A 56,755-nucleotide genomic window follows, 5' to 3' on the forward strand; every position below is an offset into this window, starting at 1 on the left:
GCGAACCCGTCGTCGTCCACGGGCACGTCCTCTGCCGTGCCTTCCGTGAGCGGTCTGTCGGCCGCGAACCCGTCGTCGTCCACGGGCACGTCCTCCGCCGTGCCTTCCGTGAGCGGTCTGTCGGCCGCGAACCCGTCGTCGTCCACGGGCACGTCCTCCGCCGTGCCCTCCGCGAGCGGCCTGTCGGCCGCCGCCCCGGCCGCCGGTGCCGATCCCCGGGCCGCGCGCGCCGCCCTCGACCATGCGGTCACCGAGCTGCGCGCGGCCGAGCGCCGCCGCGCCGACATCCGCAGGAAGCTGTGGCGGGCGCTGGAGGCGGCCCAGCCCGGTATGGCCGGGCCCACGGCCGACTGCGCGCTGGGCCGGCGCAGCAAGAAGCCGCGCTCCACGCCGTCCGGCTGGCGGACACCGACCAGCGGCTACTGGCTGTCCGCCGGGTACGCCGCCGAGGGCGGGCACTGGCGGCACCGCCACACCGGCCAGGACTTCGCCGTCCCCACCGGCACCGAGGTGGACGCCGTCGGTCCCGGCACGGTCGCTTTCGCCACCTGCGGGGACGGGTTCGGCAACCAGGTCGTGATCCGGCACCGCGACGGCTACTTCAGCCAGTACGCGCACCTGTCCCGCATCAACGTACGGCCCGGTCAGAAGGTCGTCGCGGGCCAGCGCATCGGCGCCTCCGGCGCCACCGGCAACGTCACCGGCCCGCATCTGCACTTCGAGGTGCGGGTCACCCCGTACCTGGGCTCCGCGGTGCCCCCGCTGGCCTGGCTGCGACGGCACGGCGTGCGGATGTGACGCCACGTCGCGTCAGCGCGGGCCGTCCGGCGCCCCCAGCCGCGCGCGGTAGACGGCGGTCGCCCCGGGATTGCCGGGGCACCGCCACACCCCGTGCGGGCAGTAGTCGCTGATGGTCTGGTAGAGCGGCCGCTGCCGGGCGAACCAGTCGAGCATGCCGCGCATGTACGCGGGGTTGTCGCCGTTGCGGTACAGCCCCCACTCGGGATACGAGACGGGCTTGCCGTGCGCCCGCGCGAACCGCACCTGCTCGCGCAGGCCGTACGGCTCCGTCACCTGCTCCGAGAAGGACATTCCGCGAGGCTGGTCGTAGGCGTCCATGCCGATGATGTCGACGACGTCGTCACCCGGGTAGCAGCGGGTCCAGGGGACGGCGTCGCGGCCCCGGCTGGGCGTGAAGTCGAAACGGAAGCGCCCTCCGGGCACGGACCGCATCGCGGTGACGACGCTCCTCCAGTACCGCCGCCACGCGCCCGGGTCGGGCCCGCAGCGGTGGGTGTAGGTGACGCCGTTCATCTCCCAGCCGAGCACGACGACCGTGTCCGGCACGCCGAGCCGGACCAGCCGCTCGGCCAGGGCGCGGAAGTGTCCGTCGTAGCGGCCCGCCGCGCCGCGCCGCAGCTCGGCACGGACCGTGGCGTCGGGCAGGTGCGCCTCGGTCCGCTCCAGCATCGGCACGTTGAGCACGAACAGGCGGTCCGGGCGGGCCCTGCGCCAGTCCGCCCACAGCTCCAGGTAGCCGGGGGCGCCCTCGATGTTGCTCCAGCGGTCCCCCGGCAGGTACACGTGCCCGACCCGCGGCGCCGACGTCCGCCCGAGCCAGGTTCCGAGCTGCGCGACCCGGCGCACGCCGTCGGAGCCGTAGCCGACGTACGCGCCGAAGGCGGGCGGCGGTCCGGCCGGGGCCGCCGTGGCCGGGGCGGAGGACGGTGCCCGGCCGGGGACGCCGGCGGTCCGGGCCAGCACGCTCAGCGTGGCCAGGACCGCGACGACGACCAGACCGAGCAGCGGCCTGCGGTACATGCCGCCCAAGGCCACGAGGGCGCCTTCCTGCCGACGGATTCCTGAGGAACGGGGTCACGATGAACGGGGTCATGATGGCCCATGCCCGCGCGTCGTCGGGCCGCTCCGGGCCACCGACACCCGAAACGGTGAAGAACGGGCCCGGCCGCCGTGGTCCGGACGTGGTCAGTGGCTCGGTACGGCCTGGGCCGAGACCGGCAGGGCGAAGCTCTCCGGGGTGATCCGGCCCGGCAGGCCGACCGCCGGGGCGGGCCGGGCCGTGGGGGCACGGGGCAGGTCGGGCTGGGGCGGCGGGTACGGGACGTCCTGGAAGGAGACGCCCGGCGGCGCCTGCACGGCCCGTACGCGCCCGAGCGGTTCGCGCAGGAGCCCGGTGTCGGCCTGCTCCTGCGGGGGTTCACCGCAGCGGGTCCCGCGGGGCAGCTGCTCCGGGCTGGTCGTGGACTCCCCGTTGCCGCTGAAGCAGTTTCCCGCCGGGGCGCCGGTGCCGAGCACCAGATCGGTCCCGTTGCCGGCGACGCGGTTGTCGCGCACGGTGTTGTCGCGGGCCGGGTAGCCCTGGACGTCGCTCAGCAGCACCCCGGCCGCCAGGTTGCCGGTGACGAGGTTGCGCTCGAGGACGTCACCGCGCCCGCCGCCCGCGCCGACGCCGATGCCGAAGCCGCCGTCGGCCTGTTCGGGACTCGCGGCGTCGTTGTTGTCGGTCAGGGCGTTGCCCGCGACGACCGCCCCGTGCTGCGGGCCGAGCGCCTCGGTGTCGTCGGAGTCGAGGGTGAGCCCGACGCGGTTGCGGGAGGCGCGGTTGCCCAGCAGGTACAGCCGCTCGGAGGCGTTGGTGACCGCCATGCCGACCGCGTTGTGCTCGACGTTGTTGTGCCGTACCACCGTGTCGCAGGGGCGGCACCGGCCGACGTGGATGCCGGCGGCGGTCTGCCCGGAGGCGTAGGAGTGCTCGATGACCCCGGCGCGGGCGTCGAAGGCGTGGATGCCGTACAGGGCGTTGTTGTACGCGGTGACGTACGAGGCCCGGAAGCCGTCCAGCGGGGGGAACTTGACGGTGTCGAGCGGTTCGTAGGCGGCGGCGCCCTCGCGGCCGGTCCGGAGCTCTTCGTCGGTGACCCCGGTGAACAGCACACCGCTGGCGAGGTGGTTGCGCACGGTGAGGTTCTCGACGACCGAGCCGGCACCGGTGACGGTGATGCCGTTGGAGCGCCGGAACTCCCCGTCCACGACCACCGTCGAGCGCCGGGTTCCGCGCAGCACCACGCGCGGCTTGGCCACGGTGACGCTCTCCTGGTAGACGCCGGGGGAGACCAGCACCAGGCCGCCCGCCCGGACCTGGTCGACGGCGCTCTGGAGGGTGGGGGCGTCCTGCGGTACCCGCACGACGGCGGAGCTGCCCTGCGGTCCGCCGGAGCCCCACACGCCGACCCCGCCGCACCCCGAGGCGCCGACGATCAGCAGCGCGGCGGGCACGGTGCGCGAGAGCGCCGTGCGAAGACGTGGGAAGAGATGTTTTCGCGTGATGTCGAATGTCACGCTTGCAGATGTATCGTCCCTTTCGTCCCGACGGCCGCATCTGCCTCCCGCGACACACCGCCGCGACGACGGCGAAGGGGGTCAGTTCCGCGAACCTCGGGGCGGCTCGTCGGTGTGCGCGCGCCGGGCCTGGGAACGGCTGGTGACCAGCCAGGGCGACTCGACGGGCGGTTCCCCGGGGACGTGCCCGGTGTCCACCGTCAGATGGAGCAGGGTGCCTCGCCCGTCCACCCCCGTGGGGTAGCTGCGGGGCTCGTCGCAGCGGAAGTTCTGACGCAGGAGCCAGGCGACCCGCTGCGCGACGTCGGGATGCGCGGCGATGATCCGGACCTCGGCGAGTCCGCTCATCGGATCTTCGGGTACGTCCGGGACGCTGTCGGCGCCACGGATACGTACCGGCCACCAGCGCATGGCTTCACCTCTCCTCCACCGTACTCCGGCGCGGTCCGGCACGGTCCTGTGTGGTTCCGGCGCGGTCCCGCCTGGTCCCGCACCGTCCCGCCTGGTCCCGCACCGTCCCGCGTGGATCTGCGCCGACGGCGCCGGAGTACCGTGAAGACACCGAGGGTTACCCGAGCACCGGCCACGAAGCAGGTGCCGTTCTCGGCGATCGACGATGCCGGGGCGGGACGTCCGCACCCGGGGCAGGGATCGCCTCCATGACCGTCCACCCGACCGAACCCCGGGTCCGCGCCCATCCGTCGTGGCGGGAGCGGGGCGAGTCGCCCCGGGAGGGGGAGCGCGTCCGACCACTGAGCCGGCTCCAGGTCGAGGACCGACTGGAGGAACTGGGCGACCTGTACGCGCGGACCTCGGGCGGTGACCCCCGGGAGTGGGACCGGGCCCGCGCCCTCTTCCTGCGCCGGCTGGCGGCCGACCTGCGACGACCGGGGTTCGCCCTGCTGATCGCCGAGAACCCCGCCCTCATGGCCTGCGCCTACGGATTCTCCGTGTGCGGCGACGGCCTCCGGCGGGAGAGCTTCGGCGGAGGTCTCCCGGAGGGACTTCTCCGGCTCGCCGCGGCCGGTCGGCTGTTCACCGTCTCCGAGATCCTCGTCCCGCCCCGGGTGCGCACGCGGTACCAGAACCGGGACTGGAACCTCGCCCGACGGCTTCAGAGACGGCTGCTCACCGACCACGCCGCCACGCTCGGCATCACCCTGGTCCGCCGCTCGGACGCGGTCACCCTCGACGCGCTGCGGTCCTGGGGCTGGCGCTGCCTGGAGGCGGACGGGCGCGGGATCCTCCCGGCCGCCCCGTGCCGGGTACTGCTGCTGCGCCCCTGACCGACACCGGCGACCTGGCCTGCGGGGGCTGCGGGGAGCGGCGTCTGCGTGGGGGACCGCGCGGAGACCGCGTCCGCGTGAGGGCTGCGGGGAACGGCTACTGGTCCGAGTAGCCCATGTCCCCGATGGTCCAGGCGCTCACGTCGGCCAGCGCCACGCGGTACATACCGCCCGAGTCGGGGATGCCGAAGCTGCCCTGGAGGATGCGCGCGACATGGAAGTGCAGGTGTGTGGGCCGTCCGGTGCGTGGCGGCCGCTCGCCGCTCTCGCCGTCGGACGGAGTGAAGGCCGAAGAGAAGTGCGCGAGGTGTTCGGAGTCCCGCAGGACCTCCGCGACGCGCTCGTTCCACAGGGATTCCGGGGCCAGCCGGCCCGTGATGACGGCGCCCGGGACCACCACCGTGAGCGACATACGACTGTTGTGTTCCGACTCCACCATCGCGGCAATGCCGACAAGCAGATCATCAGGGTGTGACATGGGTGAGGAGCCTAGTCCAACGCGCCGAGATCGACAGGGACAAAACGATGCGTAAGCAGCGACGGGCCGGCCGTCCGGGAGTACCGGAGCGGCCGGCCCGAGGCGGCCGGAGCGTGGCTCAGCCCAGCTGTACGGTCGCCGAGTGGCAGGTGAAGCCGAGCCGGACCAGCGCCCGCTGCACCTCGGCCGCGGTGAAGTCCCGGCGGTCCTGCTTCGTGATCACTTCGCCGACCTGCTTGACGGGGTACACGCGGTCGCCGATGGTCACGGACACCACCCCCGCGACGGGTTCGGGCTGGATGCCCTGCATCGACTGTTCCACTTCGCTCTTGACCAGGTCGAACGGGAATCGGGCGATGACGCAGCGCATGATGCCTCCGCTGGATTGAAGGGGGAACGTCGAAACGGACTGATCTACGAGGTCGTACCCAGGTCGGTTCGGCCGGATCAGCGACCGGTGCCCTGGGTGGAGGAGCGGCCGCCGCCCTGAGCCGAGGGGCGACCGCTGCCCTGGGCGGCGGCGGAGGAGGAGCGGCGGCGGGCCTGGCCCGGCCGGCCGCGTCCGCGGCTGCTCCGGCTGCCGTTCCCGCTTCCGTTGCCGTTCCCGCCTCCGGAACCGTTCCGGCGCGCGGAGGATCCCCCGCCCTGGGGGCGTTCGACGACCGGGGGCGCGAGCGTGACGGGCACGCCCGAGGGGGCCTGCGCGCCGGTGATGCGGCTCAGTTCGGCCTCGCCCGAGCGGACCTTGGTGGTCTGCGGGGTGATCCCGGCGTCCACCATCAGGCGCGTCATGGCGCGGCGCTGGCTGGGCAGGACCAGCGTGACGACGGTGCCGGACTCGCCCGCGCGGGCCGTACGGCCGCCGCGGTGCAGGTAGTCCTTGTGGTCGCTGGGCGGGTCGACGTTGACGACGAGGTCGAGGTTGTCGACGTGGATGCCGCGGGCCGCGACGTTGGTGGCCACCAGCACCGTCACATGGCCGTCCTTGAACTGGGCCAGGGTGCGGGTGCGCTGGGGCTGCGACTTGCCGCCGTGCAGGGCCGCCGCGCGGACGCCGACGGCCAGCAGCTTCTTGGCCAGCCGGTCCGCCGCGTGCTTGGTGTCCAGGAACATGATCACTCGTCCGTCGCGGGCGGCGATCTCCGTGGTCGTGGCGTGCTTGTCGGCCTCGTCCACGTGCAGCACGTGGTGCTCCATCGTGGTGACGGCGCCCGCGGACGGGTCGACCGAGTGGACCACCGGGTCGTCGAGGTAGCGGCGCACCAGAAGGTCGACGTTACGGTCCAGGGTGGCCGAGAACAGCATCCGCTGGCCCCCGGGACGAACCTGGTCGAGCAGGGCGGTGACCTGGGGCATGAAGCCCATGTCGGCCATCTGGTCGGCCTCGTCGAGGACCGTGATGGCGACCTGGTCCAGGGTGCAGTCCCCCCGGTCGATGAGGTCCTTGAGACGGCCCGGCGTCGCGACGACGACCTCGGCTCCGCCGCGCAGGGCGCTCGCCTGCCGGCCGATCGACATGCCGCCGACCACCGTGGCGAGCCGCAGCCGCAGCGCGCGGGCGTACGGGGTGAGCGCGTCGGTGACCTGCTGGGCCAGTTCCCGCGTGGGGACCAGGATCAGGGCGAGCGGCTGCCGGGATTCGGCCCGCTGCCCGTTGATGCGGGCCAGCAGGGCGAGACCGAAGGCGAGCGTCTTGCCCGAGCCGGTGCGGCCGCGTCCCAGGACGTCCCGGCCGGCCAGCGAGTTCGGCAGCGTCGCCGCCTGGATCGGGAACGGCACGGTGACGCCTTCGGCGCCGAGCGCGCTCAGCAGGCGTTCGGGCATGTCGAGCTCGGCGAACGCCTCGACCGCGGGCAGTGCCTCGGTGCGGGTGACCGGGAGCGCGAACTCCGCGGGACGTGCGGGGGAAGCGGCGCCGCGGCCCTTGTGGCCGTTTCGCTGCCCATTTCGGGCGGCGGGGCCGGCCGAACGGGAAGAAGCGCCGCGGGAGCGGGTGGAGCTGTATTTCTTGCGAGCTGTGCGGTCCATTCAGAACCCTCCTCGATGCGGCACGTATCGAGGAATTCCAGTCGTCGGCGTCGAGCCGTACGAGGATTCGCAAGAATGAGCCGTAGAAAATGCAATGAGCTGGGGCCCGCACCCAAAAGTGCGGGCCCCAGCCACGTAGTACGCGTCAGCGTCAGGCGGGAGTGATGTTCTCGGCCTGCGGGCCCTTCTGGCCCTGCGTGACGTCGAAGTTCACCTTCTGGCCCTCCTGAAGCTCACGGAAGCCGGAGGTGGCGATGTTCGAGTAGTGGGCGAACACGTCAGCGCCGCCACCGTCCTGCTCGATGAAGCCAAAACCCTTTTCCGCGTTGAACCACTTCACGGTGCCAGATGCCATATTGAATCTCCCTTGGGGCAGTGCCCGGAATCCGCACCTTGCAGATCCGGAGTCGCAACGATGGCAAACAAAAAGAGTGCTCGTCGACAAAAGGTCGGGAGAGCACTCGAAGTCTCTGGTAACCAAAACTGCAACTGCTATCACGTTAGCACAGGTCGGGGCACACTGCCCATGGCCATTCCCGCGCAGCGCGCGAGGGTATATCTGCAGTCGCCGGGATAGATATCTGATCGCGTCAGGGGGCTTCCTCGGCGGCTGCGGTGTCGCCGGCCCGTCGGCGCATCGCCTCGTTCAGGCGCAGGGCCTCGTCGAGCTGGTCCTCGAGGATGATGATCCGGCAGGCCGCCTCGATGGGGGTGCCCTGGTCGACGAGCTCACGGGCGCGGGCGGCGATGCGCAGCTGGTAGCGGGAGTAGCGGCGGTGACCCCCGTCCGAACGGAGCGGAGTGATCAGCCTGGCCTCGCCGAGGGCCCGCAGGAAGGCCGGGGTGGTACCGAGCGCCGCGGCGGCCCGCCCCATGGTGTAGGCGGGGTAGCCGTCGTCGTCGAGGTTGTCGATGCCGGGGGAGTTCTCGGCGGGCATGGCACCTTCGTCGCTAGAAACCTACCGCCACTGAAATTCAAACCTTACTGCCGCCACAACAGAGTATCCACCCGCCCCCGCGGCCCGTTCTCCGTTGATCGGCTGTGGCGGGTGGGATACGAATGGTCCGTGATACGTGGTGAGAAGGTCGGGTTGCGGACCCGGCAGGACAGTGATGTCCAGGTGTTCCAGGCGGAGTTGTACCAGGACGTGGCGACGCGGTCCCGCGTCGACTCGTGCCCCTGGCGTCCCCTCCCGCCGGAGGCGGCGGAGTCGCCCGCCGCGGCGGCCGCTCCGGCGGACACGAAGGCGTACTTCTCGGTGGTGGAGCTGTCGTCACGGGAGCTGGCGGGCGAGGCGATGCTGTGGGGTGTCGACCCGCACAACAGGACGGCCCATCTGGGCATCTCGCTGCTGCCCGGGTTCCGGGGGCGCGGGCTGGCGGCTGATGTGGTGCGGGTGCTGTGCGAGTACGGGTTCGCCGTACGGGGCCTGCACCGGCTTCAGGTCGAGACCCTCGCCGACAACGCCCCGATGATCGCCGCCGCCACCGGGGCCGGTTTCACCGTCGAGGGCACCCTGCGCCGCTCCGCCTGGGTGTACGGCGCCTTCGTCGACGTGGTCGTGCTCGGTCTGCTCGTGGAGGAATGGGCCCGGTGAGGGGCCCCGGGCGTCCTCAGGAGGAGTTGGCGCTCGACGGGCCGAAGAACTCGATCTCGGCGATGGAGATCTGCTTGCTCGCGGAGACCGCGTAGGCCGACTCGACGGTGAAGCGGACCTTGGTCACCTCGCCGGCCCGGAAGGCGCGGCGCTGGCCGCCGGCGGCCTGGTCCAGGGTGAGTTCCCGGGTCGTGGTCCTCCCGTCCTTCGTGGTGATCGTCGCCTTGAGGCGGTGCGGCAGCGCCGACTGGGTGAGCTGGTCGGGGCGGATGGAGACGCCCGGCGTGATGATCAGGTCGAGGAGCCGGGTCGGCTCGTCGAAGGTGGCCTCGATCCACTGGCCCTCGCCGGACTGCGAGACCCCCGGACCCCACCAGGTGTTGTTGATCTTGTCGAAGGCGAGCTGCGGCTGGTGCCCCTGGTAGGAGCGCGAGGCCTGGATCCGGTCCGGGGCGACGGGGGCGCGCTTGGCGAAGTGGTCGCGGGTGGTCTGCACGGCGGCCGGGGTGTGGACACCGGCGAGAACCAGCAGGGTGAGGACGACCGCGGCCACCACCCAGGTCAGGACGCGGTCGAAGGTGCGGCGCAGCCGTGGGCGGTCGCCGGCCCACGGGGTGTCCCGGTTGCCGGGGTTCAGCAGGCGGCGCCACCAGGGGCGGTGGAGTGCCGGCGCCCGGTCGTCCCTGGCCATGGGCATCGCACAGCGGGCGCAGAAGTGCCGGTCGGGCCGGTTGGGGGTGGCGCACCAGGGGCAGGGCGTGCCGTTCTCGTCGCCACGAAGGGGCTCCGGGGCGCGTACCTGCGGCCGGTCCGCGTCCGGCCGGCCCGGCAGCACCGGGGCGACCGACGGGCCGGCGGCGGGCCGGTCCTCCGGGTCGGCGACGGGGACCAGCAGGGAACGGGCCCGGGCGGCCATCGTGTCCCCCAGGGCGGCGGCCGAGGGCACGGGCTCGGTGGGTGCGGTCTCGTCGGGTGCGGGTGCGGGTGCGGGTGCGGGTGCGGGGGTGGCGGCAGGGGTGGGCCGTACGTCTGTGTCGCCCGGGCTCGATGCGTCGCCGGTGCCTGCTGCGTCGTCCGCGCCCGATGTGGTGCTCGCGCCCGACGCTGCGGGAGTGTCCCCATGGGCCGGAGCCGGAGCCGGAGCCGGAGCCGGAGCCGGAGCCGAAGCCGGGGCCGTCGCCGTTCCGGCGGTGGGGTACGGACGCGGGACGCCGTGGGGCCGTGCCTCGGCGGACGGGAGGGCGGAGCCGTGACCGCCCGCGGTTCCGACGCGTCCCGCCGCCCCCTCGAAGCCGGTCGGTGACGCCCCGCCGTCGTCCGTCGCGGCGGACGTCCCCGAGTGCGGGGCCGACCCGCTCGGCGCGGTGGTGCCGGAGCCCGCCGCGGTGCGGGCCGGTGTCCGGTCCGTCCAGCTCAGTACGGCACCGCAGGCGTCGCAGAACGACTGGCCCGGTTCCGCCCGGGTGCCGCACTCGGCGCAGTTCTGGGTGGTCATCTCTCCGGGGTCCTTTCGGCGACGGTCACCTTGACCGTGTAGGGCATGTGGGCGGGGCGGGCGGCCGCCACGAGGGCGTCCAGACGGTGTTCGTCCGCGGGGCCCGGGTCGGGCAGCCGGACCGTGACGTGCAGGCGGGGCCGGGGGTCACCGGGGACCGGGCCGAGCGGACCGGCGCTCCAGGCGGCCGCGCCGCTCTCGGAGATCTCCGGCTCGACGCCGAAGGCCAGCCGCACCGCCTCGGCCAGCCCGCGCCGGGTGCCCCGCACCCGGTGCAGATACGCGGCGGCGGCCACGGCGGCCCGCAGCCGGTCCTCCGGTTCGGTGCCGTCGGTCTCGGCGCCGACCCAGCCGGCCAGCCAGCGGGTGAAGTCGACCGGGGCCAGGGCCGGGTCGAAGTACGCGGGCAGACAGTCGAGGACGTTGAGGACGGGGGCGATCACCTCGTCGAGCCCGGCCACGAAGCGCTGCGCGAGGTCGTCGTCGGCGAAGACCGCGGGCAGCATCATCCCGATCGGGGCGGACGAGCCGAGCCCGTCGACGGAGCCCCTCACGCGCCGTCCCCGATCACCCGGACGCGGTGGTCGAAGGAGAAGACGAGGGACGGGGCGCCGAGGTCGATGCGGTCCGTCGCGTCGCCCCGCTTGCCCGTCAGGGGGTCGGCGGGATGCAGGGTGACCTGGTCGACCAGCTCCACGCCGGGCACCCGCTGCAGCACCGCGAAGACCTCGCCCGACTGCACGGGCCTGCCGAACGGCCAGCCGCGCCCGTCCGCGCCGCCGGTCAGCGGGTCGAGGTGACGGTAGAGGGCGTCATGGGCCTGCCGGCGCACCCGGTCGGCGTCCACGCCCCGGAAGGCGTGCACGGTGGCCACCACGGTGACGCCCTGGTAGTACGGCGGTCCGACCGCCAACCGGGTGCCGATCAGGCGGCGTTCGTCCAGGTGTCGGGTGATGCGGTCCAACAGGGCGTCACCCGGCACCAGTTGCTCGAAGCGGAGGCGGCCGCCCGGGTCGGGGACCGCCTGCGGGACGACCAGGACCCGGACCGCGTAGGCACCGTGCTCGCTCTCGTCGCCCTCCAGGCAGGTGATGCGCGCCGTCTCCGGGGCGGCCCGGCGGGCCAGCTCCTCGTAGTCGCGCAGGGTCACCGCACGCTCCTGGGCGCGCAGCGTGATCGGCGCGCGGGCCTTCGCCTCCTCCACCGTCTCGCCCTCGACCCCGCCGCGCGCGGCCTCGCGGTTGACGACCTCGGAGACGTACGGGACGGAGGTGCGCAGCACCCGGACGGCGCCGCGGGCCACGTTGCCCGCGCGGCCGCCGCCGGTGCGGTAGCGGCGGGCGCGCAGCACGGCGCCCTTGGGGGCGACTGCGCCGTACTGGCGCAGGGTGCCGTCGGGTTCCCGTACGGACGGGCCGAAGGCGATCTCGCCGGTGGTGGCGTCGAGGGTGAGGTGCCGGTCGTCCGGGCCGGAGGCGGCGAAGTGCGGGACGACCTGCCAGTCCTCCCAGCCCTCGCGCTCCGCGCTCTGCAGCAGGAGCGGCGGGGTGTCGCCGACGACCGGCGCGTGCGCGAGCCGCAGCCGCTGGCCGGGCAGGCCGGTGGACTCGCCGAGCGCCTCGTCGTACACCGTCTCGGCGTGCAGGGCCGGGGCGGTGCCGCCCACCGTGAACGCCTCGGCCGAGCGCACGGTCGGCGAGGTGGTGTAGAAGGGCTGGCCGGGCAGCGGCTCGGTGACCCGGCAGCGCAGCCAGCCCGCCTCCTGGCCGCCGGAGCGTGACAGGACGTGACCGCCGGGCACGTGCAGCACGACCTCGCCGGGCCGGTTGAGGCCGCCCGTGCCGTCCCGGTCGACCTCGCAGCCGCGCCAGCCGTCCTCCGTCCACGCCTCCCACACCAGCGGCGGCTGGCGCGGGTCGACGCCGACACCGTCCACCCGGCTGTCCAGCTCCAGCGCCACCGCGCAGTGCGGTACGGCCGCGGTCAGCCCGAACAGCACGCAGTCACCGTGCCGCGGTGCCTCCGCGAAGCACAGCAGGTCCTTGCCCTCGGCGAGGTCGGTGGTCCGGTCGGTGACCGCCTCACCGTCGTGCTGCACCACCAGGTGGCGCAACGAGCAGGGCACGACGGAGAGCCGCCGTTCGGTGGCGAAGACCACCGCCTCCTCGCTCTCGGTGCGCACGGTGGCGATCTCGGTGCCCACCGGCAGCAGCACGGGCTCCTCCTGCGGCGCCGACAGCCAGAACGTGACGTCCGTACGGGCCGCCGAGGGCGGGAACAGCGTGATGCCGACCAGGTCCAGGAACGCCAGATGGTTCTTGTCCGGCACCCGGTTGAGCCGGTAGACGATCTGGTCGGCCATGTGCGCGACCGTCTCGACGAGGGTGACGCCCGGGTCGGACACGTTGTGGTCGGTCCACTCGGGCGCGCGCTGCTGGATGTAGCGCTTGGCGTCGTCGACGAACTGCTGGAAGCGGCGGTCGTCGAGGTTGGGGGAGGGCAGGGCCATCAGCGGTCGCTTTCGGGGGAGGTGCCGGGGACGCCGTCGGAGGCGGAACTGCCCGGCTCCTCGTGGGACGGGATGACGTAGAACGGGAAGACGAGGCTGCGCGGGTTGTTGGTGCCGCGGATCGAGTAGCGGACGTCGATGTACAGCACGCCCTGCTCGGCGCCCGCGGTGACCTCCACGTCGTCGACCTCGATACGGGGCTCCCAGCGGTCGAGGCTGGTGTACACCTCGTGCTGGATGCGGCCCGCGGTGGCCTCGTTGACCGGGGCGAACACCAGGTCGTGGATGGCGCACCCGAACTCCGGGCGCATCGGCCGCTCGCCCGGCGCGGTCGCCAGCACCAGCCGGACGGCCTCCTCGACCTCGCGTTCGCCGCTGACCAGCGCGATGCCTCCGGTGGGCCCGATGCGCAGCGGGAACGCCCACCCGGACCCCACGAACTGTTCGGCCATCAGACGCCCACCGGCCCTTCCGTACGCTGCGCGGCGGTCACATCGGCACCGGCTTCCCGTTGATGGTGACCACGCCCATGAGCGGGACGGTGACGGCGCGGATGCCCACGTCGGCGATGGAGTTGACCTGGACGCTGCCGCCCGCGCTCAGGCTCGCGGCGCCGACCGCCTTGAGGCTGAGCGCGCCCATCGCGTCCACGCTGACCGCGCCGGCCAGCGACTTGACGTTGACGACGCCGCGGCCCTCGATGCTGAGCGGTCCGCCGCTCTTGATGGTGAGCCGCCGGCCCGCGCTGAGCGTGAGGTCCGTCCCCGCCTCCACGGACACCGACCTGGTGCCCGTGATGCTGACCGCGCCCTTGCTGTCGACGGTGATCTCGGTCTTCGTCCGGTCGAGGTTGATGACGAGCCGGTCGTCGCCGGAGGCCACCCGCACGCCCTGCTTGCGGCCGCCGGTCGTCTGGCTGAGCAGGTCCACGCGGTTGCCGTCCCGGTCGGACAGCGTGTGCCGGACCGCCCGGCGGCGGGCCCCGTCGTGCAGCGGCACGTCCTTCACCGGCGTCGGCCGGTCCTTGCCGTTGTAGAGACCGCCGATGACGTACGGGTGGTCGAGGGCGCCCCGGTCGAAGGCGACGAGGACCTCGTCGCCGACGTCCAGCGGGAAGATCGAGCCGCCGCCCTTGCCGCCCCACTGCACCACCCGCGTCCAGTCGCTGACGTAGGCGTCGTCCAGCCACGGGAACCGGAGCTTGACCCGGCCCTGCCTGAGCGGGTCCAGGATGTCGGTGACCAGGGCGTTGGCCGTGCCGGGCAGCCGCAGTCCGCCGTCGGCGCCGCCGCCGGAGGCCAGCCCGTACAGCGAGCGCCACTGCCGTCCGCTGACGGTGACCCACGCCTCGTAGTGCTTGCCGTCGCCGAAGACGTGCCGCACGGAGGTGGCGGTGTACTTGCCCTCGAAGGGCGCGCCGACGTCGGCGAGGGTGACGGGCAGGCCCGGCCGCAGTTTCGGCGTGCCGCGCGCGACGACCTCCAGCTCGGCGAACGACGAGGTGACGTCGTCGGCGAGGGCCTCGGCGGCGAACTTCACCTCCGACTGCCGGTCGTACGGCGTCTGCGCGTCGACCAGTTTGGCGGGCTTGAACTTGCGGGCCGCCGCGCCGGGCGTGGTCCCGATGCTGATGCCGGGGTTGTCGAGGGCGGGCGCGGTCGCGGTGAGCTGCTTCTTCGTGGTGACGTCCCAGCCGCGTGCCTCGACCGAGCCGACCTGCTCGGCGGCGGTGACCGCGGCCCGCAGCCGCAGGATGTCGGTGCCGGCCTCCAGCACGAACGGGCTCTTCTCGCCGGGCGTGCTGACCGGCGGCGCGCCGGACGCGGGGTCCGGCCGGACGAACTGGAACTTCCCCTTCGAGTCGATGGACATCACCATCTCGTTCTCGTCGGCGAGCCGCGCGAGGAAGTCCCAGTCGGTGACGTTGGCCTGGCTGATGAACTCGTACACCGTCTTCGTCGACTGGACCCGCCCGACCGGGACGCCGTCCTGGGCGGCGAGCCTGCGGGCGATGTCCGAGGCGCTCTGGTTGCGGTACGCCGCCACCCGGCGCCGCCGCATCAGGCGGTGCCCGTGGTCGTAGCCGCGGATGACGGTGAACGTGCCGGTGCCGTCGTAGTCGGCCTCCAGGCCGCACACCTCCCCGGTCAGCAGCGGGTCCGCGGCGCCCTTGCCGTCGGCGACCGGGGCGAGCACCACCGGGGTCCCGAACGTCACGCCGAGCTTGCCGAGGAGCTGTCGGTAGGGGTCGCGGAAGGTCAGCCGGAACGCGGCCGGCACCCCGAGGCCCTGGTCGACCCAGCCGTCCACCAGCAGCGGGGCGAAGTCCGGCGGCAGCGGGCTGCCGCCCAGGGTGACCTGGATGACGCTGGAGTAGGCGGACTGCACCATCAGAAACGCACCTCCTCGGCGGCGGGCAGCACCAGTTCGACACCGGTGGGCAGGCGGGTGGGGTCGTCGATGCCGTTGGCCTCGGCGATCGCCCGCCACGCGGACGCCTCGCCGTACTCCCGCCAGGCCAGCGACTGGAGCGAGTCGCCCGCCACCACCCGGTGCACGCGCTGCGCGGTCAGCGCGCCCGAGGTCGGGTTCTGTCCCTTGGTCCGGCTGGGGATCTCGTGCAGCCGGACCTGGCAGGTGGCGCGGATCGGGACACCGGTCGTGCCGAACAGCGAGTAGTTCACCTCGACGCTGCTGACGTAGGAGGTGAAGCGGGCCGTGGAGAACGACCCCCACTGGAAGACCACCCAGGGCGGCGACGGCTGCTTCGCCGCGATGCTCTTCGTGGTGACCTCGCAGCACTCCAGCAGCGACTCCACCTTCTTCAACACGGTGTTGCTGCCCGGCGCGGCGGAGGAGTCGAGGAAGATCTCCACGGTCAGCTCGCGCGGCTCGGGGCCCATGAACTCCGGTACGGAGCCGTCCCGTACGGCCGCCGTCGGTGTCACCTTCCACTGGGCGCGACGTCCCAGCGACAGCTGCGCCGGGTTGAAGTCGAACCCGAACGACCTGATCAGGCCGCCCGGCGTGGTGCTCGAACCGACCGGCGGCTCGTGGATCGCGAGCGTGGCGCGGACCAGGCTCTTGCCCGCCCCGCCCTTGCTGCCCTTGGCCATGTTCCCTGCCCTCCGCCCTTTCGCCTCGCTCAGTCCGTGAAGCCGTGGTGGGTGATCTCCAGGACCTCGTTGGCGACGCCCGGACTGGCCGGATCGAGGGAGGGCCCCTGCCAGCTGACCGGCAGTACGTCGATCAGCCCCCACCGGGCGACCTCCGAACCGTCCGCGCGCAGCGCCGCGATCTGCGCGGTCGGCCGGGTCACGCCGGTGGTGACGGACGAGATCCACTTGGCGACCTTCGTGGTGTCCGGGGTGAGTGGGCGGGTCAGCCGGATCGTGGAGAACGTCACCCGGGAGGGCAGCTGCCACACGAACCCGTTGTTCCCGCCCTCCTGACGGCGCTCGATCTCCACGGTGGACGACAGCCCCTCGCACCCGTTGAAGTAACCGAGGCTCTCCCCGTCGATGGTCAGGGTGAAGAAGATGGTGGAGCCCGGGTCGAGATCGCGGGACATCGAGTCGGCCTGGCCTTTCTGGAGGCGGGGTGGCGGGGGCGGTGCGTCTGGCGGGGTGTGTCTCGTGCGGTGTGGTCCGGGCGGTGCGTCCGCGGGGGTCAGCGGCGGGGGTCGCGGAGTCTGCCGACCCGTTCCCGGTCGAGGCGTAGCTCGGTGCGCAGCAGCCGGGTGATCCGGCCGGTCAGCCGGTGCGTCAGCTCGTCGAGCTGGAAGTCGGTCAGCGCCCGGGGGTCGAATCCGCCCCGGGGGACTTCCTCGTAGGCGGGCGGGGGAGCGCTCTCGGAGTACGGCGGGGGCGCGTCGCCCGAACCGGACCGCGTACGGCTGTCGGAGCCATGGTGCGTGGGCGGGGTGCGCTGAACGGGGGCGGGCAGGGCTGGGGGTGTCGCGGGGACCGGGGTCGAGGTCGGGAGCGGGCGCGGTGGTGCGGGGATGGGCGGCAGGGGGCTGCGCTGGATGAGGGGCGTGGGGGTGAGCGGGGGGCCGGGGGCTTGGACCGGCGGGGTGTTCGGGGCCGATGAGGCGAGTGGGGTGGATGGGGCGATGGGGAGGGGGCTGCGCTGGACGAAGGGGGTGAGGGGGGCGGGGCGGCTGGTGGATGCCTGTGCCTGTGCGGGTGTGGCCGGGTGGCGTGGGGGGTGCCGCTGCGCGGTGGGGGCGGCGTCGACGGCGGGCTCGGTGCGGCGCAGTGGTACGGCTGCCGGTGCGCTCCGGCGGCGCTGGACGGCACGCGGTTCGGCCCGTGGCACGGGCGGGGTCAGCGCCCTGGCGGGGGTCAGCGGGAGTCCGGGCGCGGGCGTCCGATGAGAAGTCTCCCCGGCCGGCGGCGCGACGAGTCGCCGTTCCGGGCCGGGCGTGGCCGGGGCGAGGGCGGTGGTCGGCACGGGCGAGGTGGGTGCGGTGCCGGCGCCGGTGCGCGATCCGGGGTGGGGACCTGGCACGGTGACGCGCTGGACAAGGGGAGGACCGGCCGGGCGCGGGTGGACAGAGGGGGGTGAGGGGGCTGTGGGGGTCGCCGGGGGCACGAAGGTCGCGCCGGGCGTGGCGGTGACGGGGTGGTGGGTGCCGGACGGCCTGCCTGGACCGGGAAGGACGGAATTCGCGGACCGGGCGGCCGGGTCGGTCGCGGGCGGCGTGACCCGCGGCGGGCCGGAGACAGTGCCGCGTTGTACGGGGGGCAGAGCGATCGAGGGCGTGGCTGGGGTGGGGCGAGTGAGGCGGGGGGTGGTGGGTCCGGGGACCGTGGCGCGTCGTTCGGGGAGCGGGTGCGCCGGGAGCGGAGCCGGGGTGGTGTGCGGTGCCGCGGTGTGCGGTACGGGCGGCGGGGCGGCGTCGGGGGTGGTGGCGCCCTCGGCGCGGGGTCGGCCGACCTGGAGCGCGGCCGGGACGGCGGTGGTGGGGCCGGCCGGGACGGCGCCGGGGGGCGCAGAGCGCCGCGCGAGGGGTAGGGCGAGCGAGGACGTGGCGCCGGTGGAGGCGCTGGTGGCCGAGGGCGTGGCGCGTCGCACGGGAGGCCGGCCGATCGGGGGTGTGGTCGAGGCGCCGGTGGTGGGACCGGGCAGGACGGCGCCGGGAGTTGCAGGGCGCTGAGCGGCGCTCGGAGGTGTCGCGGTGGCGGGCGTGCCGGTGCCCAGGGGCATGGCGCGTCGCACGGAGGGCTGGGCGGCCCGGGGCGTGGTGGTGGTCGGGCCCGAGGGTGTCGCGTGTTGCACGGGGGGCGTCTGCGGGGTGGCCGGTGTGGGGACGGCCGCGCGAGGCGTGGTGGTCGGCGGCCGGGTGGTGGCAGGGCTTTGACCGGCGGGGCTTTGACCCGCAGGGCCGGAGGCCGTGGCGTGCCGGCCGGTGGGGCCGGATGCCGGGGCCGGTCCGGAAGCGGGGGACGTCGGGTGGGCCGTGCTCGGCCGGTCGAGCAGCGGAGTCGCGTCCACGGGGCGCGCGGGGAGCGGTGCTCCGAGCAGCGGGCGGCGCGACGACCGCTCGGCGGACGGGGACGGGGACTGCGAGGGCGCGCCGGGGACCGGGGTGGTGCCGCGCTGTACCGGCGCGGGCGTCTGTCGCCGAGGTGCGCCGAGCGTGGGGCGCTGCGGGCTCGGCCCGGAAGTCGGCGGGTGTGCCGGGGAGTCGGCGATGCGCTGGACGCCGGTCGGAGGTGTCCCGACGGTCGTGTGCCGGTCCGCGTCGGAGGCGGGCCCGCGGGGTGCGCCGAGTGCGGGCTGCTTCCCGCTGGGCTCGGAAGTTGGCTGGTAGGAGGGGGAGTTGGCGGGTCGGTCGGCGGGTGCGGGCGTGTGGGACGGCGTCGCACCGCCCATTTCCCGGGCGGGGTGGGCGATGCGCTGGACGCCGGTCGGAGGTGTCCCGACGGTCGTGTGCCGGTCCGCGTCGGAGGCGGGCCCGCGGGGTGCGCCGAGTGTGGGCTGCTTCCCGCTCGGCTCGGAACCCGACCCGCGTGAGGGGGAGTTGGCGGGTGCGGGCGTGTGGGACGGCGTCGTACCGCTCATCTCCCGGGCGGGGTGGGCGGCAATGCGCTGGACGCCGGTCGGAGGTGTCCCGGCCGTCGTGTGCCGGTCCGCGCTGGAGCCGGGTCCGAGCGGTGCCCCGAGCGCGGGCCGCTTCGTGCTCGGCTCGTAAGTCGGCTGAGGCGAAGCGGAGTTGGAGACGTGGTCGGCGGCCGCGGGCGTGCCGGACGGCGCCGCACCGCCCGTCTCCCCCGCGGAGTACCCGGCCCGCTGGACGGTGACCGGACGCGTCCGGGCCGTCCCGCCCGGCGCGGACCGGCCCGCGACGGAGGCGCGCCCGGGCGGAGCACCGACGGGAGAACCGAGCGGTGCACCAAGGGGTGCGCCGAGCCCCGGCCGGGGCGGGGCGACCCGCTGGACCTGGGGTGTCTGGGGTGCCCGAGGCGCCTGGGGTGCGGCCGGCGCGTTCGACACCCGTGTCAGGGGAGCGGACGGGCCGGGCACGACCGTACGCCGTACGCTCTCCGGCCCGGCGGTACCGGCAGGTGGTTCGGACCCGCCGGAGCGGCCCGGTGCGCTTTCCCGGCCGGTCACCGCCGCCGTCCGCCGCACGGCAGGCGCTTCCGGCACGTCGGGGGCCGCGGCAGGCTCCGCGGTGCCGGAGGCGCCGCCGTCGGTGTCCTGGCCCCCGCCGGGAGCCGGGTCCGCCGTACCGCCGCCGACCCGGGCGCTCGGAGCCCGCGCGGGCAGGACACGGCGCTGCACGGGGGCCCCGGCCGACCGCGTCAGCGGGGCCGGAGCGGCCGGGCGGGGCTGGACCGGGGAGACGCGCATGCCTCGCGCGGCCGGGACGGGGGCCGTGGGCGGCATCGCCGGGGCGGGCTCCGGCGTGGCCGACGGCAGGGTGCGGGAGGGCTGTTGGGGGGAGGCCGCAGACCCGGGAGAGGACAGCACGGTACCCACCAGTCCGCCCGGGGCGCCGTTGAGCACGGCGTGCGACAGGGTGCCGGTGAAGGTGGGGTTCTGCCAGGTGGCCAGCCGGCCCCCGAACCCCGGGTCCGCGACGCCCGCCGACGAGGAGGAGGCGGACGCCCGCTGGATGGGCGGCAACCCGGGCCAGCCCACTCCACGCGGCACCGCCCCGGCCACGGACGCCTGACCGGCACCGGACGCCCCGCCGACCGTCGACGCGTCAGCACCGGACGCCTCGTCGACGCGCCCCGCCCCGCCCGGCGTGGTCCTCGGCCGTGCGCCCCGCAGTCGTTCCAGGAACCCCATGTCTCAGCCCTCCGCCCCGCTCCGCGTCACCAGGGACGCGATCCCGTCCGCGAAACGGCGCCGGTCGTGGTGTTCCAGGTCCAGGATCTCCGCCAGGCTCCAGTGGAAGTGGAAGGCGACGTACGCGATCTCCTCGTGCAGCCGGTCGGTCGCGTACGTCACGATTCCCCCAGGCGGCTCCCGCCGAGTTCCACCTCGAAGGGCTCCGAGCAGTGGGGGCACTGCACCGAGGCGCGGGTGTGGCCCTCGGCGTTGACCTGGCGGTAGAAGTCCTGGAGGAACGCCAGGTCGGAGGCGAACATGTTCTCCACGATCCCGTCGTGCACCAGCGCCAGCGTGCCCAGCCGGGTGATGACCCGGCCCAGCAGCACCACCGACAGGTAGGCGGGGTTCTCCTGGACCCGGATGTCCCGCAGCGGCACCAGTTCGTCGCGGGCCGTCGCCAACCGCATCACGCCGTGGCGGTGGACCGTGCCCGACTCGTCGACGTAGCCGCGCGGCAGTTCGAAGGGGAACTCCGTCTGAAGACGCTGCGCGAGCGGCGCGGGCTCGGGCGCGGGCGTCGGCGCCGCGGCCGGGACCTGAGTGGTCTCCCGCTCCTCGCCCGCCGGCGCCGTCGCCCGTACAGCCGAACGCCGCATTACTCGATGACCAGTTCTTCGAACGTGATCGTCACGGTCTCGGTCAGCGCCGCGGCCTCGCCGGCCTTCACCGTGCTGGTGTCGATCTTGCTGCACCAGGCGTTGCGCATGTTGTACCGCTTGACCGGGTTGTTCTGGTAGTCCATCACCATGATCGTGGCGTTCTTGCGGGCGGTGCCCATCACGCCGTTGATCGACTCGGTGATCCACTGGTTGAACGCCGCGGACTGCGTCATACCGCGGACGACCGTGCAGGTGCCCGCCTTCTTCACGCCCGGCAGCTTCTTGGTGACCGGCTTGCCCTGCGCGGAGACCTGCTGGTACTCGATGACGTCCTGTTCCAGGCTGAGGCCGCTGACCTCGGCGAGGTACTCGACCATCACGCCGTCGATCTGGAGGCCGAAATTATGTGAGGTGAGGGCGTCACCCGGCTGGAGACTCATGTGTTCGCTGTCCTTCTGAGGGTTCTTGACTGCCTACGCTGAAGCCGGCGCCCCGGCCTACTCCTCCAGCTCCCCGCTGCCGCTGGAGAACTGGGCCAGCCGGAAGATCACGAACTCGGCCGGCTTGACCGGCGCGATGCCGATCTCGCACACGACCCGGCCGACGTCGACCGACTCCTGCGGGTTGGTCTCCTCGTCGCACTTGACGTAGAACGCCTCCTCGGGCCGGGCGCCGAAGAGGGCGCCGTTGCGCCACTCGTTGACCAGGAAGGCCGAGACGTTGCGCCGGATACGGGCCCACAGCGCGTGGTCGTTCGGCTCGAACACCACCCACTGGGTGCCGATCAGGATCGACTCCTCCAGGTAGTTGAAGTACCGGCGGACGTTCAGATAACGCCAGGCCGGGTCGGAGGCCAGGGTGCGGGCGCCCCAGACGCGGATGCCGCGGCCCGGGAAGGCGCGGATGCAGTTGACCCCGATGGGGTTCAGCAGGTCCTGCTCACCGCGGGTGATCTGGATCTCCAGGTCGACCGCGCCGCGTACGACCTCGTTGGCGGGCGCCTTGTGCACACCGCGCTCGGAGTCGTTGCGCGCCCAGACACCGGCGACGTGGCCGCTCGGCGGGATCAGCCGGGACTGGCCGGTGGCCGGGTCGAAGGCCTTGATCCACGGGTAGTAGAGAGCCGCGTACTTGGAGTCGTAACCCGCCGTCTCCTGGCGCCAGACGCGGATCTGGCGGGCGTTCAGACCGGGCGGCGGGTCGATGACCGCGACCCGGTCGCCCATCAGCTCGCAGTGCGCGATCAGGCCGAGCTGGACCGCCTTGACGGCCTCCAGGTCGATCGCGCCGCGCTGGTAGGCGGCCATCAGGTCGGGCACGGCCACCATGGACACCTCGTCGACGGCCTCCAGGCCGCCGAACCCGGTGCGGTCGGCGCTGTCACCGAGGTACTGCGCCGGGCCGGGCTGCGCGACCGAGACCCCACCGGCCGGTACGGCGGGCGCGGCGGCCGGCGCGGTCAGGGTCACCGTCTGGTTGTCCGGGCGGGCCAGCTGCGCCGACGGCGCCGCCTCGGTCACGGCGATGAGCTGGGAACGCTCCTTGACCTGGGTGACGACGTAGCCGCGGCTGCCCTTCTTGGCGGTCACGTCGAACGTCTCGACGGCCTTGTCGCCGTCCTTGACGACCAGCCTGAACCGTTCCGCGGGGCCCTCGCCCTCCGCGTCGGCGACCTCCACGCTCAGCGGGCCCGGCCGGCCGGCCGCGGTGGCCGTGACGGTGAACGTGCCGAGCTGCTTCGGCTCACCGGCGGGCAGTTCGGCCGGCGCCGCCGAGCCGGTCACCGCACCGGGGGAGGAGTCCTCGCCGGAGACACCGGCGGGGGCGCCGCCGACGCGGACGACGTACGCCGCGGAGCCGCCGTTGTTGAAGAAGCCGTAGACGGAGTGCGCCAGGTAGTACCCGTCGGTGAAGTCACCGAAGGCCGCCACGTACTGCGTCCAGTTGGTCACCAGGGTCGGCTCGTTCAGCGGGCCGGTCGGCGCGAGCCCGACGAAGGCCGCCACCGAGGTACCCACTCCTTCGATCGGACGCGAGCCGCTGGCCACCTCCTCGACGTATACACCGGGCGACAGGTAGGACGGCATGCTCTGCTCTCCTCGGGGTACGAGTCAGGTCGTCTCCCACCGTCGCGCGCGCGGGGCGTCGGCAGAAACGTCCTGCGGTGCCGTACCGGGGGCATTCCCGTTGCCCTCAGGGGCACGGCGGACGCGTTGCCCCCGGAACTGCCCCCGAGTCCCTTCCCCCGCTCCGGCACGTCCCGGCACGCTGGTCGGCCGACGTGTATCCACCCGCCGAGGGGAGCGCCCGTGCGCGCGCAGGACAACGAGAACGACTGCGGCACCGGCCGGTCGGCGCCCGCCCGTGCGGGCCGTACGGGCGGACGCCCTCCGGTCGCCGGGCCCGCCGCCGCACTGCTGGCACTTCAGCGCACGGCGGGCAACGCGGCGGTGTCGCGGGCCGTGGAGGAGGAACGCCACCAGCACGACGCCGGGTGCGGTCACCAGCCGGCGGTGCAGCGCCGCTCCCTGGTGCACGAGGTGCTGCGCTCCCCCGGGCAGCCCATGGACGGGTCACTGCAGAACGAGATGGAGGCCCGCTTCCAGGGCGCGGACTTCAGCGGAGTACGCGTCCACTCGGACACGGTCGCGCAGCGCTCCGCCCTGGAGATCCGGGCCAAGGCCTACACCTCCGGCACGCACGTGGTCGACGGCGGCGGGATGACCAAGGAGGACTGGGCGCACGAGCTGACCCACTACCTGGACCAGCAGGCCGGTCCGGTACCCGGCCGGGACAACGGGTCGGGCCTGAGCGTCTCCGACCCGGCGGACTCCGGCGAACGGCACGCGGTGGACAACGCCCGAAGGGTGATGAGCGGACCGGCACCGGTCCAGCGGACGGCGACGGGGCCGGAGCGGCACGGCGGGCACGAGCACGGTGAGCGGGGCGGCCACGAGGTGTCCGTCGGCCGGTCGGCCGGTCCGTCCCCGGGCCCGGCCGTGCAACGGGCCCCGTCGAGCGCCTCGCAGAGCAGCGGGCGGGTCACCAAGTCCAAGTCCTCCGCCAGTGGGAAGGGCCGGGCCAAGCGGGCCCCGAGGGCGGTGACGGTGGCCGCGGAGCTCGCCGACGCGCTCACCGCCCTGGGCTGGTCGCGGCACGGCGCGTCACAGAGCCTCACCCTGCACAGGCCGGTCCCGTCGGCGAGCGCGCCGGACCACGCACAGCCGGACAAGCTGGGGGACACGGCCCGGGACCGGATGTACGCCGGCACCGACAACCTGCGGAAGTCCCGCACCTACGAGGACCAGCGCACCCGGCAGGCGCTGCGCTGGATCTCCACCGTCGCCCTGAACTACCTGCACGACAAGCAGCCCGAAGAGGTGCAGGCGGCGGTGTCCAGGGGACAGACGGAGACCGACCCGGACGCCATGCAGGTGGACGGCTCCGAGGAGATCCAGGAACAGGTCCGCCTGTACATCTCCTCCAACCGGAACGCCGCCAACGACGTGCTGCGCGATCTGCAAGGGGGCAAGGACTCCGGCAAGGAGTTCGTCGCGGCCATGGTGCAGCACATCACCGCGAACACGGACCGCGAGCGGCGGCACAAGAGCAAGCTGAGCCGCCGCGTTCTCCGCAAGGACGACATCGGGACGATCCCGCAGGCGTTCTGGGAGATCGTCGAGGCGCTGAGCAGCCCGGTGACCGTGCCGGACCGGGTGGACGGTGCCAAGGACGGTCTGCACGCCGAGCGCCGCATCTACGCGGGCGCCCCCGAGGGCAGCGTCACGCCCCAGCGGATCGCCGGTGTCAAGCGCCCCTGCATGGCCTGCTATCTGGCCCTCTACCAGGGCACCTCCCTGAAGCCCGGCCCCTACTGGCCGAGCAAGGCCGCCAACATCGACCTCGACGACTACGCGCACGGCCAGGTAGCCGTCCTGGCCGCCGAGATCGACCGGATCGCGACCGCGGCGGGCGGTACCCACGCCACGCTGGTGGACTGCGGCGGCGAGGTCTGCGCGGCGACCTGGGCCTACGACACCGACTCCGACTCGCCGGCCTCGAACAGCAGCGACGAGGAGGGCGGCCCGGTTCCGGCGGAGGCCCGCTCATGACCACGTAATGCGGCGGCCGGGAGCCGGGAGCGGGACGCGAGGGCCGGGGCGGCGCACCACATGTGCCCGTTCAGGCAGCGACCGTACCCTCGCGACTCCTGACCCGGCCCCCGCACCGCGACTAGCGTCTGGTCCGTGAGCCTGTGGACCTCCCTCGAACCCGCCTCCGCCACCGTCGATCCGGGCGCGAGTACGCGCGTACGGCTGCGGGTGCGCAACACCGGTGACGTCGTCGACGAGTACCGCTTCGAACCGGTGGGCGCGATCGCGCCCTGGACGAGGGTGGAGCCGCAGACGCTGCGGCTGTATCCCGGTACGACGGGCACGGTGGAGCTGACGTTCGCGCCGCCGCGCACGCCGGACGCCACGGCGGGGCCGAATCCGTACGCGGTGCGGATCACGCCGACCGAACATCCCGAGGCGGTCACGGTCCCCGAGGGGAACCTGACGGTCACGCCGTTCACCGAGGTGCGGGCCGAACTCGTCCCGCCGACCGTGAAGGGCCGCTTGCGCGGGCGGCCGAGGCTCGCCGTGGACAACCTCGGCAACACCAAGGTCACCGCGTCACTGAGCGGCAGCGACACCGGCGACCGGCTGTCGTACGAGATCCAGCCCGGCAGCGTCCAGATCGAGCCCGGCCGGGCCGCGTTCGTGAACACGACACTGCGCCCCCGGCGGATCATCTGGTTCGGTTCCAAGGAGGAGCAGCCGTACACGGTGGCGGTGCGGCGGTCCGGGGCCCACCCCATGGAGGTGGAAGGCACCTTCGTGCAGCGGGGGTTCCTGCCGCGCTGGCTGGCCACCGCCCTCGGCATGACACTGGCGCTGGCGATCGCGTTCGTGATGATCTGGCTCGCCTACAAGCCGCAGGTACGCACCGCGGCCACGGAGAAACTCCAGGAGGCGGCCGTCAGCACCCTCCCGCCGCCCAGCCCCACGGCCGTGGCCACGACCCCGCCCGCGACGCTCGGCCAGGAGCCGACGGGCGCGCCCCCGGTGCCGGCCGAGACCAAGGCCGCGGGCGGCGGGGGCGGCGGGGGCGGCGCCCCCGCGACGACCGAGCCGCCGGAGGTGACCGCGGCCACGGCGGTGCAGAAGCTCGCCGCCCGCAGCGCGGGACGGCACATCTGCTACCGCGCCTATGTGGCGGACCACGGCTGGCAGGACCCGGTGTGCGACGGCGCCGAGGCCGGCACGGTGGGCAAGAGCCTGCCGATCAAGGCGCTCAACATCGCGGTGGCCGGGACCAGGGGCACCACGGGCAACGGTGCCTACGCGGTCGGCGGCTGGAAGACGAAGTGGTCGTCGGCGGCCGACGGGATCGACATGTACCTCGGCAGCCTCAAGGAGGCGGACTCGCCGCTCCAGGGATTCACCATCAGCGTGGTCGACGGCTCCGTCTGCCAGAACACCCATGTGGCGGACCGGGGCTGGATGGGCCTGGGCTGCACCCAGCCCGGAAAGTGGATGTACGCCGGCAGTCCCATGGAACAGGGTCACCAGCTGGAGGCGTTCCGCCTCACCGTGTGAGGCTGACCGCGGGTCACCAGCAGGCCTCGCCTGTCACCCGCGGAATCCGCCCGTCACTCGCGGAATCCGCCCGTCACCAGCCCGCCTCGCCCGGGACCAGTCGGCCGGCCTTGCGGTACTCGCGGCGGGCCCCCTCCAACAGGTCCTCCCCGCCGACCGGTTCGCCGCGCCCGGCGGCGAGGTAGGCGGCGGTGACCACCGCGCTGCGGATCGAACCGCCGGCCAGCTCGAACTGCCGGGCCGGTGGCCCGGGGTCGATGCCGTCGGCGCACGGGACGTGGGACAGCCCGTGCCGCCACAGGGCCAGGCGCTGTTCGGCGTCCGGGAACGGGAAGTCGACCACCAGGTCCAGTCGCCGGGTGAACGCCTCGTCGATGTTGGCGCGCAGGTTGGTGGTGAGCAGCGCGATGCCGTCGAACGACTCGAGCCGCTGGAGCAGATAGGCGCTCTCCATGTTGGCGTAGCGGTCGTGGGCGTCCTTGACCTCCGAGCGCTTGCCGAAGACCGCGTCGGCCTCGTCGAAGAGGAGGACGGCGTCGGTGCGGTCGGCCTCGGTGAAGATGCGTTCGAGGTTCTTCTCGGTCTCGCCGACGTACTTGTCGACGATCGACGAGAGCTGGACGACATACAGGTCGAGGCCGAGTTCGGCGGCGACGACCTCGGCGGAGAGGGTCTTGCCGGTGCCGGACTCGCCCGCGAACAGGCCGAGGACACCCCGGCCGCGACCGCCGCCCGCGCTGAGCCGCCAGTCGCCGAGCACCCGGTCGCGATGGCGGGCCCGCAGGGCGAGTTCGTGCAGCTGGGTCAGCGGCCGCTCGGGAAGTACCAGGTCGGGCCAGCCCACCGCGGGCCGGATCCGCCGGGCGTGCCGCTCCAGGCCGGAGGCCGACTGCTGCCGGGCGGCCAGCCGCACATGGTCCGCGGTCAGACCGGTGCCCTCGAAGGCGGCGAGTGAGAGTGCGGCGTGCGCCGCGCGCCGGACCTGGTCGGCGCCGAGCCGGTAGGGGGCCACGGCGGTGGCCAGATCGAATCCGGCGGACCGCGGGCCCAGCGCCGCCGACCAGACGGGGGTGCCGCCCGCCCGACGGCGCGGTGCCTCCAGGACCAGCGGGTCGTGCGCGCACCAGTGCGGGTCGTACGGGCGGGGATCCGTCAGCAGTACGGCGACGTCCGCCGGCTCGGTGACCAGCGCCGCGACCAGTGGGCCCGGTTGCTCCGGCAGCCCGGACAGCACGACGGCGCGGCCGCCGAGCCGGGCCTCGCGCAGCAGGTCGGGCACGTGTTCCTGCGGGCCCGCGAAGCGCAGCGCCGCGATGCCCGCCGCGCGCAGGGCCGCCGCGATCACGGCGAGGCCGTCGCCCTCCCGGTGCTCGCGCAGATAGACGGTGAGTGGACCGCCGCGCAGCCGGGCGGCCAGCCGGCGCACGAAGTCCTCCTCCGCCTCCTCCCGGGCGGCCGGGGGCTCGGGCAGCGGACGCAGCAGCCCGAGAAGAGCGGCGTCCGGGGTGTCGTCGCCGAGCAGATGTCCGACCAGCCGGTCCGGGACCCGCAACGAGCGGCTGAGGAAGGGACGTTCGGGCTCCTCCACGTCCAGCAGGCCGAGCGCGCGCAGCGGTGCCGAAGGATGGAACCGGGCGCGGCCGTGGGCGTGGTGCGCGGGCAGGCCGCACAGGTCGAGGGCGAGCCCGATGGTGGCCCGGCGCCTGCCGACGTCGTCGTTGAGGTAGCCGTAGAGCGGCTCGAAGGAGCGGTCGAGGTCCGGGGCGAGGGCGATGAGCAGGATCGCGGTGTCCGGTTCGGACAGCTCCAGCCGGGCGGCCAGTGCGGCCAGCCGGTCCCCGGGCCCGACCGCGGCCGGGCCGACGACGGGCCCCCGCTCGGCGGGCGCGGTCGCGGCGCCGGTGCGCAGCAGATGCCGTACGGCCTCCTCGGACACGTACAAACCGCGCAGCGGGTCCCCCGCGGTGGGGTCCCCGGCGGACCGCCCCTCGACCAGCTCGGCGACCCGCTCGCGCAGCCCGCCGAGCCGTTCGGCCAGCGGACGGGACGGGTCGCGGGCGTCCTCGTCGGGGCGGGTCTTCGTGCCCGGGGTGGTCACCGCTGGGCCGGGGGCTTCCTGCGGGCGGCGCGGGCCGCCGCCAGCTGGTGGGGGCCGTGGGCGCGTTCCCCGGACTCGGGCGGGGTGCCGTCCATGCCGCGTACGCGGACCGCGGCGCCCTCGGTGACCGGCGGCCCGGCGTCGTACTCCGGGAAGGCGGGGAAGGGCGCGGTCACCACCAGGTCCAGGGAGGGCTTGAGTTCGCCGCCCAGCGCGGACCAGATCTCGGCGAGGGAACGGGACTCGGACTGGATGCCCGCCACCGTCAGCGGCACCGCGAGTCCCAAAGCACCCAGCGAGCCCGGCAGTTCCTCGGCGGCCAGCAGCTCGCGCGGCAGCAGTGTCGCCAACACCGCGGACAGCAGCCGGTGTTCGTCCTGAGGTGTTTTGGTCCAGGCGGTCACCAGGTACGACAGCCTGAACCAGCGGGGCGGTTGACGGCGACGGACCACCACGTCCCGCTCGTCGCGCACGGACATCTGCCCGCGCTGGCGACGGTGCACGTCCTCGCGGATGTCGTACAAGTAGGTGTTGACCACGGGGGCGTTACGGCGGGCCGCCCAGTCACGCGTCGGCGCCTCGAAGGACACGTCGATGCCGGAGCCGGCCAGCGCGCCGCCGCCGATCAGGCCCTTGAGGACCTCGTCCACCTCGTGGATCACCCTCGCGCTCCCGCCCTGCCGTGTCGCCGGTCGGCGCCGCTCGCCGCCGCCCGCTGTCGATCGTGCCCGCTGCGCCGCGCGGACCGCAGGCGCGCCGGGGTCGGCGGCCGGGCAGGCGTGCTGCCCGCGTGTCCGCCTTCGATTGCCCGTTCGGTCAGATGTAGCCTTCCCGCAGGGCATAGGCGACGGCGTGCGCACGGTTGCGCAGGTGCAGCCGTGTGGTGAGGCCGTGCATCACGTTCTTGACGGTGCGTTCGGAGTAGGACAGCTTGCTGGCGATTTCTCCGGTGTCGAGGCCCTCGGCGACCATCCGCAGGACGTCCACCTCCCGGGGCGCGAGTCCCAGCGAGGGTGCCCCGGGCCGGCCCGCCGCGCCCCGGTGCAGGGTTCCCACCTGGCTGATGAGGCGGCCGAGCAGGTCGGAGGGCAGATCGCCGTCACCGCGCGCGGCGGCGACGACCGCCTGCGCCAGCCGGTGCGCGGTGGCCTCACGGCGCCAGACGATGGCTGCGACACCGCACTCGATGACGTCGAGCAGTTCGTTCTCGCGGATCACGCCCACGACGAGCACGGCACGGGCGCCGTCGCCGCGCATGAGGCGGCGCAGCCGGGTCAGCGCGGCCTCGTCGAGGGTGTCCTCGATCAGCAGGGCCACCGTGCCGGGGCCGGACTCCTCGCGGAGTTCGATCCGCGGATGCCGGCGCAGCTGGCTGACCGCGCCCTCGCGGGAGATCGGGTCCGGGGCGGTCACCACGACCGGAATCCGGCGCCCGCCGCCGGCGGTGTCGCTGTCTGTCGTCCCGGGTGAGCTGAGCAAGCGTTTCCCCCATGTTCACGGGCCGTCGTCCGGCGGGGGCCGGTGGCGGAAGGGCGTTCTCCACACTTCTGGGACCAGTGGGGCGTGCGCAATCGTGGAACACCACGAGGCGGACCACGAGACCAGCACCGCCGACACCACCACGAGGGTCACCACCCGCGGGCATCGCCGCAGGTCAGCGCTGTTCGTGCGGAGATGGGCGCGGTCCGGGGCCACGGTCGGCGGCCGCCGTGAGCCGCGCCACAGCGACGGCCGGGCACGGCCGTGCGAGGCCCCGTACGGCCGGGTGGGCGGCCGTCTGCGTCCGCACGCCGCGCGTGCGACGCGTCACGTCACGTCACCGGGACCCCCGCCGCCGCGTCCTTCCTACCGGGTGAGCCCCATCCACCACAGGAGGCAGCCATGACCGGACCGTTGCGTGAACGCGACGACGCGCACACCCTGCTCTCGTCCGAGATCGGGCGCGCCGTCTCCGGCAGCGGCCGGCTCGTCCTGCTGCGCGGGGCCACGGGCACCGGCCGTACCGCGGTGCTGGAGGCCGCCGTCGCGCACGCGGCCGAGCGCGGGCTGCGCGTGCTGCGGGTGCGCTGCTCCCCCGAGGACACCGTCGTCCCGCTGTCCACGGTCCTCCATCTCCTCGCCCCCGTACCGGAGTTCACGGACCTCGACGTGGCGCCCGGCGAGGACGACCGCGGCAGCGCGGCCCGGCTGTGGCGCCTGCTGCGCTCGTACGCGGAACGGTCCCCGGTGCTGGTGGCCGTGGACGACGTCCACCTCGCCGACGGCCCCTCGCGCCGCTGGCTGGTCGAGGCGGCCCGCCACGTCGACCGATTACCGGTCCTGCTGGTGGCCACCGAGCGCAGCCAGTACGACATCGACCCCGGGCCGGCCGGCCTCACGCACACCCTCTCCGCGCCCCTCGTCCGTCCGCACACCCTCGCCCCGCTCACCGACGAGGCGTCGGCGCAGCTGGTGCGCGCCGCCTTCCCCACCGCCCCGGCCGCCTGGACCGCCGACTGCGTACGGGCCGGGGCCGGCAGCCCGCTGCTGCTGCGCGCCCTGCTGGACGACCTGGGCGGCGCCCCGCCCCCGGCCGCCGTGCCGCAGACGTGCGCCGCGCTGTACCCGGGGGCGTACCCGGCGGCCGTCTCCTGGTGGCTGGACAGCGCCGGGCCCGCGACGGCCGAGGTGGCGCGGGCCCTGGCCGCCCTGGAACAGACGTGGCGAGCGGACCCCGCCGACGGCCTGGCCGCACTGCTCGCCGAGGCGGCCGGGGCCGACCCCGCCCGGGTGACCGGCTGGCTCACCGCGATGACCCGGCTCGGACTGCTGTGGCCGGACACCGCGGGCCGCCCGCGGTACGCGCATCCGCTGCTGCGCGACGCGGTGCTCACCGGCTGGCCGGCCGGGCGCCGGCGGGCGGTCCACAAGTCGGCGGCCCGGGCGATGCTGCGGCGCGGCGACCGTGTCGAGGCGGTGGCCGGGCAACTGCTGGGCAGCTCTGCCGTCGGCCTGCCCTGGGCGCTGCGGGTGCTCCAGGACGCCGTGACCGTCGCCGTGCGCGAGGGCCGGCCCGGGGACGCCGTCGGCTATCTCCGCCGCGCCCTGGACGAGCCGCTGCCGGACGACCTGCGTCAGCGGCTGCTGACCGAACTGGGCTCGCTGGAGTACGCGGACGCCGACGCCGGTGCGGGCATCCCGCGCCTGGCCGAGGCGTTGCACCTGCCGGCCGAGCCGATCGACCAGGTGCGTACGGCCATCGCCCTCGGTACGGCCCTGACCGCCCGGGGCGAGGTCCGCACGGCCGTGGAGGTGCTGCGCCGGCTGGAGAACGGGCTGACCGCGCACCCCGACCTCGTCCGTACCGTGCAGACCGCATCCACCCTGCTGTCCGACCGGGACGAGACGGAGCGTCAGGAGGCGTACCGGTGGCTGAGCGACACCGCCGACCGCTCCCCGGAACTGGTCGGCGTCACCGGACAGGCCCTGCTGGTGCGGTACGCGGCCTCGGCCGGGGCCAGTTCGGCCCGGGCGGCGATGCGGCGGCTGCGGGCGCTGCTGACGGAGCCCGCCGACCCGCTGGCCGAGCCTTTCCTGCTGGGCACGGCCGCCGCCGTCGCGCAGTGGGCCGACGAACTGGACGAGGCGGAACGGCTCGTCGAACGCGGTCTGACGGGGCAGCGCCTCACCCTGCTGCATCCGATGGAGCAGGCGCTGCTGGACGTGCGGACCGACATCCTCGCCGCCCGTGGGGCGTACGCCCGGCTCCTGGCCGACCGAGCTGCCCGCGCCGAACGCGCCGAACGCGCCGAACGCGCCGAACGCGCCGACGGGTCAGACCGATCCGACCGCTCCAGCCGCTCCGCGCGGGCCACCCCGGTGTACGGCGCCGGTCCGTCCAACGAGGACGCGCACGTCCTGATCGCCCTCGTCGAGACCGGCCGCACCGAGGAGGCGCGGCGCCTCGCGGACGGTCTCGACCTGCGGGAGGCGCCGGACTCCTGGGAGCTGAACCGCTTCCTGCACGCCCGGGGTGTGCTGCGGTTGGCCGAGGGGGACCCCGCGAGCGCCCTGCACGACTTCCTCGAATGCGGCCGGCGGCAGTCGGCGCGCGCGGTGGTCAGCCCGGTCGTCACGCCGTGGCGGTCGGCGGCCGCGGAGTGCCGACTGGCGCTGGGCGACCCCCGGGAGGCGCTGGCGCTGGCGGCGGAGGAGCTGCGGCTGGCCCGGGTGTGGGACACCCCGCGCACGGTGGGCCGGGCGCTGCGGGTGCTGGGCCGGGCGACCGGCGGGCGGCGCGGTCTCGAGCTTGCGCAGGGCGCCGTCGACGTCCTGCGGGAGTCCCCGGACGGCGTCGAGTTGGTCTCCGCGCTGCTCGCGCAGGGGCGGCAGCTCGTCACCGCCGGGGAGCGGGCGCGCGGCCGGGACTGTCTGCGGGAGGCCGCCGAACGGGCCGAACGGCTGGGCGCCGTACGCCTGCGCGCGCAGGCGCAGGAGGCACTGCGGGCGGGCGGTGGCCGGCGTCCCGCCGCGGCGCTCACCGGCTCCGGCTCGCTCACCGGCAGCGAGCGCCGGATCGCCGAACTGGCCGCCGAGGGCCGCACGAACCTGGAGATAGCCGACCTGCTGCATGTGGCCCGGCGTACCGTCGAGACCCATCTGACGAGTGCCTACCGCAAGCTCGGCATCCGGAGCCGAAGGGAACTGCGGGCGGCGCTGGGGGCGGTCGGTGACCCGACGGCCTGACGACCTGACGGCGGCGCAGACGTATATCTGTGTCCACGGAAATAGATATTCGGATAATTGCCGGGAAGAGTTCATCGCCCGATGGGGTATGTCGCGGCAATGTCCCCGGGCCGCTCGCCGGTGCCGTGCTACGGTTGACGGCAGTTGCAGTTGTGGTTCCCAAAAAGTGGCCGGTTCTTCCGGACGGGGCAATCATCACAGCGGCGTGGGGTTCGCACAGTGCGGACCTCCGGGTAGTGTCCCGTAAGGAGAATTGACATGGCTACTGGCACCGTGAAGTGGTTCAACGCGGAAAAGGGCTTCGGCTTCATCGAGCAGGACGGTGGCGGCGCCGACGTCTTCGCCCACTACTCGAACATCGCCACCCAGGGCTTCCGTGAGCTTCAGGAAGGCCAGAAGGTGAGCTTCGACGTCACGCAGGGCCAGAAGGGCCCGCAGGCCGAGAACATCGTTCCCGCCTGACGCGTACACATATTTCACGACTCGGGTCCGCACCTTCGGGTGCGGGCCCGAGTCGTTTGGTATTACCGGGCATCCCGGATTTTTCGCCAACCGGTTTAATGCGCCGTGCCGACTGCCGTGCCGACTTCGCTCCGGTTCGTTCTCGCGGTGCCCCGTTCGGCTCATTCCGGCCGGGAATTATTCCGGACCCCGGTGCGTTGAGCGCCGAACTCGAACACACGACGGGCTCCCGCGTCCCCGACGACCGCCCGGCGGCCCCGGAAGGCACGCGTCGGCGTCGGCAGCCCGGACGGCGCAGTCGTCCACTGCTCTGAAAGCCGGCATCGGGGGCACGATAGAAGGGCAACCCGGCGCTGGGAGGTCAGAGATGTTCGAGGCGGACGACATCCGCGAGTGGCGTGGACACGACGTGGTCGACCCGAAGGACCACAAGCTGGGCACCCTGGAGTCGGTCTACGTGGACACCGCGACCGACGAACCCTTCTTCGCGACGGTCACCGTGGGCCTGCCCACCCGCCGCCGTCTGGTCTTCGTCCCGCTCGTCGGTGCCACCGTCGGTCCGGGCTATCTGAAGGTCGTTCATCCCAAGAACCTGGTCAAGCAGGCTCCCTCGATCGACACCGACGGCGTGCTGGCCGCCGAGGACGAGCCGGCCGTCTTCACACACTACGGACTGGAGTACAGCGCGGGGGCCGGAGGCGAACGTCGCCTCGCCCGCCGCTGACGCGAGGACCGCAACCGGTCCGAGGAGGTCGGATGAGGCTGTTCCTGCTCCTGATCATCGTGGCGATCGTCCTGGGCATCATCGGGTTCGCCGTGCACGGTCTCTTCTATCTTCTGGTCATCGGCGCCCTCGTCCTGGCCGTCGACCTCGTCTACGGGGCGATGCGGGTCCGCCGCGGAGGCAGACGCCACCGCCGCGTGCGCTGACGCCCGGCCCGGTGACGGCGTCGGCCCGGCCCGCTGTCACCAGCCGGTCATCAGCAGGTGGTTGACGAGCAGGGCGAGGACGCCCTGCGCGGCGAGCCAGCCACCGGGGCGGGTGAGGAAGGCGCAGGCCGGGAGCATCCACAGCGCGAACGGCAGCCAGATGCGTTCCGTCTCCGCCTTGCTCATCCCGGACAGGTCGGCGACGAGCAGGGCGAGCAGGGCGGACAGCACGAGCACGGCGAGGCGGCCCTCGGCGGCGTCGGGGACGTCCGGCCCCGGCCGGGCGCCGCGCCGCCGGCGCAGGAGCGTGACGCCGGCCCGGTCGAGGCCCGCCGCCGTCGCGAGGCCGACGACGACCACGGTGCAGGCGAGGTTCGCCCACACCCAGTAGCTGTACGGCCGGGTGCCGCCGACTCCTTCGTAGTAGCGCTTGACCAGCAGGTGGTAGGCCTCCCACCAGTCGAAGCCGGCCAAGGTGAACACGAGGGGGACGACGGCGAGTCCGGCCAGGAGGAACACCAGGGGCAGTGGCCGGGCCCAGGACCGGACCCGGTCGCGCGCCACCACCAGCACGCCCGCGCCGATCAGCGCGAACAGCGTCAGCCCGTACGAGAGATAGCAGGTCAGGCCGAACAGCAGACCCGCGCCGAACGCGCTCGCCCGGGTCCGGTGTCCCGTCGCGGCGAGCGCGAGCAGTGCCACCGCCCAGGCGGCGACCGCCGAGAAGTACCCGTCACCCGAGGCGCCCACCCACACCGCCGCCGGTGCCATCACCAGGAACGGCGCCGCCCGCCGGGCGAGGGACTCGTCGGCCAGCACCCGTACCGCCACCAGCACCGCCACGCACGCCGTGGTGCCGACCGTGATGCACCAGGCCCCGGCCCAGCCCCCGCCGCCCAGACCGATCCGGTCGAGCAGGACGAAGGTCACCGTCGCGCCCGGCGGGTGTCCGGCGATGTGCGCGGGCCAGGGGGCGGGGTCGCCGCTCAGGATGTGGTGGTCGAAGTCGCGCAGGGTGGCCGGGATGTCCTGGAAGCGGTCGATGACCCGCAGGTACTCGTTGCGTGAGGTGAGGCGCTCCGCGACGCCCCGCTGCCAGCCGTCGACCAGGGCGAGCGACCACGTCCAGGCCAGTGCCGTGCCCCAGGCCGTGACGAGCAGCGCCCGCCAGCGCAGCCGGGCGGCCACCGCCGGCCCGTACGCCACCACCGCGACCGCGATCGCGACGGCGGCCGGGGTGCCCGGCCCGACGTGCGGGTCCCAGGAGGCGAACAGAGGTGGCCAGTTGACGAACAGGGTGTGGTGGGCGTGCTGGATGTGGCGGCCGACCAGGACGGCCGCCAGGACGAGGAGGGCAGCGGCCAGGGCGGCGCGGAGGGCGCGGAGGCGAGCGGGGATCACGCCGGGAACGCTAGGCCGAAAAGCGGCCCACGTGGTCGTACCCGGCCGGGACGTCAGCGTTTCGTCATGAGTCGCGCGCCCTTGCGGGGCCCGGTCCCGGCCTACCGTCGGGGCATGCGCGACCTACGGCTCGACCGACGGTTCCCCTCATCGCCCCGCTTCTGGCGCAGCTCCGTGCGCGGCCCCTGGTTCACCTCCGTGCTGGGCATCGTCCTGCTCGGCGGGATCACGGTGCTGTTCGTGACGGGGCTGCTGTCGTACGCCGCGTACAACCCGGGTCTGTCGCCGGTGAACGACCAGACCCCGGACAAGGGGATCCTGGGTTTCTACCTGTTCTCCTGGCCGACCGGGCCGGTCTGGCTGTACCGGTTCACCCAGGGCACGCACGTCACGCTCGGCATCACGCTCGTCCCCGTACTGCTGGCGAAGCTGTGGTCGGTCGTGCCCAGGCTGTTCGCGCTGCCGCCCGCCCGATCCCTCGCCCACGCGCTGGAGCGGATATCGCTGCTCCTGCTGGTGGGCGGCGCGCTCTTCGAGTTCACCACGGGCGTGCTCAATATCCAGCTCGACTACGTCTTCCCCGGTTCGTTCTACCCCCTGCACTTCTACGGGGCCTGGGTGTTCTTCGCCGCGTTCGTCGCGCACGCCGTACTGAAGACGCCCGCGGCGCTCCGTAATCTGCGCGGGCTGCGTGACGGTGAGAACGAGGACGAGGACGAGAACGAGAAGGAGAACGAGAAGGAGACAGAGGACGAGAACGAGGACAGGAAGGAGCAGGGGGCGGGGGAGAGCGGGCTGGTCGCTCCGGATCCCGCCGAGCCCACCGTGTCCCGGCGCGGGGCCCTGGAGTTGGTGGGCGGCGGATCCCTGCTGCTGTTCGCCACGACGGTCGGACAGAGCGTCGGTGGTCCGCTGCGCGAGACCGCCCTCCTCGCACCGCACGGCGGTGGCGAACCGGGCGGCGGTCCTGGTGGCTTCCAGATCAACAAGACGGCCGTGCACGCGGGCATCGACGCGCGCGAGACGAGCGGCGACGCCTGGCGGCTGGTCGTCTCGGGCCGTACCGGCCAGGTCCGGCTGAGCCGTGCGGACCTGCTGGCACTCCCGCTGCACAGTTCGTCGTTGCCGATCGCCTGCGTGGAGGGGTGGTCGACGGCCGACCAGTGGTGGCGGGGCGTGCGGCTGCGGGATCTCGCCGTGCTCGTCGGGTACGACGACCCGCCGGACGTGCTCGTGGAGTCCCTCCAGCGGCATGGCGCCTTCCGCCGGGCCGCCCTGCGCGCCAATCAGGTGGGCGACCCGCTCTCGCTCCTCGCCCTGTTCGTCAACGGCGAGGACCTGACCCACGACCACGGCTACCCGGCACGGATCATCGTGCCCGCGGCTCCCGGTGTGCTCAACACCAAGTGGGTGGCCCGGATGACGTTCGGAGACCTGTGATGCCTTCGCTGCGACCGGCCCGGATCAGGGTCGGCAGTCCGCTGCAACTGCTGCTGCTCGCCGGCTCGTTCGCGCTCGCCGGGTACGCGGGTGTGCGGCTGCTCGCGGGCGACTGGTTCCAGGTGGCGCTGTGGTTCGTCGGCGCGGCACTGCTGCACGACCTGGTGCTGCTGCCGCTGTACACGGTGGCGGACCGCGCCCTGGTCGGGGCGGCGGCCCGTGCTCGCGTCGGGGCGGCGGGCCGCCACCGTGCCCACGTCGGCTACGTCCGGGTGCCCGCCGTCCTCTCCGGCCTGCTGCTGCTCGTGTGGTTCCCGCTGATCAGCGGGCAGGTGTCGGAGCGCTACGCGTCCGCCACCGGACGGTCGGGGGAGGACTTCGCGGCCCGCTGGCTGCTGATCACGGCCGTGCTGTTCGGCTGTTCGGCGTTGCTGCTGGTGCTGCGACTGCGACTGCGGCTGCGGCTGCGGCTGCGCAGGGCAGCGAAGGAACGTCCCCCGGCGGTCCACTGACCCTCGGCGTGCCAGCCCGCGCGTGCCGCGTGCCGCAGCAGCGCCCGGGTGCCGAGGCGGGCCCAGGGGAAGAGGTCGCCGCCGTGCCCGCCGGAGAGCGGGACGATACGGACGTCGGCGCGTTCGTCGACGTCCACCGGTACCGTCTCGGCGATCAACAGGCCGCCAGGAGCGGCGAGTCGGGCGACCCGGTCGAGCAGCGCCCCGGGGTCGCCGCCGATGCCGAGGTTGCCGTCGAGGAGCAGGACGGTGCCCCAGCGGCCCTCGCCGGGGACCGGTTCGAAGACGGAGCGGCGCAGCGCCCGCCCGCCGAGGCGGACGGTGTGGTCGACGGCGGCCTCGCTCACGTCGATGCCGAGAGCGGGGCGTCCGCGGCTGCTCAGGGCGGCGACCAGTCGGCCGGGCCCGCATCCGACGTCCAGTACGGTCCCCTCGCAGCGCTCCACCACGGCCAGGTCCGCCGCGTCCGCCTCCGCGCACCAGCGCTCCACCTCCAGCGGCAGCAGCCATCCGTCGGTGCGGCGCAGGAAGAGGGGGCCGTGACCGGCGTTCAGGGCGTCGGCGTAGGCGGCGGCACCCCAGGAGGGCGGCGCGTCGTCGAGCAGGCCGACCGGCCCACGCCCCGGACCGGCCACCTCGGTCGTCGCGGTGGCCGCCGACGGCGCCGTCTCGCGGGTGCGTACCCGTGCGCGTGAGGTGGTCATCGGTCCGTCACCGCCTCGAGGCGGGCCAGTTCCGCGGCGAAGAGGCTGTCGGGCGCCGACGCGGCGACGGCACCGGCGTCCCGGGCCGTGTCCACGTCCCGCAGCCGCGGCAGATCGCGTACCCGCAGTCCCGCCGCGACCAGCCGCTCACGCTGCACGGCGCCGGTCGTCGGCGTCGACATCGGCACCCCGCGCAGCAGGCCGGGGTCTGGGTCGGCGAGGCCCAGCGCCCAGAAGCCGCCGTCCTCGGCCGGTCCGAAGCAGGCGTCGCAGTCGGTGAAGTCGACGGTGAGCAACTCGGGGGTCACCTGGGGGGTGTCCATGCCGATCAGCAGGGCCGGGCCGGCGCAGTCGGCGAAGGCGGCGGCGAGCCGTTCGTCGAGGCCGCCCGCGCACTGCGCGACGACGTCGAACCCGGGCGGCAGCCACGGACCCGGCCGCCCCTCCAGGACCAGCACGCGGCGCCGTGCGGGGGTCGCCGCCACGGCGCGCAGCGTGTCCACGAGGGCCGCCTCCGCGAGCCGCGCGGCTTCCTGGGGCGTGAACGGCGGTGTGAGCCGTGTCTTCACCCGCCCCGGCAGCGGCTCCTTGGCGATGACGAGAAGGGTGGTCACTGGGAGTTTCCTCCTTGAGGAGAGGAGAGGGGGCCGGACGCGGCGCTGTCCGGTGCCGGGGGTCCGTCCGGGCGGGGCAGGGGAGGTTCGGCCAGGACGCGGCTCATGTCCCGGACCGCCTGCCAGGTGCCGCGCCAGGTGCCGGTCACCTTCGAGGCGCCGGTACGCGGCAGGTAGGGCACGTCGTGTTCGGTGACACGCCAGCCTGCGTCGGCGGCCCGGACCACCATCTGGAGGGGGTAGCCGCTGCGGCGGTCGGTGAGGCCGAGTTCGAGCAGGGGGACTCGGCGGGCGGCCCGCAGGGGGCCGAGATCGTGCAGGCGCAGGCCGGTGCGGCGGCGCAGCATCCGGGTCAGGGCGAGGTTGCCCGCCCGGGCGTGCGCGGGCCAGCTGCCCCGGCTCCGCGGGCGGCGCCGCCCGAGCACGAGGTCGGCCTCGCCGGCGCGTACTTCGCGGACGAACGGCACGAGCAGCGACGGGTCGAGCGAGGCGTCGCAGTCGCAGAAGCACACGATGCCGGCGGTGGCGGCGGTCAGTCCCGCGTGGCACGCGGCGCCGAAGCCGCGGCGCGGCTCGTGGACGACGGTCGCGCCGAGTCCGCGGGCGAGTTCGGCCGAGCCGTCCGTGGAGCCGTTGTCCACGACGAGGGCACGCCAGCCGGCCGGGATGCGGCCCAGCACCCAGGGCAGGGCCCCGGCCTCGTTCAGGCAAGGGAGGACCACGTCGACGTCGGGTGATGGGGGAAAGGTCGTCACGCTCGTCACCCTACGGACGTGAAAGCCGCATATCGGACGTCGGTTCCTTACGAAACACGGACGTCGCAGGCGGCGGCCGACACCGGCGGTGGCGTGGTGCGAGGCTGACGGTATGGAACAACAGCCGTACGAGCCGACGCGGGCCCAGGGCGCCCGGGTCCTGGTCGTCGATGACGATCCCACCGTCGCCGAGGTCGTCTCCGGCTATCTCGACCGCGCCGGATACGTCGTGGACCGGGCCGGGGACGGACCGTCCGCGCTGGCCCGCGCCGCCGCGCACTGGCCTGACCTGGTGGTGCTGGACCTGATGCTGCCCGGTATCGACGGCCTGGAGGTCTGCCGGCGAATCCGGGAGCGCGGCCCCGTTCCGGTCATCATGCTCACCGCGCGGGGCGACGAGGACGACCGGATCCTGGGCCTGGAGGTCGGCGCGGACGACTACGTCACGAAGCCGTTCAGTCCCCGGGAGTTGGTGCTGCGGGTGGAGTCGGTACTGCGCCGTACCCGGCCCGCCGGGCCGGTCGCCGGGGTGCGCACGGTGGGCGCGGCCGGTCTGACCGCGGACCCCGCCGCCCGCCGCGCCGCCAAGAACGGCACCGAACTCGCCCTCACCCTGCGCGAGTTCGACCTGCTCGTCTTCTTCCTGCGCCACCCCGGCCGGGCGTTCAGCCGGGAGGACCTGATGCGCGAGGTCTGGGGCTGGGACTTCGGCGATCTCTCGACCGTCACGGTCCATGTACGGCGGCTGCGCGGCAAGGTCGAGGACGATCCGGCCAGGCCCCGGCTGATCCAGACCGTGTGGGGCGTGGGCTATCGCTTCGAGGAGACGGCCGCCGAGGCTGCCGGCGCGACCGCCGTGGGGTTCCGTGCTGGGTCCGGCGCTGAGTTCGCTGCCGGGACCTCTGCCGGGACCGCTGCCGAGTCCGGGCGCGAGTCCGGACCCGGGGCCGGCCGCGGATCCGACGGCGTGTCCGCTCCTGGGTTCGGTGGCGTGTCCGCTCCCGGGTTCGGTGGCGAGTCCGCTCCTGGGTTCGGAGGCGTGTCCGCTCCCGGGTCCGGTGGCGAGTCCGCTCCTGGGTCCGGGTGCGAGTCCGGCCTCGGGTTCGGTGGCGCGTCCGCCCCGCACACGACCGCAAGGGAGGCGTGAGCATGCGCGACATCCTGCTGATCGCCCTGTTCGCCTTCCTCGGGGCCGCCGCGGCCGGGGTTCTCGGTGCGGCCGTGCTGTGGCTGATCCGACGACGGTCGCTGACCGCGTCGCTCGCCGTCGTCGCCGCCGTCGCGGTGACCGCGATGCTCGCCGGGACGCTGGCCGTGGCCTGGGCGATGTTCCTGTCAGGGCACGACCTGACCGTGGTGACGACGGTCGTCGCGATGGCGGCGGTCGTGTCCTTCGCGACGGCCCTGCTGCTGGGCCGCTGGGTGGTCGCGCGCAGCCGGGCGCTCACGCTCGCCGCCCGGTCCTTCGGCGACGGCGGCGACTTCGCGGCCCCCGTCGGCGCGGCCACCGCCGAACTCGACGCGCTCAGCCGCGAGCTGGCCGCGACCAGCGCGAAGCTCGCCGAGTCCCGTGACCGCGAACGGGCCCTGGAGTCCTCACGCCGGGAACTCGTCGCCTGGATCTCGCACGACCTGCGCACCCCGCTGGCCGGCCTGCGCGCGATGTCCGAGGCGCTGGAGGACGGGGTCGCCGCCGACCCGTACCGCTATCTGCGCCAGATCCGCACCGAGGTCGAGCGGCTCAACGACATGGTCGGCGACCTGTTCGAGCTGTCCCGCATCCACGCCGGAGCCCTCGCCCTGTCCACGTCCCGGATGTCGCTGTACGACCTCGTGGACGACGCCCTCGCGGGAGTCGACCCGCTCGCCCGGGAACACGGCGTACGGCTTGTCGGCGACCGCATCGAGCCGGTGCCGGTGGAGGTGGACGGCCGGGAGATGAGCCGGGTCCTGGGGAATCTGCTCGTCAACGCGATCCGCCGGACACCGGCCGACGGCACGGTCGCGGTGGCGGCCGTGCGGTCGCCCGACGGCGTGGTCCTGTCCGTCACGGACGGCTGCGGCGGCATCCCCGAGGAGGACCTCCCGCGGGTCTTCGACACCGGCTGGCGCGGCACGCACGCGCGAACCCCTCCGGCCGGCGCGGGCCTCGGCCTCGCCATCGTCCGCGGCATCGTCGAGGCGCACCAGGGGCGGGCCGCCGTACGCAACATCCCCGGCGGCTGCCGCTTCGAGGTGACCCTGCCCGCGGCCCGGGCGTAGGCCCGGTGCCACACCGCATGCGGAGGCCGGCCACCGATCGCCGTGTGGCACACGGCGGCAGGGCACTGGGAAGCCCCCAGGTCGATGACCCGGGGGCTTCTTCGGTGCGGTGTGTACGCCTCGTCGTGGTCAGGCGGACGGGTTGAGGATCACCTTGGCCGAGTTGTTCCTGCTCTTAGGGTCGAAGGCGAAGGACGTGCCGTAGTCGGGCCGGGCGACGACGCGGCCCGTCGCGTCGGGGACGACCCGGTCCACGTGCAGCTGGAACGGGAACCTGACCTTCAGGTCCGGCTTGGCCCACATCGGCAGGGTGCAGGCGTAGTGGCCGATGGCCGGGTCGTCGCCCGAGGTCCAGGCGTTGCGGCAGGTGGCGGGTACGGACGTGGCGGTGGTGCCTTCCGGCAGGTAGAAGTCGATCACGGCGACCGGGTCGCCGGAGCTGACGTTGCCGACCCAGGCCGGGCCGCGGTTGACGAAGCGGAAGGCGGCGGTGACGGTGTCGCCGGCCGCGCCGCTCACCGTGGTGCCGCGCACGGCGAAGTCGGCGGTGTTGTCGGCGTCGATGTGCCAGGAGCGGCTGTTGTCCGAGCTGTCGAGGTCGGTGACGTCGCCACCGGGCTCGATCTCGTAGTCGAACCGGTCGTACAGCGCGTGGTCGGTGACGGCGAGCCGCAGCGGCTCCGGCAGCTCCACGGTGGCGCCGGGCGCGACCTCGGTGTCGAAGGAACAGGTCGCGTACGTCATGGCCATGTACACGCCGTTGTCGTCCGGCCCGGTGTAGGTGCACTGCGGGTAGCGGGTGGTGACGTCGAGGCCGTACGTCGCCCACATCCTCACGCTGAAGCCGTGAGCGGTCTCGTTGCCGGTGTTGGTGACGGTGAACGGCACGGTGAGGCCGGTGCCGGGCGCGACGCCGGTGACGTCCCGCGGGGCGCTGACGCCGAGGTCCGGGCCGGAGGCGACGGTGACGGAGGTCTCGGCGCCCTGCGGGGCGACGAGCGTGCCGTCGGGTCCGCCGGTGGCCTCGGCGGAGTACTGGATCGCACCCTGCGCTCCCACGGCGGCGCCGGCGGCGGCCCGCACCTTCAGCTGCACCTGCGGGCTGTAGCGGGTCGGCACGTCGCCGGTGTCGCACACGGCGACGGTGCCGGCGTCGTTCGGCGCGCAGTTGTCGGGCCAGGCCACCTCGGCGACGCCGGCGAGCCCGGAGACGTCGACGGTCAGGCGGCCGTCGGTCACGGTGAAGTTGCTGTTGTCGTGGTACAGGCCGAGCGCCAGCGACCGGTACTGGGCGATCCCCCCGTCCGGAGCGACGGTGGCCGCATGGTCGTACGGCGCCTGGACCCACAACTGGTCGCTCTGCGGCTCGTCGTCGGCGACGGCGACCCCGCTCCCGAGACCGGCGAGGACCAACGCCCCCACGGCTCCGGCCCGGGCCCCGCGACGCAGCACCCGCCCGACGGAGACAGAACTCATGACATCCCCCACATGCGACAGAAGAGACCCCGGCACCTTGAGCAGTACCGGGCGCGAGTTGGACGGCCCGCCGAGACGCAAGGTTGTAGGCGAGGGGACACGTGGCGCGTGGTTCTTACCATGTTCTTGATCAACTCAGTGGGGACCGCGCGCGTGTCCAACCGGGGTCGCCTGTCCGGTCGTTGATCTCTCGGTGGGGTTTCACCCAGCGCCCAACTCGATGCCCACTCCGCCTGCGTCGGCGTGGAACGGAAGGGGGCGAAAAGGGACGGAAAGGCTCGGGGCTCCATGGAACGTCACGGAACGGTACGGGAGTGCGTGTCTCGGATGTTTCACGTGAAACCCCCGGGTCCCCTGGACCCGGGGGTTCGGCGTCGTCCCTGCCGGGGGAGACGCGGACGCGTCAGCCGGCCTGCGACGGGGTCTGCTTCATTCCGTCGACGATGGCCCGGTTCAGGATGGCGCTGGTGTAGGTCACCGTGCCGGGCTTGATCAGGGCGTCCTCACCGCTGTTCTCCCGTATCTGGACGCTGCGCGTGCCGAGATAGACATGGGTCTTCCGGTCGAAGATCCATTCCTCGCGCTCGCCGCTGGTCTCGTCGAGCCGGGCCACCGCGACGCCGTGCCGACCCGCCGCGTCCACCGCGTCCTGGACGACGACCACGCCGGGGATCTTCTCGGCGGCCTTGAACAGCGCCGCGTAGAGCTCGGCGGGCGGGTAGCTCTCCCCGAGCAGGTCCCCGATGGTGGTGAACGCCTCCTGGTCGGCGGAGTTGCCGTGCCCCTTCGTCTCCTTGTAGATCTTGGCGAGCAGTTCGTCGGGGTCGGTGGTGAGCTTGGTCAGGTAGTCGTACGACGGATTGTTCAGGAACGCCTCAGGCGTGTTGCCCTGCTCGTCGGGCAGGCTCAGGGTCTCGCCCTCGGCGCTGTCGTTGACCGCCGGGTCGATCAGCCAGCCCTTGGTGCCGTCCGGCGACTTCCACACCTGGCGGCGGTGCACGACATGGCTGGCCACGGTGCTCTTGTCGCCGTCGGTCTTCACGAAGGTGTCGGCGGACTTCGACTCGATGTAGATGTACTGGCCGGGCTTGACGGCCGGGTGGGACGTGTCGGCGGCCGCCAGCGAGATCTGGTCGAGCAGCTGGGGGACGCCGGCGGTGGTCGCGGTGCCGATCTGCGTGGTCAGTGCCGGGCCGGTGGCGAGGCCGCCGTCCTCGCCACCGCCGGACGTCACGATCCCGGCGACGACCGCTGTCGCCAGGACGGCGGCCATCGCGGGCAGCGCGATCGCCGGGCGCGGCAGCCGCAGTCGCCGTGCCTGCGTGGGGGCCGCCTTCGCCGTGCGCTCCGCCTGCCGTGTGTCGTGGATCTGGGCCATCAGACGCTCCTTGTGGAACTGGTGACGGCCCGTCGGCAGGTCGCGTGCCGTCCGGGACAGGAGCTCTGCGCTCTCATCCCACTCGGCCGGGTTCTGCCGGGACGTGTTCGCGTTCATCGGTTTCCTTCCTGCGCGGGCCGGATCGCGTTGGTGTGATCGCCTCTTATCTGTCGGGCGACGAAGCCGCCTTCCCGAATCCCGCGCACTTTTCGCGGCGGCCTTCCGGGAGCCGGGCGGACCGTCGCGGCGGCCGGGCGCGCCGCCTCGGCCTCGGCCAGCGCACGCAGCTTCTTGCGGGCCCGGGAGAGCCTGGAGGCGACCGTGCCGACGGGGATCCCGAGGGCTTTTGCCGCGGCCTCGTAGTCCAGGCCCTCGCCCAGGCAGAGCGTGATGACCTCGCGTTCCGGCCGGCGCAGCGCGGCGAGCGCGGTGAGCGCCGTCGCGAGCCGCCGCCGGTCGTCGACCCGGTCGGCGACCTCGTCGGCATGGTCGGCCACCGAGAGTTCGGCCGCCGCGGCGGCGTTGGCCGCCGCCCGGTAGCGCCGGTTGCTCCGGTACTGGTTGCGCGCCGTGTTGGTGGCGATGCCCAGCAGCCAGGGCCGCAGGGAGCCGCCCTCGGGGTCGACCCTGTCACGGAGCCGCCATGCCTCCATGAAGGTCGCCGCCATCACGTCCTCGGCCGTCGACCAGTCGGCGGTCAGCCGAAAGGCATGGTTGTAGACCGCGCGGGCGTAGCTGTCGAAGAGCTCCGCGAACGCGCTCGATTCCCCGGCCCGTACCCGGGTACGCAGATGAGTGCTCACCTCAATGAGCTGTCCGGCACCCCACGCCGACTTCCCGTGACCTGCGCCACACCTGCCCTGCTCGTCACACTCGCCATGCTCGTGCTTCCTGTGTCCTGTTCGTCCGGGGGGCCGAGTCAGGCCGAGCCGAGCCGAACCAAGCTGTTCCACGCTGAACCCGGCGCCGAGCCGAACCCCGCGCCGAGCCCGGGCCCGGTGCCGGCTGCCGCCGTTCCTCCGTCGTGCCGCCGGCATCCCCGGGTCACCGTCCCCGGGGATGCCGCGAGCCGGCCCGGTCAGGCGCGGACGTAGGCCGCGAGGTGTTCGCCGGTGAGGGTGGAGCGAGCGGCGACGAGATCGGCCGGTGTGCCCTCGAAGACGATCCGGCCGCCGTCGTGGCCCGCGCCGGGACCGAGGTCGATGATCCAGTCGGCGTGCGCCATGACCGCCTGGTGGTGCTCGACGACGATGACCGACTTGCCGGCGTCCACGAGGCGGTCGAGCAGGCCGAGCAACTGCTCGACATCGGCGAGGTGCAGGCCGGTGGTCGGCTCGTCGAGGACGTAGACGCCGCCCTTGTCGCCCATGCGGGTGGCCAGCTTGAGCCGTTGCCGTTCGCCGCCGGACAGCGTGGTGAGCGGCTGTCCGAGGGTGAGGTAGCCGAGCCCGACGTCGGCGAGCCGGTCGAGGATGGCGTGGGCGGCCGGTGTGCGTGCCTCGCCGCTGCCGAAGAACTCCTCGGCCTCGGTCACCGACATGGCGAGGACCTCGCTGATGTCACGGCCACCGAGGTGGTAGTCCAGCACCGCCGCCTGGAACCGCTTGCCCTCGCACTCCTCGCAGGTGGTGGCGACGCCCGCCATCATCGCCAGGTCGGTGTAGACGACGCCGGCGCCGTTGCAGGTGGGGCAGGCGCCCTCGGAGTTGGCGCTGAACAGCGCGGGCTTCACGCCGTTGACCTTGGCGAAGGCCTTGCGGATCGGTTCGAGCAGTCCGGTGTACGTCGCCGGGTTGCTCCGCCGCGAGCCGCGGATCGGGGTCTGGTCGACCGAGATCACCTGCGCGTCGGCCGGGATCGACCCGTGCACGAGCGAGCTCTTGCCGGAGCCGGCGACGCCGGTGACGACGGCGAGCACGCCGAGCGGGATGTCGACGTCGACGTCCTGGAGGTTGTGCGCCGTCGCGCCGCGGATCTCCAGCGTGCCGGTGGGCTTGCGCACCGTCTCCTTGAGCGCGGCACGGTCGTCGAAGTGCCGGCCGGTGACGGTGCCGCCCGCCCGCAGGCCCTCGACGGTGCCCTCGAAGCACACGGTGCCGCCCGCCGCACCGGCACCGGGGCCGAGGTCGACGACATGGTCGGCGATCGCGATCGTCTCCGGCTTGTGCTCCACGACCAGCACCGTGTTGCCCTTGTCCCGCAGCCGCAGCAGCAGGTCGTTCATGCGCTGGATGTCGTGCGGGTGCAGGCCGATGGTGGGCTCGTCGAAGACGTACGTGACGTCGGTGAGCGAGGAGCCGAGGTGGCGGATCATCTTGACGCGCTGTGCCTCACCGCCGGACAGCGTGCCCGCGGGCCGGTCCAGCGAGAGATAGCCGAGGCCGATCTCCACGAACGACTCCAGGGTCTGCTGGAGAGACGCGAGCAGCGGCGCCACCGACGACTCGTCGAGGCCGCGCACCCAGGCGGCCAGGTCGCTGATCTGCATCGCGCAGGCGTCCGCGATGCTGATCCCCGCGATCTTCGACGAGCGGGCCGCGTCGGTGAGCCGGGTGCCCTCGCAGTCGGGGCAGACGGTGAAGGTGACCGCGCGCTCCACGAACGCCCGGATGTGCGGCTGCATCGCCTCCTTGTCCTTGGCGAGCATCGACTTCTGGACCCGCGGGATCAGCCCCTCGTAGGTCATGTTGATGCCCGCGATCTTCATCCGGGTCGGTTCGAGGTACAGGAAGGCGTGCAGTTCCTTCTTGGTGTACTTGCGGATCGGCTTGTCCGGGTCGACGAGGCCCGACTCGGTGTAGAGCCGGTAGTTCCAGCCGCCGGACTTGTAGCCCGGGATGCTGAGCGCGTCCTCGTTGAGCGACTTGGAGTCGTCGTAGAGCTGGGTGAGGTCGATGTCGGTGACCGAGCCCCGGCCCTCGCAGCGCGGGCACATCCCGCCGGTGATGCTGAAGGAGCGCCGCTCCTTCACCTTCTGCCCGCCGCGTTCCACGGTGACCGCGCCCGCTCCGCTGATCGAGGCGACGTTGAAGGAGAACGCCTTGGGCGAGCCGATGTGCGGCTGTCCGAGCCGGCTGAAGAGGATGCGCAGCATCGCGTTGGCGTCGGTGACGGTGCCGACCGTGGAGCGGGGGTCGGCGCCGATCCGCTGCTGGTCGACGATGATCGCGGTCGTCAGGCCGTCGAGCACGTCGACCTCGGGCCGCGCCAGCGTCGGCATGAAGCCCTGCACGAAGGCGCTGTACGTCTCGTTGATCAGCCGCTGCGACTCCGCGGCGATCGTGTCGAACACCAGCGAGCTCTTGCCCGACCCGGAGACACCGGTGAACACCGTCAGCCGGCGCTTCGGGATCTCGACACTGACGTCCTTGAGGTTGTTCTCGCGCGCGCCGTGCACACGGATCAGATCGTGGCTGTCGGCACCGTGCAGCTCAGGCGACCGCGTGTCCGGCCTCCGGGCCTTGCTCATCGTGTCTCCATCTGTGAGAGCGGGGCCGCCTTCGCGGTCTCCCTCCGGCGGAACGGTACGTCCGGTCGTCCTCCGTCGGCGCGATCGCTCGTCGCGGCGACGGTCCACTGTCTACCTGGTCGGCCCTCGCCGAGGGGCCGGCCACGGCAGCCAGGCTAGGCGTGCTCCGGTGACCGGCGCTTCTCCGATACTGCTCGATCGCCTTCCGGTTTCGTCGGCGGGCTGGTCGCGGCCGAGGTCGTCGACGAGATCGGTGACTTCTTCGAGGGGGACGAGGAGAGCGAGGGGGACGAGGAGAGCGACGAGAGCGAGGGGGACGAGGAGAGCGAGCGGGACGAGGAGAGCGAGCGGGAGGAGGACGAACACACTCGCGGCTCAGCCCGCCCGGCCCGGACCCGGCCCGCGCCGGTCGTCCCGGCGGCCCCCGTGGTCGTGGTCGTGGTCGCCCCGGTCGTCTCGATGACCCCGGTCGCCGCGCTCGTCCTCGGCCGTCTCCTGGAGCAGCCTGCGCAGCAGTTCCTCGTCCCCGGGCGGGAGGCCGGAGACGAAGCTCGCCAGTACCGCCCCGCGGTCGGCCTCGCTGTCCAGGACGCGGCGCATGCGATGGGCGGCGAGTCCGGCCTCGTCCGCGGCCGCCGTCCAGGCGAACGACCGGCCCGCCCGCTGCCGGGTGACCGCGCCCTTGGCCTGAAGCCGGGTCAGGATCGTCACGACAGTGGTGTAGGCGAGGGTGCCGCCGAGTCGTTCGCGCACCCAGCCCGCCGGCACGGGTTCCGGCGCCGTCTGCAGCGCGGACAGCACCTGGGCCTCCAACTCGCCCTGTCCGCGCCTGCGTCCGGGTACGGCCGGCTGCTTCCTGTCGCCCCGGTCGCCGTTGCCGCCTTTGTCGACCTCGTCCCGCTCCATCACGCTGCCTCCCTGCCCCCGCGCGCCGTACGCCTCCCGCCCGTCGTGCGTCTCGACGACCGTCCATCGTAGTGAGCGAGGACCCGCACCCCCACCGGGGAGAGCGCGGGCGCGGACGGGAACGTCATGCGTCTCCACAACCCCACCACTCAATTGACTTGAATCATTCACGTCGCATCCACAATCGACGCTTCGGAACGACAGGATCCGGCCATTGACTCTCCCCTCGTGGCTGCCGCTCGGCGCCACATGGGGAGAGCCGTGTTCCGGGTGAGGGGCGTACGTACGTGGAGTCCGGTCAGAAAGAGTCCGACAGACCCGAACCGGACAGACCCGGGGTGTCCGACTGGCCCGAATCCGACCGGCCCGAATCCGAAATGCCCGAGGTGACGGGGCCGGAGGCCGCGGACGACGTTCCCCGGCGGCCCGCTGCCGGGCGAGGGTTCGGTGACCGGGTCTTCCAGGTCCAGTTGACGGCTGCCGGCGTCGCGGTGCTCGCCCTGATGGCGGGCGTCGGCCTGTTCCTGCTGCTGAAGGCCGGTCAGGCGCTGCGCGTGATGGGGCCGTCCTTTCTCACCACCGAGGAATGGCAGCCGGACGTCCACCAGTTCGGCATCGCGGCCATCATCACCGGCACGCTCCTGATCGCTCTCGTGGCCGTGGCCCTGTCGGTGCCGCTGGCCATCGGCACCGCGCTGTTCATCTCGGACGTGGCACCACGCAGGCTGCGCTACACCCTCATCACCCTGGTCGACCTGATGGCCGCCGTACCCTCGGTGGTCTACGGGCTCTGGGGGCTGTTCTTCCTCCAGCAGCACGTGATCGGACTGTCCCGGTGGCTCTCCGACTGGCTCGGCTGGATTCCTCTGTTCACTGTGGACGGCACCCATCCCGGCGACCCGCTCGCCACCGAGAGCGTCTACACCGCCTCCACCTTCATCGCCGGGATCGTCGTCGCGCTGATGGTCACGCCGATCCAGTGCTCGGTGATGCGCGAGGTGTTCGCGCAGGCCCCGGCGGGCGAGCGGGAAGGGGCGTACGCGCTCGGCGCCACCCGCTGGGGGATGATCCGCGCGGTCGTCCTCCCGTACGGCAAGGGCGGCATCATCGGCGGCACGATGCTGGGCCTCGGCCGGGCACTCGGCGAGACGATCGCCGTCTATCTGATCATCTCGCCGGTCTTCGTCATCCAGCCGCACATCCTCCAGACCGGTTCCAACTCGGTCTCCTCGCTGATCGCCCTGCACTACGGCGACGCGTCCCCCTTCGGCATGTCGGCGCTGATGGCGGCGGGCCTGACCCTGTTCCTGCTGACACTGGCGGTCAACTTCACCGCCTCCTCCATCGCGGCCCGCTCCCGCTCCGGCGCCCAGAGCGACGTCTGAGAGGCCTGACATGACCATCGTGGAAGAGTCCCAGCTCACGCCTGCCGCAGCGGTCCCGCTCGGTGCCGGCCTGACCCCCGGAGTCGTCGAACTCCCCGACCTGCCCCGGCGTGTCGGGGGTCCCACCCGTTCCGGGATTCTGTCGCTGTGCGGCGCCGCCCTCTCGGGACTGTGCGTGACCGTGCTGCTGTTCGGTGAACTCGCGCCGCTGTCCGGCGCGTTGGGCTTCACCATCGTCGCGTATCTGTCGTCCCTCCTCGTCTACGCCGTGCTCGTCGGGCTGGAGGAGAACCGTCAGGCCGTATGGGACCGCGTGATGACCGTCGTGCTGTGGACGGCGGCGCTGCTGCTGTTCTCGGGGCTCGTCCTCGTCGTCGGGTTCACCGCCTGGCGCGGGCGCGAGGCCCTGCCGCACGCCAACTTCTTCACCCAGGACATGCAGGCGACCGGCCCGCTCGACCCGCTCACCAGCGGCGGCATCACCCACGCGATGCTCGGCTCGCTGATCATGATCACGATCGCTCTCGCGATCACCGTCCCGCTCGGCCTCGCCAGCGCCGTCTACCTCAACCAGATTCCGGGCCGCTTCTCCCGGTTCGTCCGCACCATCGTCGAGGCGATGACCGCGCTGCCGTCGATCGTGGCCGGTCTGACGGTGTTCGCGGTCTTCATCCTCAGCCTCGGCATGCAGAAGTCGGGTCTGGCGGCGAGCCTCGCGATCAGCGTGATGATGCTGCCGATCGTGATCCGTGCGGCGGACGTGGTTCTGCGGCTGGTGCCAGGCACGCTGACCGAGGCCGCGGCGGCGCTGGGCGCGCCACGCTGGCGGACGGTGTGGCACGTGGTGCTGCCGACGGCCCGTTCCGGCCTCGCCACCGCGGTCATCCTCGGTACCGCCCGGGGCATCGGCGAGACCTCGCCCGTCCTGCTCACCGCGGGGTTCACCGCCGCGCTGAACGCCGACCCGACGATCGGGCCGATGATCTCGCTGCCCCTCGCGGTCTTCAACTTCGTCAAGTCGCCCGAGCCGGCGATGATCGCCCGCGGGTTCGCCGCGGCCACGGTGCTGATGGCGCAGGTGCTGGTGCTGTTCGTGATCGCCCGGGTCATCGGCGGACGCGGGCCCGGCCACCAGAGCCGGCGCCAGGCGCGCCGGGCCGCCCGAGGCTCGCGCCTCGACGCCGCCCGATTCGCCGGACTGCGCGACGACGACCCCTCCCACCACGGGAACTCCACCGACGTGCAGGACTCCCGGCCCCCGGGGGCTTTGCCCGTCTCGCCGTCGGCGACCACGACATGAGCCACACCACCCCCGCCCTCACCCGACCCGCCCCCGGACACACCCCCGTAGAGGACACCGGAGAGACCGACTGATGCTCAGCCACCTCATCCCCCGTCTGCGCCGCCTGCGCGCGACGGCGACCCTCGGCGCGGTGTTCGGCGTGCTCGCCGCGCTGCTGGCCGGCCCGCTGGCCGCGCCCGCCGCGGCCGACAGCTACACGCCGATCTCCGGAGCAGGCTCCACCTGGGCGGAGAACGCCGTCGCCGAGTGGCGCCGGGCCGTCAACCAGTACGGCATGCGGATCTCGTACGCCGGAAACGGATCGTCCGACGGCCGCCGGCAGTTCCTCAGCGGCACCGTCGACTTCGCGGTCTCCGACATCCCGTTCCAGACCCACCCGACGGACGGCTCGGCGGCCGAACGGCCGGGCGCGGGGTCGTACGCGTACATGCCGATCGTGGCCGGTGGCACCGTCTTCATGTACCACCTGACGGTCAACGGCAAGCGGGTGAACAACCTGCGGCTCTCCGGCGACGTCGTCACCAAGATCTTCACCGGCGCCGTCAAGAGCTGGGACGACCCGGTGATCAAGGCCGACAACCCGGGTGTACAGCTGCCGCACCGCACCATCGTCCCGGTGGTGCGCTCGGACGGCTCCGGCTCCACGGCCCAGTTCACGATGTGGATGGCCGACCAGCACAAGTCGCTGTGGCAGGCCTACTGCCGCAAGGTCGGCCGCGCCAAGGCCTGCGGACAGACGTCGAACTACCCGACCCCGAAAAAAACGAACATGATCGCCCAGTCCGGCGACCTCGGCGTGGCGGGATACGTGTCCCAGAACTACGGTGAGGGCGCGATCGGGTACGTCAACTACTCGTACGCGCTCAACGCGCACTACCCGGTCGCCAAGGTCCTCAACCACGCGGGCTACTACACCGAGCCCACCGCGCGGAACGTCGCGGTGTCGCTGCTCAAGGCGAAGATCAACACCAACAAGAGCTCCGCGGACTACCTCACGCAGCAGCTCAACGGTGTGTACACCGACTCCGACAAGCGCAACTACCCGCTGTCCAGCTACTCGTACATGATCCTGCCGCTGAAGGTGCAGGGCACCTTCACCAAGGCCAAGGGCAAGACGCTCGGCGCGTTCTCCTACTACTTCATGTGCCAGGGCCAGCAGCGGGCGCCCCAGCTCGGCTACTCGCCGCTGCCGATCAACCTGGTGAAGGCGGGCTTCGACCAGATCCGCAGGATCCCGGGTGTGCAGACGAAGAACGTCAACCTCAAGGGCTGCAACAACCCCACCTTCAGCGCCGACGGTCACAACAAGCTCGCCGAGACCGCGCCCTACCCGAAGGCCTGTGACAAGCAGGGCGCCGCGCCCTGCACCTCGGGCAGCGGTGGCGCCAAGTCCAACGGCACCAACGGTGGTTCGGGCGGCACGTCCGGCGGCTCGGCCTCCGGCGGCGCGGCTTCGGGCGGCGCCTCGGGCGGGAGCGACGGCGGTACGACCGGCGCGGGCGGCACGACCGGCGGCGCACAGCCGTCCGTCGACCCCGACACCGGGCAGACCCTCTCGCCCGGCGGCAACGCCTCCGGCGGTTCCGGCGGCGGCGCCTCCGTCGACGACACGATCGCCCTCGCCCAGCCGGTCACGGTGGCCGCCGAGCACGGCTGGACCAGCACGCAGACGCTGATGCTGCTGGCCGCGTTCCTGGTGCTCGGTCTGGTGCTGCTGCCCTCGCTGGTGTCCCGGCTGATCACCGGCACGCGTGGTGCCGACGGCCGTGACGACCGTGTCGCAGACGGGGGTTCGCGATGAAGCGGCTGCGCGGCATCCTCGTCCGGGTGATCGCCGGCGCCGCGGTCGGCGCCCTCGCCGGACTCGCCGTCGCCCAGTCGGCGCCCAGCGCCACCGCCGCGGACGCCCCGGCCTCCGCCGTCACCGTCTCCGGGCGCGGCGAGTTCAAGGACATGAAGTTCACGGTGAGCCAGACCAAGCGGCTCACCAGCCAGGCGATCACGGTGAGCTGGGAGCACGGCACCCCGAGCACCTTCGCGGGCACGCTGTTCAACACCGACTTCGTGCAGATCATGCAGTGCTGGGGCGACGACGACGGCACCGTGCCGTCCAACCCTGGCCCGTCGCGCACCCAGTGCCAGTACGGCGCCTCCCCGACCACCGACCGGGGCAGCTGGCCCGGCAACGAGTACGACGACACCCGCAAGGTCTTCTACAGCGCCGACCCCACCAACTACGGCCAGGACGACCGGTACGGCGCCGCCGGCGTGAACGGCCTCGGCGAGGTCCCCTTCAAGTCCGTCGACGGCACGCTGATCACCAGCGGAACCCAGAACAACGCCTTCTTCAACCGCAACACCACCAACGAGGTCGACTTCGCCCGCACCAGCGCCGACGGCAGCGGCAAGGAGTACTTCGAGGTACAGACCGCCAACGAGGCCCCGCACCTCGGCTGCGGCATGCCGGTCAAGACCGGTGGCGTCACCAAGCCCCGCTCCTGCTGGCTGGTGATCGTCCCGCAGGGCCACCTCGACCTCGACGGCAAGCCGTACGCGGACCACAGCATCGTCAACGCGGGCTCCCCGGTCTCCTCCACCAACTGGAAGAACCGCATCGCGGTCAAGCTCGACTTCAACTCGGTCGGCACCAACTGCGCGCTGGGCTCCGACGAGCGCCCCACCACCGGCAGTGAGCTCGCCGCCGACGCCATGACCAGCTGGCAGGCGGCCCTGTGCCCGTCCGGCAAGGTCTTCGGCTACACCGAGTACGGCGAGCCCGACACCCGCGCCCGGCTCGCCTCGGACGGCTCCACCGGACTGGCCTTCACCACCCGCGCCCTGGGCGCCGACGAGGGCTCGACCGCCCCGCCCGGCACCACCACCTACGCGCCGGTCGCGCTGTCCGGGACCGTCATCGGCTTCACGATCGAACGCAGACCCCGCGCCGGGGCGCCCGAGGACATCCGCAAGCAGGCCGGCACCAAGGTCGAATCGATCGACCTGACCCCGCGCCTGGTCGCCAAGCTGCTCACCGAGTCGTACCGCAACTCCCCCTGGGGCGCGGTGCTCGGCGGGACCCCCGCCAAGAAGTACGGGTGGGCCAAGAACAACCCGGCGGGCCTGGCGAGCGACCCGGACTTCATCGCGCTCAACCCCCAGTTCGCGTATCTGTCGGTCGCCGAGACCCCGGCCACGGACACCGACCTGGTCACCTCGCTCGGTCACACCGACACCGCCCGCGCGCTGTGGCAGTGGGTCCTGTCCGACACGGACGCCCGGCAGTTCCTCGCCGGCGTGTCCGACGACTGGGGCATGCGGGTGAACCCGTACTACGCCACCAACGCGGACCTGAACCCCACCCACACCGCCTTCGACCCGGCGCACACCGACGACTACCCGAAGAACGACCCCTGGTGCACGATCCCGCCGGGCACCGACGCAACCCTCCAGCAGTGCATGATCGACTTCCACCCGTACGTGGACGACCTGCACGCCGGCGCCCTGCACACCCGGCGCGCGGACACCCTGTGGAAGTCGAGCTGGGACGCGCTGGCCAACCCGCCCGCGTTCAAGAGCCCCGGCCCGCAGACGGTCGGTTCCCGGTTCATGATCACCGTGACCGACGCGGCGTCCGCCGCCCGCTACGGGCTGCAGACCGCCCGGCTGCGCAACGCGGCGGGACGCTTCGTCGCCCCCTCCACCGCCTCCCTGACCGCCGCCGCGGCGAGCGCGTCCGGGGCCGGCGCCCCGGAGATCGACCCGGGCAAGGCCACCGCCAAGGGCGCCTACCCGCTGTCCCAGCTCGTCTACGCGGCCGCACGGCCCGGCTCGCTGAAGGCCGACGCCCGCCAGGACTACGCGGCGCTGCTGCGGTACGCGGCCGGCGCCGGCCAGGTCAGCGGCGCCGACCCGGGCCGCCTGCCGGTCGGCTACGCCCCGCTGTCGAAGACGCTGCGGCAGCACGCGGTGAAGGCCGCCGACGCCCTGGCCGACTACACCGCCCCGGCCGGCTCGGGCTCCGGCGGAGCCGAAGGCGACGGCGGGACGTCCGGTTCCGGCGGCGACACGGGTGGCGGGATCACCGACGGCACCACGGACGGCGGCGCCACGACAGTCGGCACGAACGCCACGCCCGTCGGCAAGCCGTCGTACGACGGTGGCCTGGCCGTACGGACCACGGCCGCCGGCGACACCCCCGCCGACCCGGCGAACTCCCTGCGCTACGCCGTCCCGGTGGGTGCCGCGCTCGGCGCCGCCGCCGCCCTGGGCGCGCCCTTCGCGGGCGGCCGCCGGCTGCGGCTGCCGCTGCGGATGCCGTTGCCGGGAGGCCGCACCGTCACCGTCGTACCGGATTTCACGCTGCCGGAGCGGCTGCGCAGGATCCTGCCGCCGCGGTGACACCCCCGGAGCCCGCACGGGCTCCCCACAGACGGCCGCCCGCCCCGAAAGGCAGTCGGGGCGGACGGCTCGTACCACCCTGCCAGATCCTCCCCGAGCTCTCGGCTCCGTCCGAGCAGTGGGGTGGCTCCCGTCGCACAATCATCAGGAGACTCTCCATGCGCAGAACGCGCTCTACGGCGGCCCTGGTCG

At 73.2% G+C, this 56,755-nt stretch carries 49 protein-coding genes (1 of these 49 cut by a window edge); 17 read left to right on the forward strand and 32 right to left on the reverse strand.

The genetic code is table 11. From position 1 onward, the window contains the following. Window positions 1–162: 162 nt before the first annotated feature. Window positions 163–798, forward strand: coding sequence for a M23 family metallopeptidase (locus ACFV0T_RS30850; protein ID WP_385786187.1), 636 nt, complete (start codon window positions 163–165; stop codon window positions 796–798). A 12-nt stretch (window positions 799–810) separates the two neighbouring features. Here the strand turns inward: ACFV0T_RS30850 and ACFV0T_RS30855 are convergent, their stop codons facing one another. The 3 genes from ACFV0T_RS30855 to ACFV0T_RS30865 all read right to left on the reverse strand — a co-directional run bounded on the left by ACFV0T_RS30855 (window position 811) and on the right by ACFV0T_RS30865 (window position 3,771). Next, window positions 811–1,836, reverse strand: a complete 1,026-nt coding sequence (locus ACFV0T_RS30855) for a glycoside hydrolase family 26 protein (protein ID WP_385786190.1) — start codon at window positions 1,834–1,836, stop codon at window positions 811–813. A gap of 150 nt (window positions 1,837–1,986) precedes the next feature. Beyond that, window positions 1,987–3,360: a nitrous oxide reductase family maturation protein NosD gene (locus ACFV0T_RS30860; protein ID WP_385786193.1), complete on the reverse strand. Its 1,374-nt coding sequence runs from the start codon at window positions 3,358–3,360 to the stop codon at window positions 1,987–1,989. Between the two features lie 81 nt (window positions 3,361–3,441). Continuing rightward, window positions 3,442–3,771 (reverse strand): hypothetical protein, encoded by a 330-nt coding sequence (locus ACFV0T_RS30865; protein WP_385786196.1) that lies wholly within the window; start codon window positions 3,769–3,771, stop codon window positions 3,442–3,444. A 248-nt stretch (window positions 3,772–4,019) separates the two neighbouring features. Here ACFV0T_RS30865 and ACFV0T_RS30870 point away from each other — a divergent pair, with 248 nt between their 5' ends. Further along, a complete protein-coding gene (locus ACFV0T_RS30870; RefSeq protein WP_385786199.1) occupies window positions 4,020–4,646 on the forward strand; it encodes a hypothetical protein in 627 nt (208 codons plus the stop codon). A 97-nt stretch (window positions 4,647–4,743) separates the two neighbouring features. Here ACFV0T_RS30870 and ACFV0T_RS30875 read toward each other — a convergent pair whose 3' ends face one another. From ACFV0T_RS30875 to ACFV0T_RS30895, 5 genes are all read right to left on the reverse strand, one after another. Next, window positions 4,744–5,124 (reverse strand): hypothetical protein, encoded by a 381-nt coding sequence (locus tag ACFV0T_RS30875; protein ID WP_385786201.1) that lies wholly within the window; start codon window positions 5,122–5,124, stop codon window positions 4,744–4,746. A 118-nt stretch (window positions 5,125–5,242) separates the two neighbouring features. Beyond that, a complete protein-coding gene (locus ACFV0T_RS30880) occupies window positions 5,243–5,494 on the reverse strand; it encodes an SCO5918 family protein (protein WP_385786204.1) in 252 nt (83 codons plus the stop codon). Window positions 5,495–5,571: 77 nt separating this feature from the next. After that, window positions 5,572–7,152, reverse strand: coding sequence for a DEAD/DEAH box helicase (locus tag ACFV0T_RS30885; RefSeq protein WP_385786207.1), 1,581 nt, complete (start codon window positions 7,150–7,152; stop codon window positions 5,572–5,574). Between the two features lie 151 nt (window positions 7,153–7,303). Further along, window positions 7,304–7,507 (reverse strand): cold-shock protein, encoded by a 204-nt coding sequence (locus ACFV0T_RS30890; RefSeq protein WP_385786210.1) that lies wholly within the window; start codon window positions 7,505–7,507, stop codon window positions 7,304–7,306. Window positions 7,508–7,742: 235 nt separating this feature from the next. Then, the gene (locus ACFV0T_RS30895) at window positions 7,743–8,090 is read right to left on the reverse strand and encodes a MerR family transcriptional regulator (protein ID WP_385786212.1); all 348 of its coding nucleotides are present in this window, start codon (window positions 8,088–8,090) and stop codon (window positions 7,743–7,745) included. A 129-nt stretch (window positions 8,091–8,219) separates the two neighbouring features. On the opposite strand from ACFV0T_RS30895, the gene ACFV0T_RS30900 reads away from it, so the two are divergent. Beyond that, the gene (locus ACFV0T_RS30900; RefSeq protein WP_385786214.1) at window positions 8,220–8,750 is read left to right on the forward strand and encodes a GNAT family N-acetyltransferase; all 531 of its coding nucleotides are present in this window, start codon (window positions 8,220–8,222) and stop codon (window positions 8,748–8,750) included. 16 nt (window positions 8,751–8,766) lie between these two features. On the opposite strand, the gene ACFV0T_RS30905 is transcribed toward ACFV0T_RS30900, so the two are convergent. From ACFV0T_RS30905 to ACFV0T_RS30960, 12 genes are all read right to left on the reverse strand, one after another. Continuing rightward, complete coding sequence (locus ACFV0T_RS30905; RefSeq protein WP_385786217.1) at window positions 8,767–10,245, reverse strand: NADase-type glycan-binding domain-containing protein; 1,479 nt, start codon at window positions 10,243–10,245, stop codon at window positions 8,767–8,769. Further along, the gene (locus ACFV0T_RS30910) at window positions 10,242–10,799 is read right to left on the reverse strand and encodes a phage tail protein (RefSeq protein ID WP_385786220.1); all 558 of its coding nucleotides are present in this window, start codon (window positions 10,797–10,799) and stop codon (window positions 10,242–10,244) included. Before ACFV0T_RS30910 ends, ACFV0T_RS30905 begins: the two co-directional genes overlap by 4 nt. Further along, the gene (locus ACFV0T_RS30915; RefSeq protein ID WP_385786223.1) at window positions 10,796–12,754 is read right to left on the reverse strand and encodes a putative baseplate assembly protein; all 1,959 of its coding nucleotides are present in this window, start codon (window positions 12,752–12,754) and stop codon (window positions 10,796–10,798) included. Before ACFV0T_RS30915 ends, ACFV0T_RS30910 begins: the two co-directional genes overlap by 4 nt. Further along, window positions 12,754–13,206 (reverse strand): GPW/gp25 family protein, encoded by a 453-nt coding sequence (locus ACFV0T_RS30920; RefSeq protein ID WP_385786225.1) that lies wholly within the window; start codon window positions 13,204–13,206, stop codon window positions 12,754–12,756. Before ACFV0T_RS30920 ends, ACFV0T_RS30915 begins: the two co-directional genes overlap by 1 nt. 37 nt (window positions 13,207–13,243) lie before the next feature. Then, complete coding sequence (locus ACFV0T_RS30925) at window positions 13,244–15,145, reverse strand: VgrG-related protein (RefSeq protein WP_385786228.1); 1,902 nt, start codon at window positions 15,143–15,145, stop codon at window positions 13,244–13,246. Further along, window positions 15,145–15,870, reverse strand: a complete 726-nt coding sequence (locus ACFV0T_RS30930) for a LysM peptidoglycan-binding domain-containing protein (protein ID WP_385786231.1) — start codon at window positions 15,868–15,870, stop codon at window positions 15,145–15,147. Before ACFV0T_RS30930 ends, ACFV0T_RS30925 begins: the two co-directional genes overlap by 1 nt. A 29-nt stretch (window positions 15,871–15,899) precedes the next feature. After that, window positions 15,900–16,325 carry a phage tail protein gene (locus ACFV0T_RS30935; protein WP_385786234.1) on the reverse strand — a complete coding sequence of 142 codons (426 nt, stop codon included), beginning with the start codon at window positions 16,323–16,325 and terminating at the stop codon, window positions 15,900–15,902. Window positions 16,326–16,423: 98 nt separating this feature from the next. Continuing rightward, window positions 16,424–20,059, reverse strand: a complete 3,636-nt coding sequence (locus tag ACFV0T_RS30940) for a hypothetical protein (RefSeq protein ID WP_385786236.1) — start codon at window positions 20,057–20,059, stop codon at window positions 16,424–16,426. Window positions 20,060–20,062: 3 nt separating this feature from the next. After that, window positions 20,063–20,221, reverse strand: a complete 159-nt coding sequence (locus ACFV0T_RS30945; protein ID WP_385786239.1) for a DUF6760 family protein — start codon at window positions 20,219–20,221, stop codon at window positions 20,063–20,065. Further along, window positions 20,218–20,700: a hypothetical protein gene (locus ACFV0T_RS30950; RefSeq protein WP_385786242.1), complete on the reverse strand. Its 483-nt coding sequence runs from the start codon at window positions 20,698–20,700 to the stop codon at window positions 20,218–20,220. Before ACFV0T_RS30950 ends, ACFV0T_RS30945 begins: the two co-directional genes overlap by 4 nt. Then, window positions 20,700–21,143, reverse strand: a complete 444-nt coding sequence (locus ACFV0T_RS30955; protein ID WP_189715094.1) for a phage tail protein — start codon at window positions 21,141–21,143, stop codon at window positions 20,700–20,702. Before ACFV0T_RS30955 ends, ACFV0T_RS30950 begins: the two co-directional genes overlap by 1 nt. A 57-nt stretch (window positions 21,144–21,200) precedes the next feature. Beyond that, entirely contained in the window at window positions 21,201–22,790 is a 1,590-nt protein-coding gene (locus ACFV0T_RS30960) for a phage tail sheath subtilisin-like domain-containing protein (RefSeq protein WP_385786245.1), read from the reverse strand. A gap of 222 nt (window positions 22,791–23,012) precedes the next feature. Between ACFV0T_RS30960 and ACFV0T_RS30965 the strand changes: the two genes are divergently transcribed. Beyond that, on the forward strand, window positions 23,013–24,815 hold the full coding sequence (locus ACFV0T_RS30965) for a DUF4157 domain-containing protein (RefSeq protein ID WP_385786248.1): 1,803 nt from the start codon (window positions 23,013–23,015) through the stop codon (window positions 24,813–24,815). A 135-nt stretch (window positions 24,816–24,950) separates the two neighbouring features. Further along, a complete protein-coding gene (locus ACFV0T_RS30970; protein ID WP_385786250.1) occupies window positions 24,951–26,345 on the forward strand; it encodes a hydrolase in 1,395 nt (464 codons plus the stop codon). 73 nt (window positions 26,346–26,418) lie between these two features. Here ACFV0T_RS30970 and ACFV0T_RS30975 read toward each other — a convergent pair whose 3' ends face one another. The 3 genes from ACFV0T_RS30975 to ACFV0T_RS30985 form a co-directional block, all read right to left on the reverse strand. After that, window positions 26,419–28,443: an ATP-binding protein gene (locus tag ACFV0T_RS30975; protein ID WP_385786253.1), complete on the reverse strand. Its 2,025-nt coding sequence runs from the start codon at window positions 28,441–28,443 to the stop codon at window positions 26,419–26,421. Continuing rightward, window positions 28,440–29,105, reverse strand: a complete 666-nt coding sequence (locus ACFV0T_RS30980) for a DUF4255 domain-containing protein (protein WP_385786256.1) — start codon at window positions 29,103–29,105, stop codon at window positions 28,440–28,442. The genes ACFV0T_RS30975 and ACFV0T_RS30980 overlap by 4 nt, the downstream gene beginning before the upstream one ends. A gap of 154 nt (window positions 29,106–29,259) precedes the next feature. Next, window positions 29,260–29,922 carry a LuxR C-terminal-related transcriptional regulator gene (locus ACFV0T_RS30985; protein WP_385786259.1) on the reverse strand — a complete coding sequence of 221 codons (663 nt, stop codon included), beginning with the start codon at window positions 29,920–29,922 and terminating at the stop codon, window positions 29,260–29,262. A 402-nt stretch (window positions 29,923–30,324) separates the two neighbouring features. Between ACFV0T_RS30985 and ACFV0T_RS30990 the strand changes: the two genes are divergently transcribed. From ACFV0T_RS30990 to ACFV0T_RS31005, 4 genes are all read left to right on the forward strand, one after another. Beyond that, window positions 30,325–33,168 carry a LuxR C-terminal-related transcriptional regulator gene (locus ACFV0T_RS30990; protein ID WP_385786262.1) on the forward strand — a complete coding sequence of 948 codons (2,844 nt, stop codon included), beginning with the start codon at window positions 30,325–30,327 and terminating at the stop codon, window positions 33,166–33,168. Window positions 33,169–33,426: 258 nt separating this feature from the next. Further along, a complete protein-coding gene (locus tag ACFV0T_RS30995) occupies window positions 33,427–33,630 on the forward strand; it encodes a cold-shock protein (protein WP_037915390.1) in 204 nt (67 codons plus the stop codon). A 367-nt stretch (window positions 33,631–33,997) separates the two neighbouring features. After that, complete coding sequence (locus ACFV0T_RS31000; protein ID WP_385786265.1) at window positions 33,998–34,354, forward strand: PRC-barrel domain-containing protein; 357 nt, start codon at window positions 33,998–34,000, stop codon at window positions 34,352–34,354. 32 nt (window positions 34,355–34,386) lie between these two features. Next, the gene (locus ACFV0T_RS31005) at window positions 34,387–34,560 is read left to right on the forward strand and encodes a hypothetical protein (protein WP_385786268.1); all 174 of its coding nucleotides are present in this window, start codon (window positions 34,387–34,389) and stop codon (window positions 34,558–34,560) included. 36 nt (window positions 34,561–34,596) lie between these two features. On the opposite strand, the gene ACFV0T_RS31010 is transcribed toward ACFV0T_RS31005, so the two are convergent. Continuing rightward, window positions 34,597–35,961 (reverse strand): hypothetical protein, encoded by a 1,365-nt coding sequence (locus ACFV0T_RS31010; RefSeq protein WP_385786271.1) that lies wholly within the window; start codon window positions 35,959–35,961, stop codon window positions 34,597–34,599. 114 nt (window positions 35,962–36,075) lie between these two features. Here ACFV0T_RS31010 and ACFV0T_RS31015 point away from each other — a divergent pair, with 114 nt between their 5' ends. Further along, on the forward strand, window positions 36,076–37,401 hold the full coding sequence (locus ACFV0T_RS31015) for a molybdopterin-dependent oxidoreductase (RefSeq protein WP_385786274.1): 1,326 nt from the start codon (window positions 36,076–36,078) through the stop codon (window positions 37,399–37,401). 343 nt (window positions 37,402–37,744) lie between these two features. On the opposite strand, the gene ACFV0T_RS31020 is transcribed toward ACFV0T_RS31015, so the two are convergent. The 3 genes from ACFV0T_RS31020 to ACFV0T_RS31030 are packed head-to-tail and all read right to left on the reverse strand — an operon-like array spanning window position 37,745 to window position 39,986. Beyond that, window positions 37,745–38,617 (reverse strand): class I SAM-dependent methyltransferase, encoded by an 873-nt coding sequence (locus ACFV0T_RS31020; protein ID WP_385786277.1) that lies wholly within the window; start codon window positions 38,615–38,617, stop codon window positions 37,745–37,747. After that, complete coding sequence (locus ACFV0T_RS31025; RefSeq protein ID WP_385786280.1) at window positions 38,614–39,231, reverse strand: DUF2064 domain-containing protein; 618 nt, start codon at window positions 39,229–39,231, stop codon at window positions 38,614–38,616. The genes ACFV0T_RS31020 and ACFV0T_RS31025 overlap by 4 nt, the downstream gene beginning before the upstream one ends. Beyond that, window positions 39,228–39,986 carry a glycosyltransferase family 2 protein gene (locus ACFV0T_RS31030; RefSeq protein ID WP_385786283.1) on the reverse strand — a complete coding sequence of 253 codons (759 nt, stop codon included), beginning with the start codon at window positions 39,984–39,986 and terminating at the stop codon, window positions 39,228–39,230. Before ACFV0T_RS31030 ends, ACFV0T_RS31025 begins: the two co-directional genes overlap by 4 nt. A 112-nt stretch (window positions 39,987–40,098) precedes the next feature. On the opposite strand from ACFV0T_RS31030, the gene ACFV0T_RS31035 reads away from it, so the two are divergent. Together ACFV0T_RS31035 and ACFV0T_RS31040 are read left to right on the forward strand one after the other, a co-directional pair. Further along, a complete protein-coding gene (locus ACFV0T_RS31035) occupies window positions 40,099–41,133 on the forward strand; it encodes a response regulator (protein ID WP_385786286.1) in 1,035 nt (344 codons plus the stop codon). Between the two features lie 2 nt (window positions 41,134–41,135). Next, on the forward strand, window positions 41,136–42,248 hold the full coding sequence (locus ACFV0T_RS31040; protein WP_385786288.1) for a sensor histidine kinase: 1,113 nt from the start codon (window positions 41,136–41,138) through the stop codon (window positions 42,246–42,248). 129 nt (window positions 42,249–42,377) lie between these two features. Here ACFV0T_RS31040 and ACFV0T_RS31045 read toward each other — a convergent pair whose 3' ends face one another. The 5 genes from ACFV0T_RS31045 to ACFV0T_RS31065 form a co-directional block, all read right to left on the reverse strand. Then, window positions 42,378–43,724 (reverse strand): hypothetical protein, encoded by a 1,347-nt coding sequence (locus ACFV0T_RS31045; RefSeq protein ID WP_385786291.1) that lies wholly within the window; start codon window positions 43,722–43,724, stop codon window positions 42,378–42,380. 403 nt (window positions 43,725–44,127) lie between these two features. Further along, window positions 44,128–45,219, reverse strand: a complete 1,092-nt coding sequence (locus ACFV0T_RS31050; protein WP_385786294.1) for a CU044_5270 family protein — start codon at window positions 45,217–45,219, stop codon at window positions 44,128–44,130. Then, entirely contained in the window at window positions 45,216–45,905 is a 690-nt protein-coding gene (locus ACFV0T_RS31055; protein ID WP_385786296.1) for an RNA polymerase sigma factor, read from the reverse strand. The genes ACFV0T_RS31050 and ACFV0T_RS31055 overlap by 4 nt, the downstream gene beginning before the upstream one ends. A 275-nt stretch (window positions 45,906–46,180) precedes the next feature. After that, window positions 46,181–48,571, reverse strand: coding sequence for an ATP-binding cassette domain-containing protein (locus ACFV0T_RS31060; RefSeq protein ID WP_385786299.1), 2,391 nt, complete (start codon window positions 48,569–48,571; stop codon window positions 46,181–46,183). Between the two features lie 375 nt (window positions 48,572–48,946). Further along, window positions 48,947–49,477 carry a BlaI/MecI/CopY family transcriptional regulator gene (locus ACFV0T_RS31065; protein ID WP_385786302.1) on the reverse strand — a complete coding sequence of 177 codons (531 nt, stop codon included), beginning with the start codon at window positions 49,475–49,477 and terminating at the stop codon, window positions 48,947–48,949. A 377-nt stretch (window positions 49,478–49,854) separates the two neighbouring features. Here ACFV0T_RS31065 and pstC point away from each other — a divergent pair, with 377 nt between their 5' ends. From pstC to ACFV0T_RS31090, 5 genes are all read left to right on the forward strand, one after another. Then, complete coding sequence (gene pstC, locus ACFV0T_RS31070; RefSeq protein ID WP_385786305.1) at window positions 49,855–50,862, forward strand: phosphate ABC transporter permease subunit PstC; 1,008 nt, start codon at window positions 49,855–49,857, stop codon at window positions 50,860–50,862. A 10-nt stretch (window positions 50,863–50,872) separates the two neighbouring features. Then, window positions 50,873–52,162, forward strand: coding sequence for a phosphate ABC transporter permease PstA (gene pstA, locus ACFV0T_RS31075; RefSeq protein WP_385786308.1), 1,290 nt, complete (start codon window positions 50,873–50,875; stop codon window positions 52,160–52,162). Between the two features lie 73 nt (window positions 52,163–52,235). Further along, window positions 52,236–53,966, forward strand: coding sequence for a phosphate ABC transporter substrate-binding protein PstS (pstS, locus tag ACFV0T_RS31080; protein ID WP_385786311.1), 1,731 nt, complete (start codon window positions 52,236–52,238; stop codon window positions 53,964–53,966). Next, window positions 53,963–56,563 carry a hypothetical protein gene (locus ACFV0T_RS31085; RefSeq protein WP_385786314.1) on the forward strand — a complete coding sequence of 867 codons (2,601 nt, stop codon included), beginning with the start codon at window positions 53,963–53,965 and terminating at the stop codon, window positions 56,561–56,563. The genes pstS and ACFV0T_RS31085 overlap by 4 nt, the downstream gene beginning before the upstream one ends. 158 nt (window positions 56,564–56,721) lie before the next feature. After that, a protein-coding gene (locus ACFV0T_RS31090; RefSeq protein ID WP_385786317.1) for an Ig-like domain repeat protein crosses the window boundary here: on the forward strand, window positions 56,722–56,755 show its beginning. 1,961 nt of this gene lie beyond the right edge of the window; 34 of the gene's 1,995 nt are visible here — the first part of the coding sequence; its start codon is at window positions 56,722–56,724; its stop codon lies beyond the right edge, outside the window.

It is taken from the genome of Streptomyces sp. NPDC059582 (assembly GCF_042735715.1).
In the GTDB taxonomy this organism is placed as follows: Bacteria; Actinomycetota; Actinomycetes; order Streptomycetales; family Streptomycetaceae; genus Streptomyces.

Coding starts and splice junctions, on each gene's coding strand:
- ACFV0T_RS31045 (WP_385786291.1), bottom strand. CDS start 43,724: ATGAGTTCTGTCTCCGTCGGGCGGGTGCTGCGTCGCGGGGCCCGGGCC.
- ACFV0T_RS31005 (WP_385786268.1), top strand. CDS start 34,387: ATGAGGCTGTTCCTGCTCCTGATCATCGTGGCGATCGTCCTGGGCATC.
- ACFV0T_RS30905 (WP_385786217.1), bottom strand. CDS start 10,245: ATGACCACCCAGAACTGCGCCGAGTGCGGCACCCGGGCGGAACCGGGC.
- pstA (WP_385786308.1), top strand. CDS start 50,873: ATGACCATCGTGGAAGAGTCCCAGCTCACGCCTGCCGCAGCGGTCCCG.
- ACFV0T_RS30960 (WP_385786245.1), bottom strand. CDS start 22,790: ATGCCGTCCTACCTGTCGCCCGGTGTATACGTCGAGGAGGTGGCCAGC.
- ACFV0T_RS30870 (WP_385786199.1), top strand. CDS start 4,020: ATGACCGTCCACCCGACCGAACCCCGGGTCCGCGCCCATCCGTCGTGG.
- ACFV0T_RS30995 (WP_037915390.1), top strand. CDS start 33,427: ATGGCTACTGGCACCGTGAAGTGGTTCAACGCGGAAAAGGGCTTCGGC.
- ACFV0T_RS31040 (WP_385786288.1), top strand. CDS start 41,136: ATGCGCGACATCCTGCTGATCGCCCTGTTCGCCTTCCTCGGGGCCGCC.
- ACFV0T_RS30875 (WP_385786201.1), bottom strand. CDS start 5,124: ATGTCACACCCTGATGATCTGCTTGTCGGCATTGCCGCGATGGTGGAG.
- ACFV0T_RS30915 (WP_385786223.1), bottom strand. CDS start 12,754: ATGGCCCTGCCCTCCCCCAACCTCGACGACCGCCGCTTCCAGCAGTTC.
- ACFV0T_RS31015 (WP_385786274.1), top strand. CDS start 36,076: ATGCGCGACCTACGGCTCGACCGACGGTTCCCCTCATCGCCCCGCTTC.
- ACFV0T_RS30880 (WP_385786204.1), bottom strand. CDS start 5,494: ATGCGCTGCGTCATCGCCCGATTCCCGTTCGACCTGGTCAAGAGCGAA.
- ACFV0T_RS31050 (WP_385786294.1), bottom strand. CDS start 45,219: ATGAACGCGAACACGTCCCGGCAGAACCCGGCCGAGTGGGATGAGAGC.
- ACFV0T_RS31085 (WP_385786314.1), top strand. CDS start 53,963: ATGAAGCGGCTGCGCGGCATCCTCGTCCGGGTGATCGCCGGCGCCGCG.
- pstC (WP_385786305.1), top strand. CDS start 49,855: ATGCCCGAGGTGACGGGGCCGGAGGCCGCGGACGACGTTCCCCGGCGG.
- ACFV0T_RS31000 (WP_385786265.1), top strand. CDS start 33,998: ATGTTCGAGGCGGACGACATCCGCGAGTGGCGTGGACACGACGTGGTC.
- ACFV0T_RS30890 (WP_385786210.1), bottom strand. CDS start 7,507: ATGGCATCTGGCACCGTGAAGTGGTTCAACGCGGAAAAGGGTTTTGGC.
- ACFV0T_RS30955 (WP_189715094.1), bottom strand. CDS start 21,143: ATGAGTCTCCAGCCGGGTGACGCCCTCACCTCACATAATTTCGGCCTC.
- ACFV0T_RS30950 (WP_385786242.1), bottom strand. CDS start 20,700: ATGCGGCGTTCGGCTGTACGGGCGACGGCGCCGGCGGGCGAGGAGCGG.
- ACFV0T_RS31065 (WP_385786302.1), bottom strand. CDS start 49,477: ATGGAGCGGGACGAGGTCGACAAAGGCGGCAACGGCGACCGGGGCGAC.
- ACFV0T_RS31020 (WP_385786277.1), bottom strand. CDS start 38,617: ATGACCACCTCACGCGCACGGGTACGCACCCGCGAGACGGCGCCGTCG.
- pstS (WP_385786311.1), top strand. CDS start 52,236: ATGCTCAGCCACCTCATCCCCCGTCTGCGCCGCCTGCGCGCGACGGCG.
- ACFV0T_RS30940 (WP_385786236.1), bottom strand. CDS start 20,059: ATGGGGTTCCTGGAACGACTGCGGGGCGCACGGCCGAGGACCACGCCG.
- ACFV0T_RS30920 (WP_385786225.1), bottom strand. CDS start 13,206: ATGGCCGAACAGTTCGTGGGGTCCGGGTGGGCGTTCCCGCTGCGCATC.
- ACFV0T_RS30895 (WP_385786212.1), bottom strand. CDS start 8,090: ATGCCCGCCGAGAACTCCCCCGGCATCGACAACCTCGACGACGACGGC.
- ACFV0T_RS30885 (WP_385786207.1), bottom strand. CDS start 7,152: ATGGACCGCACAGCTCGCAAGAAATACAGCTCCACCCGCTCCCGCGGC.
- ACFV0T_RS30935 (WP_385786234.1), bottom strand. CDS start 16,325: ATGTCCCGCGATCTCGACCCGGGCTCCACCATCTTCTTCACCCTGACC.
- ACFV0T_RS31060 (WP_385786299.1), bottom strand. CDS start 48,571: ATGAGCAAGGCCCGGAGGCCGGACACGCGGTCGCCTGAGCTGCACGGT.
- ACFV0T_RS30925 (WP_385786228.1), bottom strand. CDS start 15,145: ATGGTGCAGTCCGCCTACTCCAGCGTCATCCAGGTCACCCTGGGCGGC.
- ACFV0T_RS30930 (WP_385786231.1), bottom strand. CDS start 15,870: ATGGCCAAGGGCAGCAAGGGCGGGGCGGGCAAGAGCCTGGTCCGCGCC.
- ACFV0T_RS30990 (WP_385786262.1), top strand. CDS start 30,325: ATGACCGGACCGTTGCGTGAACGCGACGACGCGCACACCCTGCTCTCG.
- ACFV0T_RS31035 (WP_385786286.1), top strand. CDS start 40,099: ATGGAACAACAGCCGTACGAGCCGACGCGGGCCCAGGGCGCCCGGGTC.
- ACFV0T_RS30865 (WP_385786196.1), bottom strand. CDS start 3,771: ATGCGCTGGTGGCCGGTACGTATCCGTGGCGCCGACAGCGTCCCGGAC.